Source organism: Bradyrhizobium sp. SZCCHNRI3052, assembly GCF_032484895.1.
Lineage (GTDB): Bacteria > Pseudomonadota > Alphaproteobacteria > Rhizobiales > Xanthobacteraceae > Bradyrhizobium.
Genome location: NZ_JAUETW010000014.1, coordinates 112,103 through 168,057, shown reverse-complemented (window position 1 = coordinate 168,057; position 55,955 = coordinate 112,103). Strand labels below are relative to the sequence as shown.

The following is a 55,955-nucleotide window of genomic DNA, read 5'->3' as shown; positions in this document are numbered from 1 at the left end:
GAGCGCGTAGATCTGCGCCGGCGGGCAGTGCAGGGTGAGCATGCCGGACGAGGTCGGGCCGCCGAACGGCGCCACGACGCCGAAACGGTTGTGCGCCTCGGTCAGCATTGCTGCGTCGCACCCTTTGAAGCGGGTGCGGACCTCGCGGTATTTGCTGGCGCGGGCGCGGGCATGGATGTGGTCGAGAATGATCCGGGCGCTCTCGCGCGGACCCTCCGACCAGTCGGCGTCGCGCGAGGCGACCAGGTTAGCCTGGCTGCGCAGGATCACGCCGTCGTCCAGCACCTTCAGCCCGTTGGCGGCGAGCGTCGAGCCGGTGCTGGTGATGTCGACGATCAGCTCGGCGGTGCCGACCGCGGGCGCGCCCTCGGTGGCGCCGGCGCTCTCGACGATGCGGTAATCGACGATGCCGTGGGCGGCGAAGAAGCTGCGCGTCAGGTTGATGTACTTGGTGGCGACGCGCATCCGGCGATTGTGCTGAGCGCGAAAACCGGTGGTGACGTCGTCGAGATCGGCCATGGTCCGGACGTCGATCCAGGCCTGCGGCACCGCGACGACGACGTTGGCGCCGCCGAAGCCGAGCGTGTCGATCAGCAGCACGCGCTTGTCGGCATCGGTGATGCTCTCGCGCACGAGATCCTCGCCGGTGACGCCGAGATGCACGCTGCCGCGCGCCAGTTGCGAGGCGATCTCACTCGCAGAGAGATAGGCGATCTCGACATTGTCGAGACCTGCGATGGTGCCGCGATAGTCGCGCGCGCCGCCGGGCTTGGACAGGTTCAGCCCGGCGCGGCCGAAGAAGGCTTCGGCATTCTCCTGCAGACGTCCCTTGGAGGGAACGGCGAGGACGAGGGGGCCGCTCATGATGCTCTCCCGACCGGGGACTTGCCCACGGCGCTGCTCTGGGCCAGGCGCTCGATCCAGATCGAGAAGCCGACGGCCGGAATCGACTCGGCGGCGCCGAGCTGGCTCAGCAGGCCGTCATAACGGCCGCCGGCGACCAGCGGCTCGTCGCCATTGTCAGGATGATGCAGCTCGAACTCGAAACCGGTGTAGTAGTCGAGGCCGCGGCCGAACGACGTGGCGAAGCGCACCTTGGCGATGTCGATGCCGCGCTGGGCCATGAAGCCCGCGCGGGCCTCCAGCGCGTCGATCGCGGCCGAGATGTCGAGCTTGGCATCGGCGGCGAGGGCGCGAAGCTGCTGGACGGCTTCGGTCGGGCTGCCGCTGATGGCCAGGAAGCGCTTGATGCGGTCCAGCGCGTCACGCGGCAGCGCCCCGCTCTTGAGGGTGGACTGCTCGAGGAAGCGGTCGGCGATCTCCGCCACCGTGCGGCCGCCGACGGCGGTTGCGCCGGCAATCGACATCAGGTCGGTGACCAAAGCGAGCGCCGCCTTGCGGTCGGAGCCGGCCAGAGCGGCGAGCACGCCCTCATACTCGTTGCGCGGCGCCACCGAGGCGATCGCCAGCCGCTCGAGGTCCTGCGCCAGGGTGCGCTTGCGGTTGAAGTCCTTGATCAGCCGCCGCCGCCAGACCGGATAGAGATCGAGGGCGTCGATCAAGGCCGTGAACAGCGCGACGTCGCCGGTGCGGATATCCACCGCGGCAAGGCCGGCGGCGGCGGTCGCCTCGATCGCCAGCGCCAGCATCTCGGCATCGGCGGCGGGCCGGTCCTGGCGGCCGAACGATTCGATCCCGGCCTGCAGGAACTCGCTCGGGCGGCCCTCGCGGTAGCGAAATACTGGACCAAGGTAGCTGAAGCCGGCCGGCTGCCCGGCGCGGGCCGAGGCGAGGTAGTCACGGGCGACGGGAATGGTCAGGTCGGGGCGCAGGCACAGCTCTTCGCCAGCGGCGTCGCTGGTCAGATAGAGGCTCTTGCGGATGTCCTCCCCGGAGAGGTCGAGGAACGGCTCGGCCGGCTGCAGGATCGCCGGCTCGGCCCGCTCATAGCCGGCCTGGGCGAAGGATTGCAGCAGCGTGTCCGCCCACGCGGCGGGTCCGGTCGGAGCGGGTCCGGTCATGTCGATTCGAGTTCCAAAATGGCTTGGGCGCCCGCTGGAAGCGGCGGCTGCCCCTTAGCATGGCCGTTTGACGGTTTCGACTGGGAATGGCCGCGGCGCGCCACAATTGGTCGGATGCCTTAACCGCGGGCTCCGGCCCAGTCTCCGAGCGTCGCCTGAATTACGGCGAGGGCGGCAACGCCGGCCGTATCCGCGCGCAGGATGCGTGGGCCCAGGGGCAACCTGATCACATGCGGCTGGCGCAGCAGCAGCGTCCGTTCATCGTCGGCGAAACCGCCCTCCGGTCCGATCAGCAGGTCGATGCCGGCCGCATTCTGGCCGCCGCGCAGGGCCTGCAGCGGATCGGCCAGTTCGGCCGCCTCGTCGCAGAACACCAGCAGCCGCTCGGGTTGCCGCTGCGCGAGGAAGCGCTCCAGCGGCACCGGGTCCTTGACGTCGGCGAGGCTGAGGATGCCGCATTGTTCGGCGGCCTCGACCACGTTGGCGCGCATGCGCTCGCTATTCACGCGCGACACCTGGGTGCGACGGGTGATCACCGGCTCCAGCCGCGCGGCGCCCATCTCGACCGCCTTCTGCACCATGTAGTCCAGCCGCGCGTGCTTGAGCGGTGCGAAGACGTAGGCGATGTCCGGCAGGTGATCCTGCGGCCGGCTCTGCTGCTGGATCGTCAGGCCATCTGGCCGCTTGCGGCCCTCGATCACGGCCCGCCATTCGCCGTCGCGGCCGTTGAAGGCCAGCACGTGATCGCCGGCGCCAAGGCGCAGGACGTTGCCGAGATAATTTCCCTGGTTGCGGTCGAGCGCGACCGAGCCTCCCTCCTGCAGGGGCGCGTCGACGAACAGGCGCGGGGCGTTGAAGTCGTATGCGGGCATGGAGCGAAGCGGAGCCGATGATGGACGTTGCTTACCGGACCCACGCGCCAGCCGCAAAGCCGGAAGGGCCGTCACGTGGTGTTGTATCGGACATCGGCGATGGCGCCTTTCGGCCGTGCTGTCGACAGATTTTACCGTTTCGATCGCGCCGGTCGTCCCCCGGGACGGACATCCGACGATTCCGTAAGCCTCGATGCGGAGAACGGCCTTGATCTTGAGACATTCGACTTCGGCGCTTGCGATCTGGGCGCTGGTCGCGATCATCGCGGTGATGGTCGCCGCGCCGTCCCGGGCCGATGACAAGGCGGTCGCCGCGCCGCCGCAACGGGCGGCCCCCGCGGTTCCGGGCGGTGCCGGCGTGGCTGGCTTTCGCCCGCCCGAGACCTGCCTGAAGGAGTTCACCCCGCTGCGGGACGAGACCGCCCGCCGGGCCAAGCTGCTCAAGGCGGCGACCGAGCGGCGCTTTGCGCCCGGCGAGGCCTGTCAGCTGGTGCATGACTACGAGCTCGCCCAGACCAAGATGATCGACTACGCGGTCGCGCATGCCTCGCTATGTGGAATCCCCGCCAAGATCACCGATCAGCTGAAGGCGAATCACGAAAACACCCTGGCCGTGATGCGCAAGGTGTGCACGGCGACGTGAACCGTCCCGCCGGCCGCCGAACTGGCGACTCCGGCTTGACCAGGTGGGCGAGGGCGCGGAGTGAACGGATTTTTGGGCTCCGACGTTCGGGAAGGGCCTCGTTTTGGGCCTCCGCGCCGGTTGGAACCCGGCTGCGTCTCTGCGCCGCGGATGTGATCAAATCCGCGGTTGTGCTGGACGGGCGAGAATCGTAAAAGCCCCGGATCGGATCGTGCTTTCATCCGGAAGTGTTGAGGATTCTTGGTCTTGCCGGAGAACCAGCCTTGATCGTCCGCCAGTCTTTCATGCCGCTCGCCGTTGCCGCCCTGGTGCTCTCCACGGGGCAGGTCTTCGCGCAGAGCTCGTTTCCCGCGCCGATGCCTGGCCAGGCCCAGACCAGCAATTCGCCGTTTCCACCCATCAACGGTGCGGCGCCGACCCGGGCTGCAGCCCCGGCAAGTCCGTTCCCCAGTCCAGGCGCCTCGGCGTTCGGCGGCGGTGGCGGTGGCGGCTTCCAGCCGGCCCCGATGGGAGCCGCGCCGCAGGGTGGCCCGCCGGAGAGCTGCATGAAGGAGTTCATGCCGCTGCGCGAGGAAGCCGAGCGTCGCGGCAAGCTGATCAAGGCCGCGAGCGACCGCAAGGCCTCGCCTGACGAGGCCTGCAAGCTGATCGCCAATTTCGGCAAGGCCGAAGTGAAGATGATCAAATATGTCGAGGCGCATGCGGCGAGCTGCGGCATTCCCCAGCAGATCTCCGATCAGCTGAAGGCCGGTCACAAGAACACCGACGCGCTGGAAAAGAAGGTCTGTGCCGTGGCGGCGCAGATGCAGTCGGGGGCCGGAAGGCCCGCGGCTCCGAGCCTGAGCGACGTGCTGGGCTCGTCGGCTGCGCTGCCTGAGGCCAACACGACGAAGAAGGGCGGTTCCGCCTTCGACACCATGACTGGCAACGTTCTCACCCGATGAGCACGACCGCCGTCCGCGTTGCTGACGCGACCGGCAACTGGGTCGACACGCTGGCGCCGGTGTGGAGCCGGCCTTACCTGCGGCTCGCCCGCTTCGATCGCCCGATCGGATCCTGGCTGCTGCTGATGCCGTGCTGGTGGTCGGCCGCTCTGGCGGCCGGGATCGGCGGGGACCTGTCCATGCTGCCGGCGTGGATCGGGCTCTATTTCGTCGGCGCGTTCGTCATGCGTGGCGCCGGCTGCACCTGGAACGACATCACCGACCGCGATCTCGACGCCAAGGTGGAGCGCACCCGTTCGCGACCGATTCCGGCCGGACAGGTCGGCGTGAAGCAGGCGCTCGCCTTCCTGGTGGCGCAGGCCCTGATCGGCTTGGTGGTGCTGCTACAGTTCAACCGGTTCGCGATCGCCACCGGCATCGCCTCGTTGCTGATCGTCGCGATCTATCCGTTCATGAAGCGTGTCACCTGGTGGCCGCAGGTCGTGCTGGGTCTCGCCTTCTCGTGGGGCGCGCTGATGGGATTTGCGGTTGCGTTCGGCCGCATCGATGCAACCGCGCTGCTGCTCTACGCCGGGTCGATCTCGTGGGTGATCGCCTATGACACGATCTACGCGCATCAGGACGCCGAGGATGACGCGCTGATCGGCATCAAGTCGACCGCGCGCCTGTTTGCCGAGCGCACCCATCTGGCGCTGGTCGTCTTCTACAGTTTGGCCGTGATGCTGATAGGGGCCGCCTTCGCGACCGCCCATGTGCATGTCGCGGCGTGGCTCGGGCTCGCGGGTTTTGCCGCGCATCTCGGCTGGCAGATCTGGCGTCTGGATATCGCCGATCCGGCGCTGTGCCTGCGGGTGTTCAAGTCGAACCGCGATGCTGGGCTGCTGCTGTTCGCAGCGCTGCTGGTCGATGCCGTGCTGCGCGCAACCTGATCAGTTGCGCGCGATGATCTCGCGCTCGCCGCGATGGACCGAGGCCGGATTGAGCTGGTAGCCGACACGGCGGCGCATCAGGAAGCGCGGGCGGCGCGAGCGGATCGCGTTGCGGCGGCGGCGGCGCGGCGTCGCCTCGCGGCGCGCGTCCTGCAACTGCGGCAGCGCGAACGTCTCGCTCCACATCGCCCACGCAGCAACGATCTCGTTCTGGTCGTCGCTGACGCAGAGCGGGATGGTCAGGGAGGGGTCGCGGTGGACGAGCACCAGCATCACCTGCGTGGCGTCGATTTCGCGCACGCCGATGCCGAGGAAGTCGCTGACGCGGAGGTTCAGGGCCATGCGCATGCCGCTGACGGCACGCCGCAGGACCACGCGCTCCCGGTGCAATTCGATCTGCCGGATCCCGCCATCGGCACGGGTATCGTGCGCGCTGTACGAGACGGGTAGGGAAAGAGGGTCGAGCCGCAGGACGCGGCCCGACCCAGCGGAATTGCTTCCGCCTGTTGCTGTTTGACGCCTCACGGCTTGGTCTCCCCGCCGGGATTATGCTCCCGGTCGATGCGTGTGACCTTGCCACGCGGATCGCCCGTATCGGCTTAACAAGCCTGGTTAATCAGATCTCACGCATGATCCTCTCACCGTCATGATTGACAAGCGCTTGCCCCGCATGATTGACGAGACCTTGCCGATTTGCCGACAATCCGATGTGCCGTCTGCCGTCCTGCTTGAAGTCGGCGTGAACAGGCCACATTTCGTTTGGATTGAGCCGTCTTCGCCGCCCACCTGACATCGATCGGATCGTGTTCGTGACCTCTTCCCCAGCCTCATCGTCGACATCAGCCCAATCAGATCTGCTCGACCAGTCCGCCCTGCGAACGCTCGCCGAGCGGCTGGTGGAAGCCGCGAGGAAGGCCGGCGCCGATGCCGCCGATGCCATCGCGGTGCGCGGCATCTCGCAAGGCGTCGAGGTCCGTGACGGGCGAGTCGAGGAATCCGAGCGCTCGGAAGGCGACGATGTCGGCCTGCGCGTTCTCGTCGGCAAGCGCCAGGCCGTGGTGTCGACCAACGACGTCAGCGGCGACGGTGTGGCGCGGCTGGCCGAGCGGGCCGTGGCGATGGCGCGGGTGGCGCCTGACGACCAATATGTCGGCCTCGCCGATCCGGCGCTGCTGGCGCGCGATATTCCCGAGCTCGACCTGCTCGATCCGCAGATTCCCTCGACCGCAGAGCTGGAGCGCCGTGCCCAGGAGGCGGAGGCCGCCGCGCTCGGCGTGAAGGGCGTGACGAAGTCCGGTGGTGCGTCGGCCTCGACCGGCATCGGCGGCATGGTGCTGGTCACGAGCGACGGTTTTCACGGCGCCTATCTGCGTTCGAGCCAGAGCATCTCGACGACCGCCATTTCCGGCGAAGGCACCGGGATGGAGCGCGACTACGACTACACGGCGGCTCCGCACGGCGCCGACCTGCTGGCGCCCGCGGCCGTCGGGCGCAGCGCTGGCGAACGCGCGGTGGCGCGCGCCAATCCGCGCAAGGTTGCGACGTGCCAGGTGCCGGTGGTGTTCGATCCCCGCGTGTCCGGCTCGCTGGTCGGACATCTGGTCGGCGCCATCAACGGCGCCTCGATCGCGCGCAAGACCAGCTTCCTCAAGGACAAGCTCGGCGCGCAGCTCTTCGCCAAGGGCATCCGCATCATCGATGATCCGCTGCGCAAGCGCGGACTGCGGTCGCAACCGTTCGACGCCGAGGGCGTGAAGGTGAAGCAGACCGCGCTGGTCGACGACGGCGTGCTGACGACGTGGCTGCTGGACTCGGGCACCGCGCGCGAGCTCGGCATGGTGACGACCGGCCACGCCCATCGCGGCGTGTCGTCGTCGCCTTCGCCCGGTCCGTTCAATCTGCATCTCGAAGCCGGCGTCGTGACAGCCAAGGAGCTGATCTCGGACATCAAGCAGGGCTTCTACGTCACCGACCTGATCGGCTCGGGCGTCAACGGCGTCACCGGGGACTACAGCCGCGGCGCGTCCGGCTTCTGGATCGAGAATGGCGAGATCGGCTATGCCGTGAGCGAGGTGACGATCGCCGGGCATCTGTTCGAGATATTCAAGTCGATGACGCCCGCCAGCGATCTGGAATTCCGCTATGGCGTCAATGCGCCGACGGTGCGCATCGAAGGATTGACGCTTGGCGGACGATGAGATCGAGAAACCGAACGAGACCAGCCTCGCGGCAGACGCCAGGCTCCTGAAGGAGGCGGTCCGCGAAGCCGGCGAGCTCGCACGTTCGATGTTCGGAACGGAGCTGCGCAAATGGACCAAGGGGGCGTCGTCGCCCGTCTCCGAAGCCGACATGGCGGTCAATGCACTGCTCGAACGCAGGCTGCGATCCGCAACGCCGGATTACGGCTGGCTGTCCGAGGAAAGCGCGGATGATCGGGAAAGACTCGGCCGGTCACGGGTCTGGATCGTCGATCCGATCGACGGCACGCGGTCCTATCTCGGCGGCCGCAACGATTGGTGCGTGAGCGTTGCGCTGGTCGAGCACGGTGCGCCGATACTCGCCGCCGTGCATGTCCCGGTCAGCGAGGAGTTCTTCTTCGCCGCCCGCGGTAGCGGCACCACGTTGAACGAACAGCCGGTTCGGGTGGCGCCCGGACGAGAGCTCGAATTCTCGCGCGTGGCCGGTCCAAAACCGTTGGTTGAGCGGCTGGCTCCGGATTCTGCGCGGATTGAACTCCATCCGCGAATCGGATCATTGGCGCTGCGCCTTTGCCGTGTCGCGCATGGCGGGCTCGATGCCGCTTTTGCAGGCGGGCAAAGCCGCGATTGGGATCTTGCGGCGGCTCATTTGATCGTGCAGGAAGCGGGGGGTAAAATGACCGCGTTGTCCGGCGAGGCGATCCTCTATAATCGTCCGGAGGTGGTGCACGGGGTGCTGGTGGCAGCGGGCCGCGACCGACATGCCGACATCGTCGCGCAGTATCGCAGGTTACCGCCGGACTGATCGCCCTGGATCGCCCCCTCCACGTCGCCTGCAAGGCGTTGACTAGGAAACGATACCGATGACAGATAGCGCCTCGCAGCAGCTCCTTCACCTCGTGATCGGCGGCGAGCTCATCAATCTCGACAAGAACGAATTCAAGGATCTCGACAAGGTCGATATCGTCGGCGTCTATCCGAACTACGCGGCGGCCCACGCCGCCTGGCGAGCCAAGGCGCAGATGACGGTCGACAACGCCCACATGCGCTATTTCATCGTTCACCTGCACCGGCTGCTCGATCCCGGTCAGGATGCGAAGTAAGACGCAAAGCTCGCGACTTGAAACATCTGATCCGTAATACGCTGCGTAGCGGCTGGTTCCAGCGTGCCGTCGGGTTCCTCGCGGCCGAGTACCTGCGGTTGGTGTGGCTGACCAACCGCTTCACCTATGAGCCGCCGGAGGTCTACGACATCGTCGAGCCGCAGATGCCGGCGATCTTCGCGTTCTGGCACGGCCAGCATCTGCTGACCCCCTTCATCAAGAACAAGCCGAGCTATCGCGCCAAGGTGCTGATCTCCCGGCATCGCGACGGCGAGTTCAACGCGATCGCCGCCGAGCGGCTCGGCATCGGAACCATCCGCGGCTCCGGCGATCATGGCTCCTCCTTCCACCGGAAAGGCGGGGTGGGGGCGTTCAAGGAGATGGTGCGGGCGCTCGAAGACAACTATAATGTTGCATCGACCGCCGATGTGCCGAAGCGGGCGCGGATTGCGGGTCTCGGCATCATCATGCTCGCGCGCGAATCAGGACGTCCGATCATGCCGTTCGCAATGGTCACGAGCCGCTTCATCCGCCTGAAGAACTGGGACAGCACCACCATCAATTTGCCATTCGGCCGCGGCGCATTGGTGGGAATCAAGGAAATCAACGTGCCGCGCGATGCCGACGCCGCGATGATGGAAGAGGCACGTCTCGACCTCGAGGCGACGCTGAACGAATGCATGCGCCGCGCCTATGAGATCGTCGGCCGTCCCGAGGCCTGTCCTCCGCCGGTCGCGTCGGGAGCATCGAGTGCCTAGCCCGCTGCCGATGGCCCTGCGTGTCTACCGCGGGTTGTCCTCGGCGGCGGTGCCGCTTGCGCCGGCACTGATCAGACAGCGGCTCAAGCACGGCAAGGAGGATCCCGAGCGGACCGACGAGCGGCGCGGCCTGAGCCATGACACGCGCCCGCTGGGTCCGCTGGTCTGGATTCACGGTGCCAGCGTCGGCGAGGTGCTGGCGGCGGCGGCGCTGATCGAGCGGCTGCGTGAGCTCAACATCCGCATCCTCATCACGTCCGGCACCGTGACGTCGGCCGCCATCGTGGCCAAGCGCTTCCCGCCCGACGTGATCCACCAATACGTGCCCTATGACACGCCGCGCTTCGTGGAGCGGTTTCTCGATCATTGGCGTCCCTCGCTCGGGCTGTTCATCGAGTCGGACCTCTGGCCGAATCTCATCCTCGCCGGCGCCTCGCGGCGGGTGCCGATGGTGGTGATCAACGGCCGCATGTCGCCGCGCTCGTTCCCGCGCTGGCGCCGCATGTCCGGCACCATCTCCGCCTTGCTCGGACGCTTTGATCTCTTCCTGACGCAGTCGCAGGCGGATGCCGACCGGTTCGCCGCGCTCGGCGCGCGCAACGTCATCACCACCGGCAATCTCAAGCTCGACGTGCCGGCGCCGCCCGCCGATCCGGCGAAGCTCGATCGGCTCACGGCGATGACGCGCGGCCGTCCGGTCGTCGTCGCCGCCTCCACGCATCCCGGCGAGGACGAGATCCTGATTGCGGCCCACAGGGCCTTGTCGGTGTCCTATCCGTCGCTGCTCACCGTGATCGTGCCGCGCCATCCGCATCGTGGCCCGGCGGTCGCCGAGCTCGTCGCAAGTGCCGGCCTGCGGGGCGCCTTGCGGTCGCGGGAGGACCAGCCGCTCGCCGGCACCGACATCTACGTCGCCGACACGATGGGTGAGCTCGGCCTGTTCTACCGGCTGGCGCCGGTCGTGTTCATGGGCGGCTCGCTGGTCGAGCATGGCGGCCAGAATCCGATCGAGGCCGTCAAGCTGGGTGCGGCCATCGTGCACGGGCCGCACGTGTTCAACTTCACCGACGTCTATGAGTCGCTGGACAAAGCCGGGGGAGCCAGGCTCGCCCACGATCAGGAGGCGCTGATCCGCCAACTCCGGCAACTGCTCGCTGATCCCGCAGCCGGCAACAGCCTGGTTGCGGCAGGAACGCGGGTGGTCGATCAGCTCGGTGGCGCGCTGGAGCGGACGCTGTCAGCGCTCGAGCCGTATCTGTTGCAGGTCAGGCTCGAGATGGGGGCCGCCGGCGATGCGTGAGCCGGCCTTCTGGCATCGGCCGGCCTCCTGGCAATCGCGTCTGCTGTCTCCGCTCTCGACACTCTACGGCGCCGTTGCCGCACGTCGGATGGCGCAAGGCGGCGTCGATGCCGGCCTGCCGGTGATCTGCGTCGGTAATTTCCACGTCGGCGGAGCCGGCAAGACGCCGACCGTGCTGGCGCTGACGGATATTCTGCGTGACCTCGGCGAGCGGCCGGTGGTGCTGAGCCGTGGCTATGGCGGCCGGCTGGGCGGTCCCGTCGTCGTCGATCCTGCGGTCCATGAGGCTGCCGATGTCGGCGACGAGCCGCTGATGATGGCCGCGCGGGTGCCGGTCGTCGTGGCGCGCAATCGCGCCGACGGCATCGGTCTCGTCAAGGCGCAAGGCGCCACCGTCATCCTGATGGACGATGGCTTCCAGAATCCGTCGATCACGAAGGATCTCGCGCTGATCGTGATCGACGGCGCGCGCGGCCTCGGCAATGCCGAGGTGTTTCCCGCCGGACCATTGCGCGCGCCGCTGCCGCCGCAACTGGCGCGCACCGACGCATTGGTCGTGATCGGCAGCGGCCGAGCCAGCGAGGCGGTCGCCTCACATGTGTTGTCGGCCGGCAAGCCGGTGTTTTCAGCCGCGTTGCAGCCAGATCCGCAGATCGTTGCGGCGCTGCGGGGCAGGCCGTTGCTGGCGTTTGCCGGGATCGGCGACCCCGCCCGCTTCTTCCGCACCCTTCGCGGCGCTGGTCTCGACGTCAGGCGCGAGCGTGCCTTTCCGGATCACCACCCGTTCACGGCGGGCGACGTCGTGGCCCTCGCCAACGAAGCCAGGCGTGATGGATTTGCCCTGGTGACCACGGAAAAGGATCTCGTGCGGTTCCGCGGCCACGAGGCCGCGCCCGATGTCATGGCATTCCCGGTCACACTGCAGTTCGACGATCTCGCCGCGTTGCGCGCGCTGGTTGTGCAACGGCTGTCAGCGAAGCGCAAAGATCAGCCGTTGGCCTTCAACGCGCCCGGATAATGCCGCTGCAGCACGGCGCTCGGCAGGGCGTAGGCTTCCTGCAGATCGACACTCCAATACTTCAGCTCGTCCAGCGGAATCCGCACATCGGTGACCGCGCAGCGCACATAGCTTCCCGGTGAGATCACCCGGAAATCGCCATCCAGATACTGCACCTGCGCCTCGCCCTGGCCCGAGGGACCAAACTTGTTGAGCACGTCCGCGATCTCCAATTCCTTGACGTGAAGTCCCCCTACGCGGGCGCCGCGCGCACACGACAGGCCGAATTTCGATGATTTCCTAGCATAGATGGGGGACGCTGTCCCCCCGCGCAAACCCACTGATTTGTGATGCTTCTGCTCGAAACTCCGTGCTAGCTAGATTGCGATATCCGCCGCTTGTCCCGCCCGGCTGGTTTGATGCGCTCCCTCGTCGCCATCGTCGTCTCACTGCTCTGCGCCACGGCGTTTCCAGCCTTGGCAGAGCCGTTGCCAGCGCCCGTCGCGGTCGAGATCCCCTCGGGAAGCTATGTGCTGCACGCCCAGCTCTACCGGCCGAAGGGGGCCGGCCCATTTCCGGTCGTCGTCGCGCTCCACGGCTGCGGCGGGCTTTCCGGCCGCTCGGAGCCGGTGCTGCCGCGCTATCGCGACTGGGCCGAGGAACTCGTCAGGGACGGCAAGGCCGTCCTGCTGCCGGACAGCTACGGCTCGCGCGGGCTGGGCCCGCAATGCCGCGTCAAGGAGCGTCGTATCAGCGGCCGGCGCGAGCGTGTCGCCGACATCGTGATCGCGCAGAAATGGTTGGCCGAGCAAGCCTGGGCGATGCCCGACCGGGTCAGCCTGGTCGGCTGGGCGGCCGGCGCGAGCGCGCTGTTGTGGGCGGTGCGCCCGCAATTGCCCGAGCATGTCTCGCCGGATTTTCGCTCGGCGGTGGCGTTCTATCCGGATTGCCGCGCCTCGTCCGGCCTCGGCTGGAGCACGCGCGTTCCGACATTGGTGCTGATCGGCGGCCTGGACGACGTCTATTCGCCGCCCGCGTGCCGGCAGATGATCGATGGCGCGCGCGGCCGCAGCGCGCTGACCCGCATCGTCATCTATCCCGGCGCCTATCACGATTTCGATCGTGTGAACCTGCCGCTGCATCAGGTCGCGGGATCCGACGCCGGGGCGCCCGAGCGCGGCCATGTCGGCTCGGATCCCGAGGCGCGCGCCGATGCGCAGAAGCTCGTGGCCGATTGGCTGGCGCGCTGAAGGCTACTCAGAACAGGCTGCCTTGGTCGGCGGGATCGGGCGTGCGCTTCGGTGCCGAAGGCTTGGCCTCGCGCGCAGGTTTCGGCGATGACGGCGCTGCCGGCGGAAGCGGGCGGTCCGCGCCCGCCGTGGCCGCGACCTTGCCGTCCGCAAATTCGATCGAGAGCGCGGCGCCCGGACCGATGCTCGCGGCATGGTGCAGCGGGTGGCCGGCCTCGTCACGCACCAGGGCAAATCCACGGGCCAGCACGCTGCGATAGGACAGCGCGGTGAGGAGCTTCTCGTTCTGGCCGACGCGGGCCGACAGGCGCTGAAGCTGGGTCAGCAACGCGCGCCGGGCCCGCTCGGCAAGACGTTCGGTTCGGTCGCGTTCGCGGCCGATGGCCTGGCGCTTGGCCTGGGCATAGGCTTGGCGCGAGGCCTTGAAGCGGGCGTCGAGCGCCTCGAATCGCTCGCGCCGCCGGTGCAACTGGCCGCGCGACGACAGCGACAGCCGCTCGGACGACGCGACGAGCCGATGGCGTGATTGCGCGATCTGCGCGTGCAGCACGCGCAGGGTGAGCTTGGCGCTCGCCGCCGCGAATTGGCGAAAGTGTACATGCGTGTTGGTCTTCAGCGCGCGTGGCAGGCCGGCGGCCGCCGAATCCAGCCGCTGCCTGGGAATCGCGAGCAGATCGCTAGGGCCGGGCAGGGCGCGCGCGGCGGCGCGCAGCTCGTTGCGGCGGCTCTCCTGGCTGCGCTGCCAGCAGACGCCGACACGGCGCGCGAGGCTTGCGACCTCCTGCATCAGCTCGCTGCGCACCGGCACCGCCATTTCCGCGGCTGCGGTCGGCGTTGGCGCACGTTTGTCGGCGGCGAAATCGATCAAGGTCACGTCGGTCTCGTGGCCGACCGCCGAGATCAGCGGGATCATGCTCTCGGCCGCGGCGCGGACCACGATCTCCTCGTTGAACGACCACAGGTCCTCCAGCGAGCCGCCGCCGCGCGCGACGATCAGCACGTCGGGCCGCGGGATCGGGCCATCCTGCGGCAAATCGTTGAAGCCGCGGATCGCGGCGGCAACCTGCTCGGCCGAGCCTTCGCCCTGCACCTTCACGGGCCAGACCAGCACGCGGCGAGGAAAGCGGTCCTCGAGCCGGTGCAGGATGTCACGAATGACGGCCCCGGTCGGCGAGGTGACGACGCCGATCACCTCGGGCAGCCATGGCAGCAGTTGCTTGCGTGCGGGATCGAACAGTCCTTCGGCCCCGAGCTTCCGCTTGCGCTCCTCCATCAGCGCCATCAGCGCGCCGATCCCGGCCGGCTCCAGCGCCTCGATGACGATCTGGTATTTCGACGAGTTCGGATAGGTGGTGAGCTTGCCGGTGGCGATCACCTCGAGCCCCTCCTGGGGCTTGAAGCGCATGCGGCCATGCACGCCCTTCCAGATCACCGCCTCGATCTTGGCGCTCTCGTCCTTGAGCGCGAAATAGCAATGCCCCGAGGAATGCGGCCCGCGAAAGCCGGTGATCTCGCCGCGCACCCGGACGTGGCCGAACTGGTCCTCGACCGTGCGCTTCAGCGCCGAGGACAGCTCGGTGACGGTGAATTCGGGCGCGTTGGGCAAGGCTTCCGCAGGCGGCATCGCTGTTTGATTCGGTTCGGGGAGCAGCAGCCAAGGTAGGGGCTTTCCGCGTCCGCCGCCAATCAAGCCGTTGCCTTTTCGATAGCTCTGTAGTATAGAGTACTCTGTAAAATGCAGAAGGGCTGGAGGAGAGCGTGCGACGCGGCGCGAAGTTCCTGTTTCGGGTCCTAGGATGGGGGCTCTGCCTCCTGGGCATGCTCGCTTTGGCCCTGGCTGCGATGATCGCGACGCCACTGGTGCGCCCGCCCGAGCTCAAGTCGATCTCGGAGACCGCCGGCCAGGTCGACCGCAGCACCATGCCCGGCCTGCAGCGCTTCAGTGCCCGCGATGGCACCGAGCTCGCCTATCGCCACTACCCGGCGCGCGGAACGGCTGTCGGCAAGGTCGCGATCGTGGTCCACGGCTCCTCCGGCTCCAGCGTCGCCGTGCATGCCCTTGCCGATGCGTTGGCGGCGCGCGGCATCGATACCTTCGCGCCCGACATTCGCGGCCATGGCGGCTCCGGCACCCGCGGCGACATCGGCCATCTCGGACAGCTCGAAGACGATCTCGCCGACCTCGTCGCCGAGGTCAGGAGGTCGATTCCGGCCCAACCGATCGTGTTGCTCGGCCATTCGGCTGGCGGCGGCTTCGCGCTGCGCGCGGCGAGCGCCCCGATCCAGGATCTGTTCACGCGCACCGTGCTGCTCGCGCCCTATCTGGGTTACGACGCGCCGACCAACCGGGAGAATTCGGGCGGCTGGGCCGGTCCCGACATTCCGCGCATCCTGGCGCTCGGCGTGCTCAGGCGCATCGGCATGCCGTGTTGCGAGGCACTGCCTGTGCTGGCCTTTGCTGTCAGGCCGAACTCGGAGAAATTCCTGGCGCCGACCTACAGCTACCGGCTGTTCCGCAATTTCGCGACCCGTGGCTACAAGGCCGATTTCACTGCGGCGAAGCACCCGGTGACCGTCATCGCCGGCGCCGATGACGAGCTGATGCTCGCCGACAAATATGCAGATGCGGTGCACGCCGTCGTGCCGGGCGTTGACGTGAAGCTGATCGCTGGCGTCAATCACATGGAGATCGTGTCGGCGCCGCAGGCGGTGAGCGCGATCGCCGAGGACGTGGCGACGCACTAGAGGTCCAAACCGCATGATCGACAGCCTGGAAGCCGCGCGGGCGCTCAGCGACATCGAGGATGTGACGAAGCGCGTGCGGCAGTCGCAGATCTATCGGCTGTCGAGCCTGCTGATGATCCTCTGGGGCGTTCTCGTCTTCGCCGGCAATCTCGTGACCTATCTCGCGCCCAACTACGCCGACAAGGCCTGGCTATCGGTCTATGTCCTCGGTCTGGCCGGGTCGCTGGGGTTGGGCGCGACGGAGAAGGCGCGTTCCGGCGTACGCAGCTTCGATCTCCGGGCGCTGCTCGCCTTCGTCATGTTCTTTGCGTTCGGCTTCTTCGTCGAAGCGATCGGCCATTTCGGACCGCGCGAGATGGGCGCATTCTGGCCGATCTATTTCATGCTGTTCTACGGCCTCGCCGGCTTGTGGTTCGGCGCGGCGTTCACGGCGTTCGGCCTTTGCGTCACCGCGTTGACCCTGGTCGGCTACCTCTTCATCGGCAAGGCTTTCCCGTTGTGGATGGCGTTCGTCAATGGCGGTGGCCTGGTTCTCGGCGGCTTGTGGATGCGGCGGAGCTGACGGTTTGGCGGAGCTCGACGAGATCATCCACCAACCGCTGCGGCTGAAGATCATGGCGGCGCTGAATGCCCTGCCTGCCGTGGCCGGGCTGGAATTCGTCCGGCTGAAGAAGCTGACCGGCGCCACCGACGGCAATCTCGGCGCGCATATCGACACGCTGGCGCGGGCCGGCTACGTCGCCGTGGACAAGGCCTTCGTCGGCAAGAAGCCGCAGACCACGGTCACGGCGACCGCGGCCGGCCGTGCGGCCTTCGCCCGCTATGTCGCGAACCTGCAGGGCATCATTGCCGGCGCTGCCGCGAAGCCGCCGGAGCCATGATTTGACTCCGTTGCGAGGGCCGGGCAATTGGGGCGTCCAAATTGGCCCACCCCTGCGACGGCATCGACGATGAACATTCTGCTCCTTGGTTCCGGCGGCCGTGAGCACGCGCTCGCCTGGAAGATTACCGGCTCGCCGCTGCTCACCAAGCTGTGGTGCGCACCCGGCAATGCCGGGATCGCCAAGGAGGCCGAATGTGTCGCGCTCGACGTCGCCGATCATGCGGCGGTGATCGCCTTCTGCCGGGCGAACAAGGTGGATCTGGTGGTGGTCGGCCCCGAGACGCCGCTCGCCGCCGGCATCATCGATGATCTCGAGGCTGCCGGCATCAAGGCGTTCGGCCCATCCAGGCTCGCCGCCAAGCTCGAGGGCTCCAAGGGATACACCAAGGATCTCTGCGCCGAATACGACATCCCGACCGGCGCCTACTGCCGCTTCGACAATGCCCCCGAGGCGCTCGCTTATGTCCGCGAGCACGGGGCGCCGATCGTCGTCAAGGCGGACGGGCTCGCGGCCGGCAAGGGTGTCGTCGTGGCCAAGACGGTTGCCGAGGCCGAGGACGCCATCAAGATGATGTTCGAGGGCGGCTTTGGCGTCGCTGGCGCCGAGGTCGTCATCGAGGAGTTTCTCGAAGGGCGGGAGGTGTCGTTCTTCGCGCTGTGCGACGGTGAGACCGCGATACCGCTGGCGTCTGCCCAGGACCACAAGCGGGTGTTCGATCACGACCAGGGACCGAACACCGGCGGCATGGGAGCGTATTCGCCGACGCCGTTCGTGACGCAGGAGATTCATGACGAGATCATGAATCAGATCATTCAGCCGACCATTGCCGGGATGAGCGCCCGGGGCACACCCTTCAAGGGCATTCTCTATGCCGGCCTGATGCTGACGGCTCAGGGGCCGAAGCTGTTCGAATACAACGTGCGCTTCGGCGATCCGGAATGTCAGGTGCTGATGCTGCGGATGATGTCGGATCTCGTGCCCGCCATGCTGGCCGCCTGCGATGGGCAGTTGAAGAATTTCGACCTGCGCTGGTTTCCCGACGCCGCCGTCACCGTGGTCATGGCCGCGAAGGGCTATCCCGGCGACTACGCGAAGGGTGGTGTCATCGAGGGACTCGACGATGCCGCGAGGATCGAGGGCGTGGAGATCTTCCACGCCGGCACGGTGGCGAAGGACGGCGCCATTCTCGCCAATGGTGGGCGCGTCCTCAATGTCTGCGCGTCGGGAAAGAGCGTCGCCGAGGCTCAGGCGCGGGCCTATCAGGCCGTCGACCGCATCAAATGGGCTGACGGCTTCTGCCGGCGCGACATTGCCTGGCAGGCGGTGGCGCAGGAAAGCGGCCGGGGCTGAGCATCGTGATCGCCGCACTCGGCCCCGCAAGGCTATTTTTCCCGCGAGAATTGTGGCAGTTCCATAGACTCATGCCGTGATGGGATGAATCAGTTCCGCCGTGGAACGGAGGGGCCATGGAATGCGCGCGGTGCGGCAGGCAGAATCAGCCCGGGAGAGCCTCGTGCGACCGGTGCGGCGAGCCGCTCAGCCTCAGATGTGAGGCGTGCAACCAGACCAACAGCCCGTCGAATCGCTTCTGCGGCCAATGCGGCGCGCCGTTGCCGGGCCGGCTGGCTCAGCCGGATCAGAACGCCCAGCGGGTGCTACGGACCCTGAGCAGCAAGGGCGGTGAGCGCAAGCGACTCACCATCCTGTTTGCCGACATTCGTGACTCGACCCAGCTGATCGATAGTCTCGGCGATCCCGAACTCGCGATGCAACGGCTCGATCCGGTCCTCAACCTCATGAAAGAGGCCGTCCACCGCTATGACGGCGTCGTCAACAAGACACAGGGCGACGGCGTCATGGCCCTGTTCGGCGCGCCGGTGCCGCACGAGGATCACGCCGTGCGTGGCTGCCTCGGTGCGCTCGCGATGCAGGACTCGATCGCCCGCCTGGCGGATCCGCATCTGCAGGTCCGCGTCGGACTGCACACCGGCGAGGTGATCGTCCAGGTCGTCGAGAACAGCATGTACCAGACCTACGATGCGGCCGGCGCCAACGTGCATCTGGCCAATCGTCTGGAGCACATGGCCGAGCCAGGGACCATCCTCATCAGCAAGGAGACCTACACCGGCGCCAGGCAGTTCGTGGAAGCCGAGCCGCTCGGCACCCGCACGCTGCGCGGCATTGCCTCGCCGGTGTCGATCTACAAGCTGATCGGCCGCCTGAACGCGCCGGCGAGCGACGTCTTCCGCAGCGGGCAGCGGCTGTTGCCGTTAATCGGTCGCAACGCTCAGCTTGCGGTGCTCGAACGCGAGCTCGACGACGTCCTGGCGGCCAGAGGCGCCGTCGTCGGCATCGTCGGCGAGGCCGGCATCGGCAAGAGCCGGCTGTGCTTCGAGTTCGCCGAGCACTGCCGCCGCCAGGGCATTCGCGTCTACGAGGCGCGCGTGCTGGCACATGGCCGCGCCACCCCGTTCCAGCCGGTGCTCGAATTGTTGCGTGACTTCTTCGGCATCCGGGCGAAGGAGCCGGTCGAGGTGTCGCGACAACGGGTGGTCGACAGGCTCGAGGCCCTCGGCATTCCCGATACGGCGCTGGTGCTGCTGCTGGACTTCATGAGCCTTGCCGATCCGTCTCGTCCCGCGCTTCGGCTCGATCCGGGCGTGTTCAAGACGCGTCTCCTCAACGTGTTCAAGACGTTGTTCCGCTCGGCGCCGGCGGATGGCGCCGTGGTGATCATGATCGAGGACCTGCATTGGCTCGACGAGGCCAGCGAGGAGTTCGTCGAGGCGCTCGCGGAGGCCTCGATTGGCACCAAGACGCTGCTGGTCGTGAACTACAGGCCTGGTTTTGCCGCGTCCTTCATGCAGCGGGCTCCGTTTCACGAGCTGCACATCGTGCCGCTCGCATCCGCCGAGGCGCGCAAACTGCTGCGCGGCGTCTTCGGCGACGACGCATCGCTCGAGGCGCTGGTCGGCGACATCATCGAGCGCGCGCAGGGCAATCCCTTCTTCCTCGAGGAGCTGGCGAGCGCGGTCTCGGAGAGCGGCGGGTTCGAGGGTGAGCGCGGCGCCTATCGGCTGAAGGGCGGGATCGGCCCGATTCCGCTGCCGCCGACGGTGCATGCCGTGGTAGCGGCCCGCATCGACCGTCTGAGCGAGACCGCCAAGAGCGTCCTGGAAACAGCGGCTGTGATCGGCCGCTCGGTCGCGCTCGCCGTGCTCAAGCCGGTCGTCGGGCTCAGCGAGGCGGACCTGTTCGACGCGCTCGCACAACTGAGGCATGCCGATCTTCTCTATGATCTGCCGCCGTTCGACATGGGCGTGCTCGCCTTCCGCCATCCGCTGATCCAGGAGGTGGCCTATGCCATGCAGCTGCGCTCGCGCCTGAGCGGCGTACACGTGGCCGTGGCCAAGGCGATCGAGGCGCTGGATTGGGGCACGCAGGACGAGTTCGCCGCCCTGATCGCCTCGCACTACGAATTCGCCGGCCAGACCATGCAGGCCGTCGAGCATCTGCAGCGCGCGGCGCGCTGGATCGGCCGCACCAATACGGCCGAGGCACTGCGGCTTTGGAAAAAGATCCGCTCCATGCTGCAGACGGTGCCGCCATCCGAGCACGTCGATCGCCTCAGGGCGCTTGCCAGCGGCCAGATCCTCAATTGCGGATGGCGGGAGGGCATCTCGGCCGAGGAGGTGAGGCCTTTCGCCGAGGAGGCGCTGCGCTATGCGCGCTCCTCGGACAAGATGCACGAGCCGATCCTGCTCGGCGCTTACGGCCGCGTCCTCGCCTCGACCGGCGCAGCCGACGACTACGTCAACCTCGTGCAGAATGCGGTCAAGCTGACCTCGGAGGAGGGCGATGTCGGCCGCTATGCGACCGTCAACGCCATGCTGGCGCAGGCGCTTCTGCTGTCGGGGAGAGCACGAGACGCGCTAGCAGCGGCGAACACGGCGCAGGCGACGATCGCTAACCAAGGTGGTTTTGACAGTAGTGTGACTCTGGGGCTGACGCCAAATCAGATCCTGGGATTCGATGTTGAATATTGGATCAAGTGCCTCAGGACGCGAATCCTGGTCCAGCTCGGCTGTTTCGCTGAGCTCGAAATTCAGCTTTTCGAACTGTTGAATACCCCTCCCGAACAGTTGGCTCCGGTGGTCCGTTTTATCCCGCACTTTGCCGCTGTTGAGTTTGCTCGATGGCAAGGTCGTGCTGAGGCCGCAGCTCTGCACTCTGCCGAGCTGCTTCAGATCGCTGAAGCGTCGGGCATGCCGTACATTCGGGTGCAGGCGTTGGCAGGGGCTGGTCTTGCTCGGGCGGCTGCAGGCGATTTCACTCACGCCGCGTATGATCTCAGGGAAGCGATCGAGTACTCGAGGCGCGCCAGGGCAGGTCTCGAGTTCGAAGCGCGCATGATGAGCGATCTGGCTGACGTTCTTTATCGCGCAGGAGACCTCCGTAGTGCACTCGACGTTGCTGAGGAAGCCAGCGTCATCGCCCGACGCAGGACGGATAGGATCGGTGAACTCCACGCGGTGCTGCTGCGATGTTTGATCAGTTCGTCCGACTCCGATTTTCGGAACGACGCAGAAGCTGTCGGATCGCTGCTCGACGCCGAGCGCCTGCTGGAAGTCTCGGGTGCCGAGGTCTACAAACCCATGTTGATAGCGTGCCGATCCTCTCTTGAAGGTACTAGATGACCCGTGCAGTATGCCCGCTTTCCATGAAGCATTATTAGGAGGCTGGGCACATGGGGATGATGATTAAAGACAGTACGACGCTCGATATTCTTGTGCAGTTGAACAGGCGTTTCGAGGCTGAAGCTTTGCCGGAAATGGTCGAGCTGCAGCGCGAGTTTGGAGTTTTTTCACTGCAGCATGGCTTGCAGCAATCGTTCGCTTTGCTGGGGATCGTGCCGCAGGATTGGACTGAGCGTCGCCGGTGGTACCGTTTCTTGGAACACCTCAGGACCTATCCCTCCGATCTTGATGGCGTGAATGGTCACGACCGTGTCATCCGGGCGTTCAAGGACGACCTGGAATCCGAGAAGCCGCTTCCTGTTTCGATTGTCTGCCATTCGGCAGCGGACGATCCTCGGGTGACGGTTACGCAAGGCCGTCCGGTCGTGTTCTCGCTCGAAACGCATGTGATCGTTTCGATACCGACCACTCCCGGACGAGAGGCGCGTCAGAACCTGGCCGAAGTTGCTCGCACCAGGCGTGTTCAGAAGCGCGGCAAAAAATGAGCCTGACCGCAGGCGACGGCGCCGGACAAAAGGCTCCTTCTATTCAGGCCATTTGCTCCGACGTCGATGCCTACTACACCGCATGCGTCGCGCGTCATGGCGCGACGCCGCGGGGCGTCGACTGGTCATGCGAGGCGACGCAGGGCCTGCGCTTCGTGCAGCTGATGAAGCTGTGCGATGCGTCGGCGCCGTTCAGCCTCAACGACATCGGCTGCGGCTATGGCGCGCTGGTGCCGTTTCTGGCCGCGCGCTATCCGACCTGCGAGATCGACTATCTCGGCATCGATCTGTCGCGCGCCATGATCAGCCGCGCCCGTCGGCGCTTTGCCGGCCCGCAGCGGCGTTTCGTCGTTGCCGCGGAGAGCCCGCGCATCGCCGACTACTCGGTCGCGTCCGGCATCATGAACGTCAATGTCGGCTATCCGCGCCAGGCCTGGGAGAGTTACATCAAGTGCCTGTTGCGGCAGATGTTCGCCACCAGCCGCCGCGGCTTCGGCGTCAACTTCATGCGGGCCCACGGTGACGACGACGAGGCCTCCGATGCCGCGACGGCGCGGCTGTACTGGACCACGCCGGAGATCTGGGCGGCCCATTGTGAGCGCGAGTTTGCCGCGCCGGTCGAGGTCATCGGCGGTTACGGCATGAAGGAGTTCACCCTGCTGGTGCGCCGCAGACCCGAGCCGGCCGTCTCGGACGGCGATCCGTCGCACTGATGTCCGCAGCTCCGTTGCTCTCGTCCAAGCCCGGTCGACACGCTGCCGCGATCGCGCGCGCGGTGGATGTGCTGATCTCCTCGAAAGGTCACGCCAGCCCCTTGCGGCTTGAACGGGCCTGCGCACTGTTGCGCCAGCACGCGCCGCTGCACTGGGTCGAGCGCCCGGGCGTGCGTCCGTTCTGGGCCGTCACGCGCCACGCCGACATCGTCGCGATCGAGACGCGGAGCAAGGATTTCGCTGCGGGACCCCGCACCTATCTTGCCAGCGCAGCCTCGGAGGCCGTGCTGCAGCGGGTCACCGGCAAGCCGCAGGCCGTCCGCAGCCTCACCGAGATGGATGCCCCGGATCACGCCGCCTATCGCGCGGTCATCCAGGGCGCCTTCGCGCCGCCGGCTCTGCGCGCGATGGAGAGCTGGCTGACGCAATGGGCCGCCGAGATCCTCGACCGTGTTGCCGTGCGTGGTGATGCTTGCGATTTCGCACGCGACGTCGCGCTGCCTTTCACCTTCCGCGTCATCGGTCGCATGCTGGGCACGTCCGAAGCCGATGACGCACGGCTTGCCCGGCTCGCCCAGGCATTCGTGGCCGCCGAGGATCCGCAGCGGCGTTTTGCCGAGGCGCCCGGCGACACCATGCGCATGGCCATGCTGGCGCTCCGCGACTACTTCGAAGCCGTGGTCGCCGACCGCCGCGCCAGCCCGCGCGACGATCTCGCCAGCCTGATCGCGGAGAGCGCGCCGCATGGCGCCGCAATGCCGCATTACGAGCTGATCTCCTATTTCATCCTGCTGGTGACGGCCGGCCACGACACCACCTCGCTCGCTTTGGCCGGCGGGCTCGAGGCGCTGCTCGCGGACCCGGGCCAGCTCGAGCGGTTGCGCGCCGAGCCTGAGCTGCTCGATCCGGCGATCGAGGAGATGCTGCGCTGGACCACGCCGGTGCGCCATTTCATGCGGACGGCGGTCGGCGACACCGAGGTCGCCGGCCAGGTCATTCGCGAGGGCGAGGCGCTGGCCTTGTTCTTCCATTCCGGCAACCGCGACGAAGCCATGTTCGACGAGGCCGGCACGTTCCGGATCGATCGCAGTCCGAATCCGCATATCGCCTTCGGCCGCGGCCCGCATGTCTGCATGGGGTTGCAGCTGGCGCGGATGCAGATGCGCGCGATGTTCGCGGAGCTGCTCCGTCGTACGTCGCATATCGCGCTCGCCGGACGGGTGCGCCGGGTCGAGTCGCCGTTCATGAGCGGGGTCAGCGGCCTTCCCATCCACATCCGCTTTCGCGAATGATGCGGCCGGGGCGAGGCCTCGTCAGCGCCGCGCCTTGAAGAAGTCCTTCAGCATCTGCGACGCCTGCTGCTCGCCGACGGCCGAGTAGACCTCCGGCGCGTGGTGGCAGGTGGGCTGGCAGAAGAACCGCACGCCGGATTCGACGGCGCCGCCCTTGGGATCGGCGGCCCCATAATACAGCCGGCGGATGCGGGCGAAGGAGATGGCGCCAGCGCACATCGTGCACGGTTCCAGCGTGACGTAGAGGTCGCAATCGACCAGCCGTTCGCTGCCGATCGCCTGCGCGGCCTGGCGCAGCGCCAGGACCTCGGCATGGGCGGTGGGGTCGCGGTCGGTCAGAGTGCGGTTGGCGGCGGTGGCGATGACCACATTGTCCCGCACCACGACGCAGCCGATCGGCACTTCGCCGGAAATTGCGGCCGATTCGGCCGCTTTCAACGCCAGATCCATGAAAGAAGGAGCGTTCATGGCTCGTAATGCCCGGATAAGTCTGGTACTGCATCGCCCTTCAGCAAAACCGGACCTCGATTTCCCGCGTGACAGGCGCTGCTCAGAGCGCGCGTACCACGCGACGTCCCGCACCTCAAAGTGAGACTTCCATGCCCCGCGACACCGACAAAGACAACGATTCCCGCGGCCGCCGCGGCGGCGCCCCGCGGGGGCGTTCCGAAGGGACTAAGGGACGCTCGGGCGCCGCGCGGGGCCCGGAGAAGAAGTTCGCCAAACGCGGCTTCGGCGACAAGGCGGCGGGGGCCAAGGGCAAGCGCTCGTTCGACGAGGGCCGTGCGCCGCGCCGCCGCGACGACGGCGGTGCGCCGCGCAAATCCTTTGGCGACAAGCCGCGCTTCAACCGCGATGAGCGTCCGCGCGGCGACCGTCCGTTTGCCGCGCGTCCACCGCGGGGCGAGGACGGCGAGAAGCGCGCCTTCAAGCCGCGCGGCGACCGGCCGAAATTCGACCGTGACGCGGGTGGCGGCGGCAAGCGTCCCTACACGCCGCGCACCGATCGCGACGAGGCCCGTCCGGCGACGCGATCCTCCGAGCGCAAGTTCGGCGAACGCAAGCCCTACGCGCCACGCGAGCGTGACGGTGAGAAGCGCCCCTATACGCCGCGCAGCGGGGGCGCCCGCGATCGCGGCGACCGTCCGCGCGCCGAGCGCAGCTTCGGTGACCGGCCGCCGCGTGGCGATCGGCCGGAGCGGAAGTTCGGCGGCGAGAAGACATTTTCCCGCGGAGCTGACGGCGATCGCGGCGAGCGCAAGTTCGGTGCCGGCCCGCGCGGTCCGCGCAAGGAATTCGGCGACCGTCCGGCCCGCGGCGAGTCCAAGCCCTGGCAGAAGCGTGAGGGCGGCGATCGTCCGGAGCGCAGCGCCCGCCCGCCCCGCGATGGTGCGCGCAGCTTCGACCGTCCCAAGTTCGACCGGCCCACATCCGACCGTCCGAAATTCGACCGGCCGCGCGATCGCGGCGACGACCGCAAGTTCGATCGCCCGCGTCAACGCCCCGAAGGCCGCAGCGAGTGGCAGGAGCATCCGCGTGGCGAAGGTCGGGGTGGTGATTTCGCCGACCGGCCGCGCCGCGACAATGAGGACGAGAGCCGGGTCTTCGCCAAGCGCCCGGCGTTCGGCGGCCGCGGTCCGTATCGCGAGCGCAAGCCCGAGACCGACAAGCGCACCAAGCGCGTCGTGCCCGACGAGGCGCCGAAGCCCGGCAAGGCTGGCGAGCGCATCGCCAAGGTGCTGGCGCGTGCTGGCCTCGCCTCGCGCCGTGATGCCGAGGAGATGGTGACGCAGGGCCGCGTCACCGTGAACGGCCGCATCATCAACTCGCCGGCGCTCGACGTCACCGAGAACGACGTGATCCAGGTCGACGGCGCGCCGTTGCCGGAGCGTGAGCGCACACGGCTGTTTTTGTACCACAAGCCGCGCGGGCTGATGACGACGCACAGCGACCCCGAGGGGCGCCCGACCGTGTTCGACAATCTGCCGGAAGGGCTGCCGCGCCTGATCTCGATCGGCCGGCTCGATTTCAATACCGAGGGGCTGCTGCTGCTCACCAATGACGGCGGGCTGGCGCGCGTGCTCGAACTGCCGGACACCGGCTGGACACGCCGCTATCGTGTCCGCGCCCATGGCGAGATTACGCAGGCGCAGCTCGACCAGCTCGCTGCAGGCGTCGAGGTCGACGGCGTGAAATACGGCCCGATCGAAGCGACGCTGGAGCGCGACCAGGGCGCCAATGTCTGGCTGGTCGTTGCGATCCGCGAAGGGAAGAACCGCGAGGTGCGCAACGTGCTCGCCCATCTCGGCCTCGAGGTGAACCGCCTGATCCGCGTCTCCTACGGTCCGTTCCAGCTCCTGGAGCTGCCCGAGGGCGAGGTGCAGGAGGTTAAGACGCGGGTGCTGCGCGAGCAGCTCGGCGAGAAGGTCATCGCGCAGTCGGGCGCCGATCTCGGTCCGGCCGGCAAGGGTAATCGCGAGCCGTTGCCGGATCCGAAGCCCAAGCCGAAGCGCGAGGTGGTTGCCGACCGCAAGGGCCGGCGCGTGCTGGTCCAGCGCACAGGCAGCGAGGAGGCACGCGAGCGCCACGAGGCCGAGGCGCGCTTTCCCGGGCCGCCGCGGCGGCCGAAGCGCGGCTATCACGGCAAGCGCGATATCACGCCGCAGGACGAGTAGGGTGGTGCGATGCGTGTCGTCGGTGGACGGCTGAAGGGCCGCAACATCGCCTCGCCCGCCTCGCGCGACATACGGCCGACGCAGGACCGGCTGCGCGAGGCGCTGTTCAACATCCTCGTGCACGCCTACGAGGATCCGATCGAGGGCGCACGCGTCCTCGACCTGTTTGCCGGCACCGGTGCGCTCGGCATCGAGGCGGCCTCGCGTGGCGCAGCGTTCACGCTGTTCGTCGACAACGGCGCCGAGGCAAGGGCGCTGCTGCGCAACAATGTCGAGGCGCTCGGCCTCGGCGGTGTCACCAAGGTCTACCGCCGCGATGCCACCAATCTCGGTCCGGCGCGCCCGGTCGAGCCGTTCTCGCTGGTGTTTCTCGATCCGCCCTATGGCAAGGGTCTGGCCGAGAAGGCGTTGGCCTCGTTGCGCGACGGCGGCTGGCTGGTGCCATCGGCGCTGCTCGTGGTGGAAGAGTCCAAGGCCGCCGCGTTCAAGGCGCCCGAGGGGTTCGAAGAGCTCGAGCGCCGCGCCTATGACGACACCGAGTTCGTGTTCTTGCGTGGCTCTTGATCCTTGCGAATGGCTCGTTGCGGAAGTCGTCGGCGCTATCTCCTCCCGAACAGCTTCTCGACATCGGCGAGCTTGAGCTCGACATAGGTCGGGCGGCCGTGATTGCACTGGCCGGAGTTGGGCGTGTCCTCCATCTCGCGGAGCAGCGCATTCATCTCTTCCGGCTTGAGGCGGCGGCCGGCGCGCACCGAACCGTGGCAGGCCATGGTAGCGGCGACGTGCATCAGGCGGCGCTCCAGCGGCAGCGCCTCGCCCCATTCCTCCATGTGCTCGGCGAGATCGCGCAGCAGCCCCGCCGCATCGATCTTGCCGAGCAGCGACGGCGTCTCGCGCACCGCGACCGCGCCGGGACCGAACGATTCGATCGCGAGGCCGAATGAGGCAAGCTCATCAGTCCGCGCGAGCAGCGTCTCGACGGTGGCTTCATCGAGCTCGACGATGTCCGGGATCAGCAGGATCTGCCGCTGCACACCATGCGCCGCGAGCGAGGCCTTGAGCCGCTCATAGACGATGCGCTCATGGGCGGCGTGCTGGTCGACGATGACGAGGCCGTCGCGGGTCTGCGCCACGATGTAGGTGTCGTGGATCTGGGTGCGCGCAGCGCCGAGCGGACGGTCGAGCAGGTCGGGCGCGGCCGGCTGCTCGTGCAGCCGAAGATCGGCGCGGGGCGTGCCGACGTCGAAGGCCGCTTGAGAGGATTCCGCAAGCCCGAACGACCCGAGATCTGGCGAGGGCGCCGCCGCAGGGACGGAGCCGCCGAAATGCGGCATCGCCGGCGCCGACGGCGAGCGCTGCCAGTCCCAATTCATCGGACCGACGTTGGGCCGCGGCGGCGCGAAGGCCGGGCGGAACGCGGCGATGGTCGCGCCGCCGTCATTGGCCGCGGTGCGGCGGCCTTCGCGGGCGAGACCTTCCTTCAACGCGTGGATGATCAGCGCGCGGACCAGGCCGGCATTGCGAAAGCGTACCTCGGTCTTGGCCGGATGCACGTTGGCGTCGACCTCGCGCGGATCGAGTGTGACGAACAGCGCCACGAGAGGATGGCGGTCGCGCGGCAGATAGTCGGCGTAGGCTGCGCGCACGGCGCCGAGGATCAGCTTGTCGCGCACCGGGCGGCCGTTGACGAACAGATACTGCCCAAGCGCATTGGCGCGCGTCAGCGCCGGGGCCGCTGCGAAGCCTTCGACCACGACATGATCGCGCTCGCTGCGCACGGCGATCGCATGGCTGCGGAAGTCGGCGCCGAGGATGTCGCCGAGCCGCGTCAGCTGGCCCGGCGCGCCGGGCAGCGCGGCGGCCCAGGTCACCGGCGCGCGCTCCTCGCCGGCGAGCGTGAAGGCGATGTCGGGCCGCGCCATTGCCAGCCGCCGCACCACCTCGCGGATCGCCTCGGCCTCGGTGCGGTCGGTCTTGAGGAACTTCAGCCGGGCCGGCGTGGCGTGGAAGAGATCGGCGACCTCGACGCGGGTGCCCTGGTTCAGCGCGGCCGGCACGATCGGCGACTTGTCGCCGCAATCGACCGCGAGCGCCCAGGCATGCGGCTCGCTCCTGTGCCGCGTCGTGATCGACAGCCGCGCCACCGAGCCGATCGAGGGCAGCGCCTCGCCGCGGAACCCGAGGGTGCGGATCTGCAGCAGGTCCTCGTCGTCGAGCTTCGATGTCGCGTGGCGCTCGACCGCGAGCGCAAGATCGGCCGCCGTCATGCCGCCACCGTCGTCGGTGATCGCGATCTTTCGCCGGCCGCCACCGTCGGTGAAGATGTCGATGCGGCTCGCGCCGGCATCGATCGCGTTCTCGACCAGCTCCTTGACGACGCTCGCCGGCCGCTCAACCACCTCGCCGGCGGCGATGCGGTTGACGATCTGTTCGGGAAGCTGGCGGACGGGCATGGTGCGAACGAACTTGAAAGCTGGCTGGCTTGGATATTGAAGGCGCGCGGCGCTGCGGCGGTCACGTTGCAAATGTGGGGTGAGAATAGCTTTTTTCATGCGCTGCGGCAGAGAAAAGCAACCTTCTCCAACGGGATTGTGAGGCGGGCGGGGCCAGTATATCGTTTCGCAAAAATAACGATCAGCCGGAGGAAGCCCATGTGCCATCTGTTCGCACACCAGCCTCAGCGCGATTATGAGTCGCAGACCCGCTCGTTGCGGATCGGCGGCCATAGCACGTCGATCCGGCTCGAAATGGCGTTCTGGGACACGCTCGAGGAGATCGCCGCCAAGGAAGGCATGAGCCTCGCCAAGTTCGTGACCACGCTGTACGCCGAGGTGCTCGACCATCACGGCGAGGTGAAGAATTTTGCGTCGCTGCTGCGCTGCTCCTGTCTGATCTATCGGGCAAAGGCGACTGCGACGCTGCCGGAATTTACCGCGGCGGCGATCATGGACGCGGCCGAGTAGCCACTCGGGCGGTCTCTCGTCTCCCTCCCCCGCTTGCGGGGGAGGGCGGGGTGGGGGCGCCACATCGGCGGTCTTTCCTGAGCGTTCCCCCACCCGTATCGCATCTTCGATGCGATACGACCTCCCCCGCAAGCGGGGGAGGCGCTGACCGAGATCGCCGCAAGAGTTTTGCGTCACCATACCGATGGTAATCAAATCTCCTTCTTCTGCATCGCGCCAGCAATGTAGTCCGCCTGGCGGATCGCCAGCGCCACGATGGTGAGTGTCGGATTGCACGCAGCCCCCGTAGTGAACTGGCTGCCGTCTGAGACGAACAGGTTCTTGACGTCGTGGGTCTGGCCAAACTTGTTGACGACGCCGTCCTTGGCCTTCTCGCTCATCCGGTTGGTGCCGAGATTGTGCGTCGAGGGGTAGGGCGTGGTCGGGTAGGTCACGGTGGCGCCGACCGCCTCGTAGATCGCCGAGCCCTGCTTGTAGGCGTGGGCGCGCATCGCGACGTCGTTGGGATGATCGTCGAAATGCACCGAGGCGACCGGCATGCCGAACTTGTCCTTGGCGACAGGATCGAGCGTGATGCGGTTGGTCTCCTGCGGCATGTCCTCGCCGACCAGCCACATGCCGGCCATGCGCGGATAGGTCTCCATCGCCGCCGTGAAGCTGCGGCCCCAGGCGCCGGGATTGAGGAACGCGGCCATGAACGGCAGGCCGAGCGAGAGCGTCTCCATCTCGTAGCCGCCGACGAAGCCGCGCTTCGGATTGAACGCCGCCTCGTCGCGGACGATGCCGGCCATGGTGGTCCCGCGATACATGTGCACCGGGTTCTCGAACGTCGCATAGACGCTGCCGGTCATGTGCCGCATGTAGTTGCGCCCCACCTGGCCGGAGGAGTTGGCAAGTCCATCCGGGAACATGTTCGAGGCGCTGTTGAGCAGAAGCCGTGGGCTCTCGATCGAGTTGCCGGCGACGGCGACGATACGGGCCTTCTGCAACTGCATCTTGCCCTGACCGTCGGCATAGACCACGCCGGTGACCTTGCCCGAGGCGTCATGCTCGATCTTGATCGCCATGCTGTTGGGCCGCACCTCGAGATTGCCGGTGGCCTCGCCCTTCGGGATCTCGGTGTACAGGGTCGACCATTTCGCACCGGACTTGCAGCCCTGGAAGCAGAAGCCGATCTGCTGGCAGGCGCCGCGGCCGTCGCGCGGCTGCGAGTTGATCGCCATGTTGCCGGTGTGCACGGTCTTGTAGCCGATCTTCCGGGCGCCGGCTTCGAGCACCTTGAAATTGTTGTTGCCGGGTAGGCCCGGAATGTCGTTGGTGCGGGTGACGCCCATCTTGAACTCGGCCTTGGCGTACCACGGTTCCATTTCGGCGAGCGTCACCGGCCAGTCCAACAGGCTCGCGCCGGGCAGCGCGCCATAGGTGGTGCGGGCCTTGAACTCGTGCTCATCGAAGCGCAGCGAGGCGCCGGCCCAGTGCACGGTCGAGCCGCCGACCGCCTTGACGATCCAGGCCGGCAGGTTGGCGAAGTCCTTCGCCACGCGCCAGGTCCCGGATGTCGTGCGCATGTCGGTCCAGGCGAGCTGGGTGAAGCTCTCCCATTCGTCGTTGATGAAGTCGGGAATCTCGTAGCGATTGCCCGCCTCGAGAATGACGACCTTGATGCCCTTCTGCGCGAGCTCGTTGCCGAGCGTGCCGCCGCCGGCTCCCGAGCCGATGATGACGACGACGCTTGAATCGTTCTGGTCGAATTTTGCCATGGTGGTTTCCTCCGTGTTTTCTGTTGTTCGCCGGCGTCAGGCTTTCGGCAGCCAGTCGATGTCGGAGAAGCCACGGTTGATGTAGCCGCCATGCTCGGCGGAGGAGCCCTCGTAGCCGAACTTCGGCCAGAGCTCCTTCTGATTGTAGAGCGACACCACGAGGTCGCCGCGGAGCGTCTTGAAGAAGGTCGTCTGCTCGATGCCCTGGAGCAGCGCGACGCGGTCGGCCTCCCACGGCACCTGAGCGTAAGGCACCTTGTGGCGGTCACGCGCGTCCTGGTCGAGCCGGGCGACGCCGTCATTGATCATTGCCTTCACGGCGGCATCCTCCGCGGCCTTACCGTCCCACGGCTTGACCGCGGTGATGTAGTAGCGGTCGGCGAGGAAGTCGTGCGGATAGATGTCGCGCGCGACCTTCACCAGCGTCTTCAGCGTCGCCGGCGTCAGCGCCTTGGCATCCTCCGCCCAGGCATCGGCAATGCCAAGGCCGGTCGCGGAAGCCACGGCTGCGGCCGGCACGGTCGAGGCCGCGCCCTTGAGAAAGACGCGGCGGTCGTATTTGTTGCGGCGATCGACTTCTCTCATGGGTATCCTCCGTTGGTTTTTTGTTTGGTGTATTTTCGTGGTCAGCGGCTCATCCGAAGCGGCCGCCGCGCTGGATGACCTCGATCTTGTAGCCGTCGGGATCTGTGACGAAGAAGAAGCGCGCGAGTGTCGCACCATTGTGCTTGAAATCGCGCAACGGGCCTGGTGCCAGGTTCTCGCGCTCGAAACGGGCATGCTCGGCATCGAGATCGTCGACCACGACAGCGAGATGGCCGTAGCCGTCACCGAGCGTATACGGCTCCTTGCGGTCGTAGTTGACGGTGAGCTCGACCTCGAAGGGCGACGACGGATGGCGCAGATAGATCAGCGCGAAGCCGTCGAAGCGCAGATTGTCTGATATCTCCAGGCCGAAGGCGCGCTTGTAGAAGTCGAGCGCCTTGGCCTCGTCGAGCACGCGGATCATGGAATGAACGGGTTTGGCCATCTCAATTGTCCTTCAGGTAGTTGATGATCGCGGCGCGCACGTCGGGCTTGGCCTGGCGATACGCCATCACGGCGCCGGGGATCAGCTCTTGCGGGTTGGTCAGCCAGGCATCGAGCTTGGTCTCGTCCCAGGTGAAATCAGCTTTCGCGAAGCCGGCCGAATAGCGGAAGCCTTCGACGGAGCCGGCGCGGCGGCCGACGACCTTCGACAGCGGCGGCCCCTGGCGCATCGGCTCGGCGCTGCTCAGCGTATGGCAGACGCCGCATTGCTGCTTGAACAAGGTCGCGCCGTCGGCAGGCTTGGGCGACGGCAAGGCCATCTGCGCCGATGCAATCGTGGTGCTCAGGACTGCGCCGCACCATCCTAGTCCAAAAACAATCAGCAGCTCTTGCGCCGTACGCCGTCTCGACATCGATCCTCTCTCATCATTTTTGATGAGACTAGGTGGCAGCGAGAGCGCCGTGGTAGTAGCGGGCTGTTTCGGCCGGAACAAAGCGTGCGCAGGACTTGTCTAGTCGCAGGATATGTCAGCGTTGCGGACTAATCGTCGAAGCGGCGCCCGCCGCGTCCCGCTTTGACATCGCTGCGGATCTTCTTGCCTTCGAGCCGGCGCTGCTTGGAGCCGAAGGTCGGCTTGGTCGGGCGCCGCACCTTCGGCCGGATCATCGCCTCCTTCAACAGCGTGACGAGACGCTCGATCGCATCGGCCTTGTTGCGCTCCTGGGTGCGGAAGCGTTCGGCCTGGATGACGATGACGCCGTTCTTGGTCATGCGCTGTCCAGCGAGCCGCGCCAGCCGTGCGGCGGCGTCCTCGGGCAGGGTGATCCGGGTCGTGTCGAAGCGTAGCTGCGCCGAGGTCGACAGCTTGTTGACGTTCTGGCCGCCGGGGCCGGAGGCGCGGACGAACGAGATCTCGATGTCGTCTTCGTTGATGGCGAGGTCGCGGGAGATCCGCAGCATGGGGCACCAGTGGAATCGAGGTTTTCGCGCCCACCATAGCGGGTTTAGGGGAGGTGTGCGCGGGGCGTCATGGCGAGGCGCGGTTGGCGGCCCGAGACCGCCGCCAGAATCTCCACTGTCATCCCGGCGAACGCCGGGATCCATAACCCCAGGGAGCAGTTTGGGGCAGGCTGGCCGCTGACACCTCCCGCCTCACGTCGGCTGCGGCGTATGGGTGCCGGATCTGCGCCGCGCTGGCGCGCGTCGCAGCTTGTCCGGGACGACAGCGGTGTGCGAGGCGGATTCACGGTTCAAACAGCGGCCGCAGGCGACGACATGTCAGCGCGTTCTCGCGGCATCTGATGCCCGAGGTCTGCGATCAGTTCGTCCCTCGCGAGCATGCAGAGGGCGCGGGGAATGCCGGGCGCTGGCCGCACCCATGGCCCGCCTGCGAAAAAAATGCAGGCGGCAGGTACCACAGGTTCAGCCGAGGCATCCCGGCATTCCCCGCGCGATGGTCTTCACGCTTATACGCAGTCTCCCTGGTGCGCCGGGCGTGTTGGCCACCATTGCGCATGATGCTTGCGCATCAGCGCGTGATACCAGCATCGGGGTATCAGGACGCTGCGACTTCACGTCCGGAAGACATCGTTCGTCCGCGTCCTCGTGAGAAGACGCTGCGATCTCTCGCGGCCACCGCTCCCCGCCTCGCGTGTCGTGACGATCGCGCGCAACGCCCCTCCGCAGTGAGGCGGGATGGGCGGATCAAATCATGAATTCCGAAAAATAGCAAGAGTATTATTTTTATCGGAAATCAACGCGCGGTCCTCCCGCGCTCGTCCCGGGCAAGCCGTCAGCGACGCGAAGCCTGGCTGACGGCGCCGACTCGGGACCCATTCGCCGCAGCCGAGGTGGGGCGGCAGATGCCAATGACCAAGCTGCCTCAAACATCGCCCTGGGGGTATGGGTCCCGGCTCAAGGCCGGGACGACACTGTTTTTGTGGCGCCAGCGGTGGTTGGCCACGATCGTTCGTCATGGCCGGGCTTGTCCCGCCTGCGCGGCCGAAGCCGCTTGGGCGCAGCGAAGGCCCGGCTATCCACGTGGCCCAGCGTCCTCGGAACGACGTAGATGCCCGGGACAAGCCCGGGCATGCCGAGCAACTAACAACGTGCTCGTAGGAGAGAAGCTCCGCGCCCCGCTCAGTTCGTCTTGGTCACCGGGGCCGTGGCCGGCGCCTGGGACGGTTCGGCGGCGGCCTGCGGGGTGCGGCCGACGACGGCCGTGAGCAGGCCCTGGCTCCAGAGCTGCTTCGCCGCCTTCTTCGCGTCGTCCAGGGTGACGGCGTTGACGATCTCGCTGCGCTTCTCGATGTAGTCGATCGGCATCTTGTCGAGCTGATATTGCAGCATCGCCTGCGCCAGCTTGGAGGAGGTGTCGAGCGCCAGCATCTGCGAGCCGTTGATGTAGGACTTGGCCTCGTCGAGCTCCTGCTGGGTCGGGCCTTCCTCGGCCATGCGGCGGATCTCCTGCTCGACGGCCGCGATGGTCTCGCCGGCGCGGTCGAAGCGGGTGGCGGTGTTGCCGATGAACAGCGCCGAATGATCCATCCACAGCAGCGCGTCGTAGACGGAGTAGGCGAGGCCGCGCTTCTCGCGCACCTCCTTGTAGAGCCGCGACGACAGGCCGCCGCCGCCGAGGATGTGGTTGACCACATAGGCCGCCATGAAGTTCGGGTCGTGGCGGCGGATGCCGGGACCGCCGAAGGTGATCACGGTCTGCGGCACGTCGAGCGGCACGAGCGCGCGCTGCGGCGGCATGGTGGCGACGACGTCGGGCACCGGCGTCAAGGTGGCCTTGGCCGGCAGGCTGCCGAAGGTCTGATCGAGGAGCTTGCCGAGCGTGGCCGGGTCGACGTCGCCGACAACCGCGACCTTCAGCGTGTCCTTGGCGAGCACGCGGCCGACATAGGCCTTGAGATCGTCGACGGTGATCGTCGGCACGCTGTCCAGCGTGCCGTTGGCCGGACGGCCGTAGGGGTGGTTGGGGAAGGCAAGCTCGAGGAACTTGCGGCCCGCCAGCGAGCTCGGATTGGTGGTCTCGCGGCGCAGGCCGGAGATCACCTGCGAGCGGATGCGCTCGACGTCGGCGCTGTCGAAATGCGGCGAGGTCAGCGCGGTGCGCAGCAGCTCGAACGCCTCGTCCTTGTTGTCGCGCAGCATGCGCAGCGAGCCGCGGAATTGATCGCGCGAGATCTGGAAGCTCAGCTCGATGGCGCGGCGGTCGAGCCGCTCGTGGAAGGTCTTGGAGTCGAGATCGCCGGAGCCTTCGTCGAGCAGGTCGGCCACGAGATTGCCGACGCCGGGCTTGCCGGCGGGGTCCTGCGAGGCGCCGCCCTGGAACGCATATTCCATCGCGATCAGCGGCACGGTGGCGTCCTGTACGAACCAGGCTTCGATGCCGCCGGGCGACACCAGGTGCTGGATCTTGGTCGCCGCGTGGGCGGCGGGAACGATCGTGAGCGCGGCGGCGCCGACGGCGAGAACGCAGGCGAAGCGGCGGGCGAAGGTCATTGTGTTCATCACGACCGCTTCTCCTCGCGCTTGGCCGCATTGTCCTTGATCAGATAGCCGGTGACCGAGCGCTTCTTCTGCAGCCAGGTCTGCGCGGCGGCGCGCACCTGCTCGGCGGTGACGGCACGGATGCGGTCGGGCCAGCTCCGGATGTCCTCGATGCTCAATCCGGTGGTGAGGCCGCCGCCATACCAGCGTGCCATGGTGGCCTGGTTGTCATTGGCGTAGATCGCCTCGGCGATGAGCTGCGTCTTGACGCGCTCGAGATCCTCCGCGCGCACCGGGTTCTGCGCGATCTCGGCGATGACGCTGTCGACGACAGCCTCGACCTGGGCGAAATCGACGCCCGGACGCGGCGCGACCGCGATCGAGAACTGGCTCGGATCGAGCGACGTGCCCTGATAGGACGCGCTGGCATTGACCGCGAGCGGCTTGTCGACGACGAGCGCACGGTAGAGATAGGAGTTGCTGCCGCTACCCATCAGTTGCGCCAACACATCCAGCGCGGCCGACTGCCCGGGGGCCGCGGTGGTGGCCGAGGGCACCAGATAGAAGCGGCGCATCGAGGGCTGCTCGACATGCGGGTCGGCCAGCGTGACCGTGCGCGGCGCCACCGGCTCGGGCTCCTGCGGCCGCAACCGGCGCGCGGGGATGTCGGGTTGCGCGGGAATCTTGGCGAAGGTCTGCTCCACGAGCGGGCGCACTTCCTTGGCGTCGGTGTCGCCGGCGATCACCAGGATGGCATTGTTGGGCGCGTAGAAGCGGCGATAGAACGCCAGCGCATCCTCACGGCCGAGCTTCTCGATCTCCGGCCGCCAGCCGATCACCGGGCGGCCATAGGGGTGGTTGACGTACAGCGCCGCCATGATCTGCTCGTTGAGACGGGCTTCCGGCGAGTTGGCGACGCGCATGTTGTACTCTTCGAGCACCACGTCGCGCTCGGGCAGCACGTTCTCGTCCTTCAGCACGAGGCCGGTCATGCGGTCGGCCTCGAACTCCATCATCTTCGGCAATTGATCGCGCGGCACGCGCTGGAAATAGCCGGTGTAGTCGACCGAGGTGAAGGCGTTCTCATTGCCGCCGATCTTCAGCACCGTCTTGGAGAACTCGCCGGCGGGATGCTTCTCGGTGCCCTTGAACATCAGATGTTCGAGGAAGTGCGCCAGGCCCGACTTGCCGGGCGTCTCGTCGGCGGAGCCGACCTTGTACCAGATCATCTGCGTCACCACCGGCGTGCGGTGATCCTGGATCACGACGACCTGCAGGCCGTTGGGGAGGGTGAAGCTGGCGGGGGGCTCGGAGGCGAACGTCGTTTGCGCCGAAGCGCCCGCCGTGAACGCGATGAGGGAGACGAGCGCGGCGGCGACGGGAATGAACCGGTGCGAGGACATCATGATCCTTCTGAAGGCCCGCGGGGCGGGGCGATCGGGTTTGAGCGCAGCATGCTACACCGCGCCGGACGGGGCCCGGCGTCACAAAACGGCGACATCGTGCCGCCGCGAGACATTAAATTTCGCTAACGCCAGCGAAGCCGGCATCTCCGGGCGAACGGCTGCCGCCGTCACCGTTCCTTGCCGGTCATGATGTCCAGCTGCTTGCCGCCGATCGGCTCCTGCTTGCCGGTGCCATAGGCATAGCTCGGCGACGGCGTCTGATAGCCGGGCGGCGGCTGGGTCAGGCTCTCGCGCTGCGGCTCGCTGGTGAACGGCTTGGTTTCGCTGTCGCTGCCCTTGAACATGCCGAACAGGCCGCCTTTGAAGCCGAGCTGCGACGGGCTCATCATCGGGTTGTTGGCCACGCCGGGCTGAATCGGCTCAGTCGGCTTGGCGGCGGCCGTCCGCCCCATCTTCATCTCGGCCGGGGTCAGCGGACGGGCCGCATTGACCGGATCCCTGTTTTCCTTCTTGCGCGCGGCGGCCGCGGCCCGGCGTTGCTGCTCGTCGGGGTCCTTCGGCCAGTTTGGCGCGGTCGCCTGCGCCGCGGCGGCGGGGGGCGGAAGATCGAGCTTGGGCGGTACCACCAAAGGCGACCGCTCGCGGTATTCGATGGAGGGCGTCTCCATGTTGGTGCCGCCGAGACCGCGCATCAGATTGTCGATGATCTTCTCTTCGAAGGTCTTGTCGTCTTCCTCGTCGTCCTGGGCACGGGCGGCGCCGGCGGCCATGACGAGGCCAATGCCGAGCGCAACGGCGGACAGCCGCAGGACGCGAATGGCCGCGTGGGTCATGATCCGGCCGCTGACTTCGGTCTTGCGCATGGCTTTCCCTGTCCTCGCTTGTCCAGTGCTCGTGCTCCGACGAACCGGCCGCGACCCACCGATTGCGATCCTCGATTCGACGGGGGGCCGTCCAGGCATCGCGCCGATCTCGAAAACGTGAAGATCATCAGGCTCTTGACCCAGGATCGGCACCGGCCGGTATCGACCCGGATCAGGGCGCTTTTGCGGCGGGGGCCCCGAAGAAGGAGTCATATAGCAGGCCCGCCACCCCGGCAACGATCGCCACGTCGGCCATGTTGAAGATGTACCAGTTGTAAACCGTGCCGCCGATCTGGATGTGGAACAACGCGAAATCGACCACCGCGCCATAGGCCAGCCGGTCGATGCCGTTGCCGATGGCGCCGCCGATGATCAGGCCGAGCGACGCCGTCGCCAGCTTGCTTTCCGCACGCGCCATCCAGATGGCGAGGGCGATCACCGCGACGGCCTTCACCGCCATCAGTCCATATTGCGCCAGCGTGCTCTCACTCTGCAGCCAGCCGAAGCTGATGCCGATGTTCCAGGCGAGGTAGAGGTCGAAGAACGGGGTGATCTTGACGGTGCCGCGGTTGGGCAGGTCGAACACGTACAGCAGCCACAGCTTGGAGGCCTGGTCGATGACCAGGGTGGCGAAGCCGGCGATGAGGCCGAGGCGGAGGCGGGGGGTCATGGGGTGAGCGCGATCATGCCAAGCAACTCGCGGCAAATACCGCTGTCGTCCCGGCGAACGCCGGGACCCATACCGCGTGATGTGTGTTGGCGGAGAAAGTCTGGGTCATCGTCCTTCGTCAACATGAACGCCGGTGGTTATGGGTCCCGGCGTTCGCCGGGACGACAGTTGTGGGTGTCGCGCGATCACGCGTCACATACCGACCCCGAGCGCCTTCCACTCGCGCAGCGCTTGCGCGTCGCGCGGGGAAACGTCCGGGTACTCAGGGTCGTCGCCGACGCTCTCCAGGATCTTCCAGGAGCGGGCGCACTTCTTGCCCACGGCCTTCTCGACGACGACCGCCACGCCCGGCACCGCATCGAGCCGGAACGCATCGGCCGGGGCGTCACCCTCGCGGACCTCGTAGTTCGAGGTGATGCAGACCTCGGCGAGATCGGTGTCGAACAAGGTGCCGAGCAGCGCGCGGTCGGCGACGTAGATGACCGGCGAGGCTTCGAGCGAGGAGCCGATGGTCTTGGCGGCGCGGGCGAGCTCCAACGCGCCGGTGACGACGCGCCTGACGTTGCGGATCGTCTCCCACTTCGCGGCAAGCGCATCGTCGCGGTATTGGTCCATCGCCTCCGGGAACAGCGTCAGATGCACCGACGGCTCTGCGTCGGGCCTGTACATCCGCCACGCCTCGTCGGTGGTGAAGGAGAGCACCGGCGCCAGCCATTTCAGGACGGCATCGCAGATCAGGTCGATCGCGGTCAGCGCCGCCTTGCGCGCCACCGACGACGGCGGGTCGCAATACAGCGTGTCCTTGCGGATGTCGAAATAGAACGCCGACAGCTCCGTGTTCATGAACGCAGCCAGGCTCGCGATCACGGTCTTGTAGTCGAACGCGGCGTAGGCGCGGCTGATGACCTCGGCCTGCTGCGAGAGCTGATGCAGCATCAAGCGCTCCAGCTCCGGCATGTCGGCAAACGCCACGGCGTCGCTGCGCTTGTAGTGATGCAGGGTGCCGAGCATCCAGCGGATGCTGTTGCGCAGCTTGCGGTAGGTCTCGATGGTGTTCTTGAGGATCTCCGGGCCGATGCGCTGGTCGTCGGCATAGTCGGTGGCGCAGACCCAGAGGCGCAGGATGTCGGCGCCGGACTCCTTGATCACCTTCTGCGGCTCGACGGTGTTGCCGAGCGACTTCGACATCTTGCGGCCGTTCTCGTCGAGCGTGAAGCCGTGCGTCAGCACGACGTCGTAAGGCGCGCGGCCGCGGGTGCCGCAGCTCTCCAGCAGCGACGAGTGGAACCAGCCGCGGTGCTGGTCACTGCCTTCGAGATACATCACCGTGTCCTGGCCGCCATCGACCTTGCGCCTGATGCCGGCGAGGCCGGGGAAGTGCACGGGGTCTTCGAGCACGAAGGCGTGGGTCGAGCCGGAATCGAACCAGACGTCGCAGATGTCGTCGACCTTGTTCCAGTCCTCGTTGGCGCGGGACCCGAGGAAGCGCTCGCGTGCGCCGTCGGCGTACCAGGCGTCGGCGCCTTCCTTGGCAAAGGCCTCAGTGATGCGGGTGTTGACGGTCTCGTCCTGCAGGATCTCGGCGGAGCCGTCGCCGGTCTCGCGCACGAACACGGCGATCGGCACGCCCCAGGCGCGCTGGCGCGAGATCACCCAATCCGGACGGTTGGCGATCATGCCGGTGATGCGGTTCTGGCCGGCGGCCGGCACCCATTGCGTGACCGAGATCGCGCGCAGCGCGCGGGCACGCAGCGTATCCCCGGACTTCGCCTGACCTTGGTCCGCGATGTCCTTGTCCATCGCGATGAACCATTGCGGCGTGTTGCGAAAGATCACCGGCTTCTTGGAGCGCCAGGAATGCGGGTACTGGTGCTTGAGCCGGCCGCGCGCGAGCAGCATGCCGGCATCCGTCAGCGCCTTGATGACGGCCTCGTTGGCGTCGCCCTTCTCGCCCTTGTCGTTGATGACGCGTTTTCCTGTGAAGCCCGGCGCGTGGTCGGTCAGCGCGCCGTTCTCGTCGACGGTGTAGGGGATGGTGGTTGCGATGCCCCGGCCGTCGAGCTCGCGCGCATGCGCCATCCAGACGTCGAAGTCCTCGCGGCCGTGGCCGGGCGCGGTGTGCACGAAGCCGGTGCCGGTGTCGTCGGTGACGTGGTCGCCGGGCAGCAGCGGGACGACGAAATTATAGCCGCCGGCGAGGCCCTTCAACGGGTGCGCGCATTCGACGGCGTCGAGCGTGTCGCCGGGGATGTCGCGCAGCTTGTTGTAGCTCGTGACGCGCGCCTGCTTGAACACGCTGTCGGCCAGCGCGTCGGCCATGATCAGCTTGTCACCGGTCTTGGCCCAATTGTCTGCCGGCGCGTCCGTGACCTCATAGAGGCCGTAGGCGATCTTCGGCGAGAACGAGATGGCGCGGTTGCCGGGCAGGGTCCAGGGCGTGGTGGTCCAGATCACCACCGAGGCGCCCGCGAGCGCGCCATGCGCCGGCGACGTCACCGGAAACTTCACCCACACCGTGTCGGACTGATAGTCCTCGTACTCGACCTCGGCCTCGGCGAGCGCGGTCTTCTCGACCACGCTCCACATCACCGGCTTGGAGCCGCGATACAGCGTGCCGTTGGCGGCGAACTTCATCAGTTCGCGCGCGATCTGCGCTTCCGCCGGATAGGTCATGGTGGCGTAGGGATGGTCCCAGTCGCCGATCACGCCGAGACGCTTGAACTCCTCGCGCTGCACGTTGAGCCAGTGGTCGGCATAGGCGCGGCATTCCTTGCGGAACGCGACCATGGCGGCGGAGTCGCGGAAGTCGGGCTTGGTCTTGCCCTTCTTGCGGTAGTTCTCCTCCTCGATCTTCCACTCGATCGGCAGGCCGTGGCAGTCCCAGCCCGGCACGTAGTTGGAATCGTGGCCGAGCATCTGCTGGCTCTTGGTCACGACGTCCTTGAGGATCTTGTTCAGCGCGTGCCCGATGTGGATGTTGCCGTTGGCATAGGGCGGGCCGTCGTGCAGGACGAATTTCGGCCTGTTCTTGGCGGTGTCGCGCAGCTTGCCGTAGAGGTCGATGTCGCTCCAATATTTCAGGATCTCCGGCTCGCGCTGCGGCAGGCCGGCGCGCATCGGGAATTCCGTCTGCGGCAGGTAGAGGGTTTTGGAATAGTCCTTGGCGTCGGATTTTTGGGCGTCGGGCTTTTGCGGCTTTTCGGACATCGTGATCTGGCTGGCTGAGAGATGAGGCGCTGAGACGCGATTTCGATCGCGGGCGGCGGAACGAGCAGAGACATCCCGGTCTTGCGCCGAGCTCGAAGCTCAGGCGGAAGCCGGGCCGCTAATGCCGATGATGCGCCGTATCAACATGGGGCCTCCTCATAGCAGCCGGACTGCGGAATCGCAAAGCGATCCTGCGGCAGCAACGCTGCGGGATCGTCGTTCAGCGTCATTCCGGGGCGATGCGCTAGCATCGAACCCGGAATCTCGAGATTCCGGGTTCAGCCCTGGCGGGCTGCCCCGGAATGACGTCACCGATGGAGCAGGAGGATCAGCCGATCTCGCCGAGCCGGGGGAAAAGGCCGGGATGGGCCGCCAGCAAAGCGCGGGCCCTGGCGCTGTCGTCGTCCATCTGCCGGATCAGGGCCTCGATCGAGCTGAATTTGGCCTCCTCGCGGATGAAGCCGATGAAGGCGACGTCCAGGACCTCGCCATAGAGGCTGTCCTTGAAGTCGAACAGGAAGGTCTCGAGCAGCGGCGCGCCGTTGTCGAAGGTCGGCCGGCGGCCGAAATTGGCGACGCCGTCGATCAGCACCCGCTCAGCGCCGCGGCCGCGGCCGACCCGGACGGCATAGATGCCGTGGCGCAGCCCGCAATCGCGATCGAGCCGCATGTTGGCGGTGGGGTAGCCGAGATCGCGGCCGCGCTTCTCGCCGTGGATGACCTCGGAGCTCACGAACCAGGGGCCGCCGAGCATCGCGGTCGCCTCGCTGACCTGGCCCTCCGCCAGCGCTTCGCGGATCGCGGTGGAGGACACCGGCCGCTCGTCGATGTCGACATGGGCCTGGATGTCGACCTCGATGCCGAGCTTGGGGGCCTCGTTGGCGAGCAGGCTGGGCGAGCCGACGCGGCCCTTGCCGAAATGAAAGTCGTAGCCGACCGCGATTCCGGCGATCCCGAGCCGCCCGATCAGGTCATGGTGAATGAAATCCTGCGCCGAGGTCTGGGCGCGGGCCTTGTCGAAGGCCATGACCACGGCGCCGGCAAGGCCGGTTCCGGCCAGGAGTCGCAGCTTGGCGGTCTCGTCGGTCAGGCGGAACTGCGGGGTATTGGGGCTGAAGAAGCGCCGCGGATGCGGCTCGAAGGTCAGCGCCAGCGCCGGGCGCCCCTTGGCCTTGCCCATCTCGATCGCCGCCTCGATCACGGCCCGGTGACCGAGATGGACGCCGTCGAAATTGCCCATCGCCACCACCGCGCCCTTGAGGATGTCCGACGGCGGGGTGGAATCGCGGATGATCTTGAAATCGGGCATGTGACGGAAATATCTCGCGGATTTCGGTGGGCTACCGGCGGACGGTGGTTGCCGTGACGGTGGGCGGCCGGCCCCGCGAAGTCAAGCCGAAGGGGTTCCTCCGCTCATGCAGCGCAGCAATAGCGACATGCAGCCGCAGCGCAGTTAACGCGCTGTTTAACGGCTGATGCTACTGCTGAAAGCGGATGGCGGGGTCGGTTACGACCCCTGCCGCATGAGCTTTTTTGTAACAGTCTGCGCGTTGTGTTCGCGTCTGGGGGAGTCAAGATGGCGGTTGATTTGACGATGCCGGTGCTCGTCGTCGACGATTACAGCACCATGATCCGTATCATCAGGAATCTTCTCAAGCAGATCGGTTTCGAGGACATCGACGATGCCAGCGACGGCTCGATGGCCCTCAACAAGATGCGCGCCAAGAAATACGGCCTCGTGATCTCCGACTGGAACATGGAGCCGATGACCGGCTACGACCTGCTCCGCGAGGTCCGCGCCGATCCGAACCTGGCGACCACGCCGTTCATCATGATCACGGCGGAATCCAAGACCGAGAACGTGATCGCGGCCAAGAAGGCCGGCGTGAACAACTACATCGTCAAGCCGTTCAATGCCGCGACCTTGAAGACCAAGATCGACGCGGTGTTCCCGGACATGGCAACGGCCTGACGCCCGCCTGATCCACTCCAACGAAAGACGCCCGGCACTCGGCCGGGCGTTTTGCGTTTCAGGATCCGTTCACCACTTCAATTCGCGCATCAGGGCGCGCGGCGGATGGCCGAACAGCTCCTTGATCGAGGCCGGGTCGAGCTGCTCGACGCCGGCGAACTCCTCGGAATGGATGCCGCGGGTCACGAACAGGCAGTCGATGCCGAAGCCGTGCGCGCCGGCGAGATCGGTGCGGACGGAATCGCCGATCGCCAGCACCTCCTCGCGCGCGACCGGCCGGCCGGCGTGCTGCTCGGCCAGCATCATGGCCCGCTCGTAGATTGGCCGGTGCGGCTTACCGTAGAAGATCACCTCGCCGCCGAGCTCGCGGTAGAGCTCGGCGATGGCGCCGGCGCAGTAGATCAGCCGGTCGCCGCGCTCGACCACGATGTCCGGATTGGCGCAGATCAGCGGCAGCTTGCGCTCGCGGGCGCGCAGCAGCATCGGCCGGTAGTCCTCGGCGGTCTCGGTCTCGTCGTCGTAGAGGCCGGTGCAGATGATGTAGGACGCTTCTTCGAGCGGCGACAGCGCCAGGTCGAGACCGCGATGAATGGAATTGTCGCGCTCGGGGCCGAGCCAGAACACCTTGCCGCCGGGATGATCGGCCACGTAGTGGCGGGTCAGGTCGCCGGAGGAGACGATGGCGCTGTAGACCTCGTCGGCGACGCCGAGCTTGCGCAACTGGCGCTGGACCGAATCGGCCGGCCGGGGTGCGTTGGTGATCAGGATCACCGTACCGCCCTGGCGGCGAAAGTGGTGCAGCGCGTCGCAGGCGTCGGGGAAGGACTCCAGCCCGTTATGGACCACGCCCCAGATGTCGCTCAGCAGCACCTGCTTGCGGCCGACCAGATCGCGCAGCCGCTCTTCGAAGCGGAGAACGGTCATGGCAGCCGGCTGATCTCAGAGGGTCCCGGCGGCACGGCGGGCGAGCGCGGCATTGCCGCTGCGCGTCGGAGCATTGGTGTGTGACGCGTCGAGAGAGGTGGTGCCGGCGGCATTGGGGTCCTGAATCTTGATGTCCTGCCCGCCCGATGGGCCGGCGGCGGCCTCGCCGGTAGCAGATGCGCCCTCGGGTCGCAATGGGCGGGGCGGCGCGAACAGGAAGCCCTGGCCGAAGCGGACGTCGTAGTCGAGCAGGTCGACGACGCTGTTCTCGCCTTCGATCCGCTCGGCGATCAGGTCGATGCCGAAGCGGCCGAGCAGATCGGAGAGATCGGTCGGGTGAATGTCGGAGGCCGAGCTCTGCTTCGGGTCGAGCAGCAGCGCGGCCGGGACCTTGATGAAGCGGACTCCGCGATCGGCGAGCTCGCGCGGCTCGAACCGGAGGTCGGTGACATGGTCGATCGAGAAGCGGTAGCCGCGCTGTGCCAGGGCCGCGAGATGCTCGGTCCCGGTCGGACCGAGGCTGCGCAAGGTCGACTGCTTGAATTCGAGCACGAAGGACGGCGCCAGGGCGCGATTCGCTTCGAGGAAATCGAGGCATTGTGAAAAGTTTGCAGGGCTGCTGAGCGTCGCCGAGGAGATGTTGCAGAAGATGCCGACGTCCTTGTTGCGAACCATCAGGCGGCGCAGCACCTGGACGCAGCGAAGCAGAACCATGTGGTCGATGCGCCCGACCAGGCCGGCCGCTTCCGCGATGCCGATGAAGTCCTCGGCCGCGACCACCTGGTCGCGCTCGTCGCGAAGCCTGGTCACCGCCTCGTAGAAGCGCACCTTGCGCTGTGGCAGCGTCACCAGCGGCTGCAGATAGATGTCGAGGCGGTTGTCCTCGATCGCGCCTTTGACGGCGGCGAGGATCTGCGGCTGGCTGCGCGGCACGGCCGTGGCCGCCGGAGCCTGCGGTTTGGGCGGCAGGGGGGCGGCAGCCGGTGCCGCGCTGAACGTGCCGGAGGTCTCGGCCACCTTCTGCTCGACGCCGCGCGACGGCACCGCGTTCATCTCGAGCGCGCCGCTGGAGGAAGCGGCGGCCGGGAGCGGGCGATCGGCGTCGCGAACCGTGCCGGCCCCAGCTCCCGGCGGTGTTGCCGGCGGGATGGCCGCGATCAGGTCCTCGTGCTGGGCCACGGTGACGGCGAGCTGCTTCATCAGTCCGCCGAGCTCGTTGATCTCGCCGATGACCCCCTGCAGGCGATCGGCGCTGACCGAGCTCGACGACACGATGCGTCCCTCCACCGCCGACAGGCGGCGGCCGAACTCGGCGACCTGACGCGCGAGGTCGGCGGTGCCGCGCGACAGATCGGCGATCTGGCTGCCGATATCGGTGCGGTCGCGCAGTCGCATCGACACGGCATTGTAGAGAATCAGGAACGTCAGTGCGGCGAGCGCGACGATCGCGGATTCCGAGCCACTGATACCGGCCACCGAATACAGGATCAGGCCGAGCGAGGCCGCGACCAGAACCATACAAATGGCAACGAAAATCGTGGAGATACGGATCATGCTTGGCGACGCTCCCAACCGAACGCAACCTTAGCACTTCTGTTGATTCGCGAGGATAGTGGGCGGGATTCAAATACCGGGAGACGCCGATGATTTCTCGTCTGCGTGTCATTTACGCAAGTTCACGCGGGAAAGCGGAGTGTCATCGTAGTGTCGCGGGTCCGTAGAACGCCGGAGTACGCGCCGTGCGGATTCCAGACATGTTTAGACATGCTCGCGATGCCCTTCGGCTGATCGCGCATGTAGGCGCTCCAGGAGCGGTGGTGATCCCGACGCTGATCAGCTCAACTGAGCCGGTTATGCTTCGATGTCCGTCGAACCGCGCCTGCCGCTGTCCGGGCAGGCTCACGTGCTGCGGTGACGCCGGCGCAGGGCGGCCACGCCGAGCAGCAGTGCCGCAACGGCGACACCGACGGGTACGTTGATCCGTCCGCGTGCGCCCGCAACTCCGCTCGCGTGATTCGTGGAGGTCGATGACGGTGCCAAGGGGATGGTGTCGGGATCGATCTCGTCCGCGTCGGGTTCCCGGGCCACGGGCGCTGCGATCGCCACGCGCAGCCGGCTGGAGAGCGACGGATAGTGCGGCGAAGGGCTGCGGAGCTTCACTGCCGCGACGATCGCGCAGATCGCCGCCAGCGCGACCAGGATGCCGCCGACAACCGCGAACGCGGTGAACAGGCCGTAGGTCATTTCCACCCAGTGGAACAGCGCGGTCAATCCGACGATGCAGGCGGCGATCAGGAAGATGCCCGCGGTGGCGAACAGCCCAGCGGCGACGGCGTAGGACGTCACCGTTCCGGTGGCCTGCCGGGCGCGATCCCGAATGTAGGATTGGGTGGCGCGCCTGACGCGGTTGAGCCTCTGTTCGAGCCCCAATCGCAGCAGCTCTCCTGGCGGTGCAAGCATGCGCGTCCTCCGACAATCCGCTCGCCGCGCGCAAACCGCCGGCTCGCGACATGAACGTGGAGGATTTGCGAAGGTTCCCTGCGGAAAGGCGGGTGCAGATCGGGCGCCGTTGCTTCTCCCTGCGGCGCAACGTCGAGATCGTCCTTAAGCTAGGGCAGCGTGAATGTCATGGCTGCCTGCCTGTGGTCCTCTTGGGGCTTTTGTCGCGCGTGTCGTCTTTGCCGCTCGCGCAACTCTCTCCGCTCCCTCCCCCCTTGTGGGGGAGGGCCGGGGAGAGGGGTAGGCCGCGGGTTTGACTGGCAAGAGCCTGGCGGATCGCCTCAACGACGCCTTCGAGGTTCGACGTCACTTGCGTGTTGGTAAACCGAAGGACTTCAAATCCTTCGGTTGCAAAGAACGCGTCGCGCTTGGCATCTTTTGCCTGGCACTGGGCGAAATCGTGTGACTCGCCGTCGAGCTCGATCACGAGCTTTGCCGAGAAGCAGACAAAGTCCGCGATATAGTTTTGAATTGGTACCTGACGGCGAAAACTCACGCCGTCCATTCGGTTCGCCTTGATATACCGCCACAGAGCGTCTCGGCACGCGTCATCGCTTGGCGAAGGTGCTTCGCTCTGTTGCGCTGGCGGTCGCTGACCACTGCGTGCGGCATCCTGGGCTACCCCCTCCCTACCCCTCCCCCACAAGGGGGGAGAGAACGGATAGTTCGGCGACTACGGAAGCATAGCAAAGGCTCCGCTGGGGCGAGGCGCCCGCAAATAAAAATGGCGGCTCTTTGAGCCGCCATTTTGCTTGCTGCCGTTTTATCGTCCCGCGGCTTACGCCACGGCCTTGATGACCTTGCCGACCTTCTCGATGATTTCGCCGACCTGATCCTCGCTGACGATCAGCGGCGGGGTCAGCGCCAGCGTGTCGCCGGCGATGCGCAGCATCAGGTCGTTGTTGTGGAAGGCGGTCTCCATCGCGGAGTAGCCGCGCTTGCCAGCCGCGTCGGGCAGCGGCGCGAGGTCGATGCCGGCGGTGAGACCAACCGTGCGGATGTCCAGCACGTTGGGCAGGCCCTTGAGCGACATCACGGCGTCGGCGAATTTCGGCTCGATCGCGCGGGCGTGCTCGAACAGCTTGTCGTCGCGATAGATGTCGAGCGTGGCGAGGCCGGCCGCGCAGGCGATCGGATGCGCCGAGTAGGTGTAGCCGTGGGTGAACTCCACCATGTGCTCCGGGCCGCTCATGAAGGCGTCGTGGATGGTGTCGCGCACCAGCACGCCGCCCATCGGTGCCGCGCCATTGGTGACGCCCTTGGCGAAGGTGAGAAGGTCAGGCGTCACGCCGTAGCGCTCGGCGGCGAAGGCGTAGCCGAGGCGGCCGAAGCCGGTGATGACCTCGTCGAAGATCAGCAGGATGCCGTGCTTCTGGGTGATCTCGCGCAGCCGCTTGAGATAGCCCTTCGGCGCCGGGATCACGCCGGTCGAGCCGGCCATCGGCTCGACGATCACGGCGGCGATGGTGTTGGCGCCGTGCAGGTTGACGAGGTTCTCGAGCTCGTCGGCGAAGTGCGCGCCATATTCCGGCTCGCCCTTGGTGAAGGCCTGCTTCTCGCGGTCATAGGTCGCCGGGATGTGGTCGACGCCGGTCAGCAAGGTGCCGAACAGCTTGCGGTTGTTGACGATGCCGCCGACCGAGGTACCGCCGAAGCCGACGCCGTGATAGCCGCGGACGCGGCCGATCAGGCGGGTGCGGCTGCCCTGGCCGTTGATCTGGTGATAGGCGAGCGCCATCTTCAGCGCGGTGTCGGCTGCCTCCGAGCCGGAGTTGCAGAAGAACACGTGGTCGAGGCCGGCGGGCGCGAGATCGGCGATGCGGTTGGCCAGCTCGAACGCCTGGGGAATGCCGAACTGGAACGGCGGTGCGTAGTCGAGCGCCGCGGCCTGCTGGCCGATCGCCTCGGCGATCTGGCTGCGGCCGTGACCGGCGTTGCAGCACCACATGCCGGCGGCGGCGTCGATGATCTTGCGGCCATCGACGGTGATGTAGTGCATGTCCTTGGCACCGGCGAGCAGGCGCGGGTTCTTCTTGAAGGCGCGGTTCGCGGTGAACGGCATCCAATGCGCGGCAAGATCATTCGGAACGGTGACGGCGGGGCGGGGGCTCTTGTCCAGCATGGGGACCTCTCGGACGGTTGTGCGACGGCGGCAGCATGATCCGGAAAGGTGGCGAACCGGTGCCAGAAAAGCTTGCCGAAACGGATCGTGCTTGATGGGCCTGAATGCGTGCGCCGACGTTGTCAGCCGCTGATCCGGGCCGCCGCCAAGCTATCAGCTTCGCGGACGGACGGAAATGTCAAAGGTCCAGCGTTCCCGCTGCCCTGGTGAGCGGATTTTGCACGGCAGCAGCAGATTGTGCCGCATATTGGAAGTCGCTGCGTCATTTCGCGCCAACCGGGCCGGTGTGCCTCGGGTAGCCGCGTCTCAGACGAGATCGCGCGCGGTGATCCAGAACACCTCGCCCTCGGAGTCCTCGGTGTCGAGCCAGAGCAGCGGCAGGTCGGGAAAGGCCGCCTCGATCTGCGGACGGTCGCGTCCGACCTCGCACAGCAACCCTCCCTCCGCAGTCAGGTGGTCGCGCGCCTGGCTGAGGATGCGATGGATGATGTCGAGCCCGTCGGTGCCGCCGTCGAAGGCCAGCGCCGGCTCGGCGCGGCATTCCCGAGGCAGGCCGGCCATGCCCTCGGCGTCGACATAGGGCGGGTTGGTGATGATGAGATCGTAACGGCGCTGGCTGAGCGGTGCGAACAGGTCACCGCGGTGCAGCGAGATGCGCTCGCCGAGGTCGTAGTCGGCGACGTTCTTCGCCGCAACGGCGAGCGCGTCCTTGGAGATGTCGACGGCGTCGATCACCGCATTGGGGAAGTGGCGGCTGGCCAGGATCGCCAGGCACCCAGAGCCGGTGCAGAGGTCCAGCACGCTGTCCACGGCCAGCGGATCGTCGATCAGCGAGGTGCCGTCGGCTTCGGCGCCGCCGAAATGCGTCTCCAGCAGCTCGCCGATGAACGAGCGCGGCACGATGACGCGCTCGTCGACGTAGAACGGCAGGCCGCGCATGTAGACCTTGTTGACCAGATAGGCCGCCGGCTTCCTCGTGGTGATTCGCGCCGTGATCAGGTCGAGGATCGTCTTGCCTTCGGCCGCGGTGACCCGGGCCGTGACGAAGCTCTCGAACTGATCGGGGCGCAGATGCAGCGCCTCGCCGATCAGGAAGGCGGCCTCCGACACCGGATCGGTGGTGCCGTGCGCAAACACCAGATCGGCGTTCTGGAAGCAGCTCACCGCGTAGCGCAGGTAGTCGAGCAGGCTCGCCAGCTCGCCCGCATTGACCCTCGGCAGCCTCAGTGCCGCCGCCTTGCGCGGCGCTGCCGTCTTGACCTTCTTCGCCATCACGACTTCCAGCGCGCCGCGGCGGCATCGTCGTGGCTCTTGGCCTCGACCCAGCTGCCGCCGTTCTCGGTTTCCTCGCGCTTCCAGAACGGCGCGTTGGTCTTGAGATAATCCATCAGGAACTCAGCCGCCTCGAACGCCGCCTGACGGTGGCTGGATGCGGTCACCACCAGCACGATGTTCTCGCCCGGCCGTATCCGGCCGAAGCGGTGAATCACGGTCATGCCCTGCAGCGGCCAGCGCGCCATCGCCTGCTCGGCATGGCGCATGATCTCGGCTTCCGCCATCCCTGGATAGTGCTCGAGCGTCAGTGCGCTGATCGGCGTGTCATGGTCGTTGCCGCGGCACAGGCCGGAGAAGCTGACGACGGCGCCGATGTCGGTGCGGCCATGGCTGAGGGCTGCGATCTCGGCCGCGGTGTCGAAATCCTCTTGCTGCACGCGGACGGTGACGATCGCGGTCATGGACAGATATTCCGTTACGTCAGCCGCCGGTCATCGGCGGGAAGAACGCGATCTCGCGGGCGCCGGCGATGGCCGCATCCGGCTGCACATGGGTCTGGTCGATCGCGGTGCGGATCACCTTCGGCCTCTCGAACGCATAGGCGTAGCCCTCGCCGCGCGTGGTGAGCCAGGCGATCAGCTCGCTGACCGTGCGCACGTCTGCCGGCGGCTCGATCGTCTCCTCGGCCTTGCCGACGCGCTCGCGCACCCAGGCGAAATACTTCATCTTCATCGCGAGTCCGCCTCGATGAGATGGTGAATGCCGGCGCGGAAATAGTCGTAGCCGGTGTAGATGGTGAAGACCGCCGACAAGCCGAGCAGCCAAATTCCGATCCCGCTCACGATCGGGCCAACGGCCGTCGAGATCTGGGCGACCGCCGCATCGCCGGCCTCGCCCGCGAGCAGGAAGCCGATTGCCACCAGTTGCATCGTGGTCTTCCATTTGGCGACCTTGGTCACCGGCACCGAGACGCGCAGCGCGGCGAGATATTCGCGCAGGCCCGACACCAGGATCTCGCGGCACAGGATCACGATGGCCGCCCACAGCGACCAGTTCTGGATGGTGCTGTCGGCGGCCAGCATCAGCAGACAGGAGGCGACCAGAAGCTTGTCGGCGATCGGATCGAGCATACGGCCGAATGCCGATTGCTGGTTCCAGATCCGCGCGAAATGACCGTCGAGATAGTCGGTGATCCCAGCCGCAATGAACACTGCGACGGCGACCCAGCGGAGCCACAAAGGATACATCCAGACCGACTGCGCGTAGATGCAACCGACCACGACCGGTATCGCGGCGATGCGCGTATAGGTCAGGATGTTCGGCAGGGACGTCGACGTCTTGCTGGGCACGCGTGTGGTCGCAATATTCATCCGGTGTACCAATACTGCCGCCGTTCGGACGTCAACCTCCGAGCCGAGCCGCTTCGGCAGGATGACGCAGATATGACGCTGTTCGCAACGAAGTCTTGCGGAGATAGGAACTCTCGCGCATGCGGCAACGCGACCCGCAACGCTTCATTAAGCAACCGGACGCGGTCGCGCCAGTGCGCAGATCGGCGGGCGCGACGCACGGCTGGGACCTTGTTGCGGTGCAGTGACGGCTGCGCGAAGGCTTGAGCGAAAGCCTCAGATCGCCTCCGCGCCATGCACCGCGCACCAATGCGCCTGGCGTTCCGCGAACACGCGGTCGCGGACATAGGTCAGCGTTTCGTCGTCGAAGGTCTCGATGACGTCCAGGCTGAACGCCTCCGCGCCGTGGGCGGTCCAGGCCGCCTGCAGGCCGCCGCGGCGATGGCCGCCCTGGCGCAGGGTGAACCAGAGGCGGTTCTGGATCTTGTCGAGGTCCGGCGCGCAGCCGATCCAGCGCTCGCCGGTGGCGGCGCAGGTCACGGCGAAGATGCCGGCGGGGGTCTTGCGTTCCTTGTAGGCGGCGACGGCCGCCTTGCGCTGGTCGGGGGTCATGGTGGGGCTCCACTTTAACCCGGGTAATTAGCGTAGATTTTTGTCCGGGTAAATTGTTTTTGCCGACAGCCTGCCAACTCGTCGTTTTTTTGCTGTCCCGGCTTTCACATGGTGAGCACGACGCGGCGGGTGGCATCATCCCTGGCCCAATTGCGTTCGATCGCGTTCAGCGGGATCGGATCGGCCGCGATCTCGAGCCGGGCAGGGATGGCCGCCTGCAACAACTCACCGGTGAGCGCGATCAGACGCTCGAGCGGAATGCTGCCGATGCCGCTGCCCATCAATTCGATGGCTGATGCGCGCAGCACCGCGCTCGGCAGGGTGATGTCGCCGCTGCTGATGGAGCCGATCTGGACGAATCGGATCGGTCTCGCCTCCGCGCCCGCCTTGGCCGCTGCCATCAGCAGCCGCTCGGCGCTGGCGCCCCAGAGATAGTCGAGCACGACGTCGACACCCCCGGCGAAATGGGGCTTGAAACGTTCCTCCAGCGCGTCGCCATCGCCGACCAGCGGAATGACCGCGTCGGCGCCGAGCGCGGTCAGGGATTGCAGCGTCGCGGCGTTGCGCCCGGTCGTGATCACCTTGGCCGCACCGAGATGCTTGGCGATCTGAACCGCGAGCCGACCGGACGTTCCAGTGGCGCCATTGATCAGCACGGTGTCGCCGGCGCGGAGGTGTGCGCGCTCGCGCAGCGCCGCCCAGGACGACAGGCCAGGATTGGCGATTGCCGCCGCGGTGACGTCATCGAGATCATCGGGCAAGGCGAGGCATCGCGCCTTCGGCACCACCGTCTTTTCGGCCATGCCGCCATGGGGGGCCCTGGGAAGCACGAAGTAGACCCGGCTGCCGTCCTCACAGCGGCCGACGCCATCGATCCCAGCCACAAAGGGAAACGCGCCGGTTGAGCTGTAGTGCGTGCCGGAGGCGCGGGCCTTGGTGATCTGGCTGATCGCTGCGGCGGTCACGGTGATCAGATGCTCGTCAGGAGCAGCGATCGGGTTGGCGAAATCGGCGTAGACCGGCGGCTGCCCGGCTTTCTGGACAATAGCGGCTTTCATGGTGGAGCTCCGGATTATATGTGTATAATGCACATATATCCGGAGGGGCTGATGTCGCCAAGGAATAATGTGCAAAATACACATATAAGTGAGCAGCTCCGCGTCCTGCACGGGGCGCTGCTCGACATTGTGGCCGTGATGAACCGGCCGCAGCGCGACGAGGCGCTGATCAGGGAAGCCGGCATCGCGCTCGACCGCGCGCTGTTTCCGCTGCTGGTCGGAATCGAGCGATTTGGCCCGATCGGTGTGGTCGAGATGGCGGATCGGGTCGGGCGCGACTACACCACCGTCAGCCGCCAGGTCGCCAAGCTCGAGAGCCTCGGGCTGGTGGCACGCCAGGCCAGCGCCGCGGACCGGCGGGTGCGCGAGGCGGTGATCACGCCGAAGGGCAAGGCCATGACCGACCTCGTCGACGCTGCGCGCGAGCGGATCGGCCGCGCCATCTTCGAAAGCTGGGAGATCCGCGATGTGGATGAGCTGGTGCGGCTGATGCGGAAGTTCGCCGATGCGGTGAAGCAGGAGCCGCCGGCTGCGGCTTGAGCCGCGATCGGCTCAGCTCGCGTTGCTGTGAAAATACTCGAAAATCTTCCGCGCGCTTTCGGCGCTCACGCCCGGCACCTTGCCGAGATCGGCGATCGAGGCGCGTTCGATCTCCTTCAGGGTGCCGAAATGGTGCAGCAGCGCGCGCTTGCGCGACGGGCCGATGCCGGGGATCTCCTGCAGGCCGGCCTCGCGGATGTCCTTCTTGCGCAGCTTGCGGTGTGAGCCGATGACGAAGCGATGCGCCTCGTCGCGCAGCCGCTGGATGAAATACAGCACGGGATCGCGCGGCTCGAGCTTGATCGCCTCGCGCTCGGGGATGAACAGCGTCTCGCGGCCGGCGTCACGGTCGGGGCCCTTGGCGACCGACATCAGCGCGACATTGGTGACGCCGAGCTCGGTGAAGATCTCGCGGACGGCATTGAGCTGGCCGCGGCCGCCGTCGATGATGACGAGGTCCGGCCATTGCGGCACGTCGTCCTCCTTGGCCGCGCGGGCGACATCCTTCTCCGACGGTGACACCAGCCGCTTGAAGCGGCGCTGCAGCACCTCCTTCATCATCGCGTAGTCGTCGCCGGGCGTCAGCCCTTCCGACTTGATGTTGAACTTGCGGTACTGGTTCTTCATGAAGCCGTCGGGGCCGGCGACGATCATCGCGCCGACCGCGTTGGTGCCCTGGATGTGGCTGTTGTCGTAGACCTCGATGCGCCGGGGGATCTGCGGCAGGCCGAGCGTCGTCGTCATCGCCTCCAGCAGCCGGCTTTGCGTTGCGGTGTCCGCGAGCTTGCGGCCCAGCGCCTCCCGCGCATTGGTCAGCGCATGGATGACGAGGTCCTTCTTCTCGCCGCGCTTCGGGCAGGACACCTCGACCTTGTGGCCGGCCTTGACGCACAGCGCCTCGGCGAGCAGCTCGGCTTCCTCGATCTCGTGCGACAGCAGGATCAGCTTCGGAGGCGGCTTGTCGTCGTAGAACTGCGTGATGAACGCCGACAGCACCTCCTCCGGCAGATAGCTCTTCTCCGCGCGCGGGAAGTAGGCGCGGTTGCCCCAGTTCTGGCCGGTGCGGAAGAAGAACACCTCGACGCAGGAATAGCCGCCCTCCTGGTGGATGGCGAACACGTCGGCTTCCTCGACCGTGCGCGGATTGATGCCCTGCTGCGAGGAGATTGCCGACAGCGCCGCGAGGCGGTCGCGATAGACGGCGGCAGTCTCGAATTCGAGCTCGCCTGACGCCTTCTCCATTTCGGCCGCCAGCAGCGCCTTCACCGCCTGGCTGCGTCCGGACAGGAAATCGGTCGCCTCGCGCACCAGCTCGGTGTAGCCGGGGAAGTCGATCTCCTGGGTGCAGGGCCCGGCGCAGCGGCGGATCTGGTGCAGCAGGCAGGGGCGGGTGCGGCTCTCGAAGAACGAGTCGGTGCAGGAGCGGATCAGGAAGGCGCGCTGCAGCGCCGTGATGGTGTGGTTGACGGCACCGGCCGAGGCGAACGGACCGAAATAGCGCCCCGGCCTGGACTGCGCGCCGCGGTGCTTGAGGATCTGCGGCGCCCAATGGTCGCCGGTGATGAGAATATAGGGAAACGACTTGTCGTCGCGCAGCTGCACGTTGAAGCGCGGCTTGAGCTGCTTGATGAGGTTCGCTTC

At 66.8% G+C, this 55,955-nt stretch carries 54 protein-coding genes (2 of these 54 running past the window's edge); 23 read left to right on the top strand and 31 right to left on the bottom strand.

All coding sequences use genetic code 11. The features are described 5' to 3' along the window. The 3 genes from hisG to QW887_RS29460 form a co-directional block, all read right to left on the bottom strand. A protein-coding gene (gene hisG, locus QW887_RS29470; protein ID WP_315753420.1) for an ATP phosphoribosyltransferase crosses the window boundary here: on the bottom strand, positions 1 to 864 show its 5' portion. 114 nt of this gene lie to the left of the window's left edge; 864 of the gene's 978 nt are visible here — the first part of the coding sequence; the start codon lies at positions 862 to 864; its stop codon lies off the left edge, out of view. Next, a complete protein-coding gene (locus QW887_RS29465; RefSeq protein WP_315716675.1) occupies positions 861 to 2,021 on the bottom strand; it encodes an ATP phosphoribosyltransferase regulatory subunit in 1,161 nt (386 codons plus the stop codon). Before QW887_RS29465 ends, hisG begins: the two co-directional genes overlap by 4 nt. A gap of 119 nt (positions 2,022 to 2,140) precedes the next feature. Beyond that, entirely contained in the window at positions 2,141 to 2,893 is a 753-nt protein-coding gene (locus tag QW887_RS29460; protein WP_315716676.1) for a 16S rRNA (uracil(1498)-N(3))-methyltransferase, read from the bottom strand. A gap of 208 nt (positions 2,894 to 3,101) precedes the next feature. Here QW887_RS29460 and QW887_RS29455 point away from each other — a divergent pair, with 208 nt between their 5' ends. The 3 genes from QW887_RS29455 to ubiA all read left to right on the top strand — a co-directional run bounded on the left by QW887_RS29455 (position 3,102) and on the right by ubiA (position 5,409). Next, the gene (locus tag QW887_RS29455; RefSeq protein WP_315716677.1) at positions 3,102 to 3,536 is read left to right on the top strand and encodes a hypothetical protein; all 435 of its coding nucleotides are present in this window, start codon (positions 3,102 to 3,104) and stop codon (positions 3,534 to 3,536) included. A gap of 266 nt (positions 3,537 to 3,802) precedes the next feature. Continuing rightward, entirely contained in the window at positions 3,803 to 4,480 is a 678-nt protein-coding gene (locus QW887_RS29450; protein WP_409977977.1) for a hypothetical protein, read from the top strand. Then, entirely contained in the window at positions 4,477 to 5,409 is a 933-nt protein-coding gene (gene ubiA / locus QW887_RS29445) for a 4-hydroxybenzoate octaprenyltransferase (protein WP_315753422.1), read from the top strand. The genes QW887_RS29450 and ubiA overlap by 4 nt, the downstream gene beginning before the upstream one ends. On the opposite strand, the gene QW887_RS29440 is transcribed toward ubiA, so the two are convergent. Continuing rightward, complete coding sequence (locus QW887_RS29440; protein ID WP_315753424.1) at positions 5,410 to 5,934, bottom strand: DUF6101 family protein; 525 nt, start codon at positions 5,932 to 5,934, stop codon at positions 5,410 to 5,412. A 284-nt stretch (positions 5,935 to 6,218) separates the two neighbouring features. Between QW887_RS29440 and QW887_RS29435 the strand changes: the two genes are divergently transcribed. From QW887_RS29435 to lpxK, 6 genes are read left to right on the top strand one after another with little or no spacing between them, the layout of a single operon-like run. Continuing rightward, entirely contained in the window at positions 6,219 to 7,607 is a 1,389-nt protein-coding gene (locus QW887_RS29435; RefSeq protein WP_409998678.1) for a TldD/PmbA family protein, read from the top strand. A gap of 1 nt (position 7,608) precedes the next feature. Further along, complete coding sequence (locus QW887_RS29430; RefSeq protein ID WP_315753464.1) at positions 7,609 to 8,412, top strand: 3'(2'),5'-bisphosphate nucleotidase CysQ; 804 nt, start codon at positions 7,609 to 7,611, stop codon at positions 8,410 to 8,412. 58 nt (positions 8,413 to 8,470) lie between these two features. Continuing rightward, entirely contained in the window at positions 8,471 to 8,710 is a 240-nt protein-coding gene (locus tag QW887_RS29425; protein WP_009031572.1) for a DUF4170 domain-containing protein, read from the top strand. Positions 8,711 to 8,727: 17 nt separating this feature from the next. Then, positions 8,728 to 9,468 carry a lysophospholipid acyltransferase family protein gene (locus QW887_RS29420; RefSeq protein ID WP_315716682.1) on the top strand — a complete coding sequence of 247 codons (741 nt, stop codon included), beginning with the start codon at positions 8,728 to 8,730 and terminating at the stop codon, positions 9,466 to 9,468. Continuing rightward, positions 9,461 to 10,768, top strand: a complete 1,308-nt coding sequence (locus tag QW887_RS29415; RefSeq protein WP_316168031.1) for a 3-deoxy-D-manno-octulosonic acid transferase — start codon at positions 9,461 to 9,463, stop codon at positions 10,766 to 10,768. Before QW887_RS29420 ends, QW887_RS29415 begins: the two co-directional genes overlap by 8 nt. Then, complete coding sequence (lpxK, locus tag QW887_RS29410; protein ID WP_316168030.1) at positions 10,761 to 11,786, top strand: tetraacyldisaccharide 4'-kinase; 1,026 nt, start codon at positions 10,761 to 10,763, stop codon at positions 11,784 to 11,786. Before QW887_RS29415 ends, lpxK begins: the two co-directional genes overlap by 8 nt. Here the strand turns inward: lpxK and QW887_RS29405 are convergent. Next, complete coding sequence (locus QW887_RS29405; RefSeq protein ID WP_315716685.1) at positions 11,756 to 11,983, bottom strand: DUF2093 domain-containing protein; 228 nt, start codon at positions 11,981 to 11,983, stop codon at positions 11,756 to 11,758. The two genes, lpxK and QW887_RS29405, sit on opposite strands and share 31 nt — an antisense overlap. 201 nt (positions 11,984 to 12,184) lie before the next feature. On the opposite strand from QW887_RS29405, the gene QW887_RS29400 reads away from it, so the two are divergent. Then, positions 12,185 to 13,015 carry a dienelactone hydrolase family protein gene (locus QW887_RS29400; protein ID WP_315716686.1) on the top strand — a complete coding sequence of 277 codons (831 nt, stop codon included), beginning with the start codon at positions 12,185 to 12,187 and terminating at the stop codon, positions 13,013 to 13,015. A gap of 7 nt (positions 13,016 to 13,022) precedes the next feature. Here QW887_RS29400 and xseA read toward each other — a convergent pair whose 3' ends face one another. After that, entirely contained in the window at positions 13,023 to 14,639 is a 1,617-nt protein-coding gene (xseA, locus tag QW887_RS29395) for an exodeoxyribonuclease VII large subunit (RefSeq protein WP_315716687.1), read from the bottom strand. Positions 14,640 to 14,833: 194 nt separating this feature from the next. Here xseA and QW887_RS29390 point away from each other — a divergent pair, with 194 nt between their 5' ends. From QW887_RS29390 to QW887_RS29355, 8 genes are all read left to right on the top strand, one after another. Next, positions 14,834 to 15,760: an alpha/beta hydrolase gene (locus QW887_RS29390; RefSeq protein ID WP_315825474.1), complete on the top strand. Its 927-nt coding sequence runs from the start codon at positions 14,834 to 14,836 to the stop codon at positions 15,758 to 15,760. Positions 15,761 to 15,773: 13 nt separating this feature from the next. Beyond that, positions 15,774 to 16,322: a hypothetical protein gene (locus QW887_RS29385; protein WP_316195649.1), complete on the top strand. Its 549-nt coding sequence runs from the start codon at positions 15,774 to 15,776 to the stop codon at positions 16,320 to 16,322. 4 nt (positions 16,323 to 16,326) lie between these two features. Next, positions 16,327 to 16,641: a transcriptional regulator gene (locus tag QW887_RS29380; protein WP_315716689.1), complete on the top strand. Its 315-nt coding sequence runs from the start codon at positions 16,327 to 16,329 to the stop codon at positions 16,639 to 16,641. 69 nt (positions 16,642 to 16,710) lie between these two features. Then, the gene (gene purD, locus QW887_RS29375; RefSeq protein WP_316195647.1) at positions 16,711 to 17,994 is read left to right on the top strand and encodes a phosphoribosylamine--glycine ligase; all 1,284 of its coding nucleotides are present in this window, start codon (positions 16,711 to 16,713) and stop codon (positions 17,992 to 17,994) included. A gap of 116 nt (positions 17,995 to 18,110) precedes the next feature. After that, complete coding sequence (locus QW887_RS29370; protein WP_316193632.1) at positions 18,111 to 21,341, top strand: AAA family ATPase; 3,231 nt, start codon at positions 18,111 to 18,113, stop codon at positions 21,339 to 21,341. Positions 21,342 to 21,391: 50 nt separating this feature from the next. After that, a complete protein-coding gene (locus tag QW887_RS29365) occupies positions 21,392 to 21,886 on the top strand; it encodes a hypothetical protein (RefSeq protein ID WP_315716692.1) in 495 nt (164 codons plus the stop codon). Further along, the gene (locus QW887_RS29360) at positions 21,883 to 22,599 is read left to right on the top strand and encodes a class I SAM-dependent methyltransferase (RefSeq protein ID WP_315716693.1); all 717 of its coding nucleotides are present in this window, start codon (positions 21,883 to 21,885) and stop codon (positions 22,597 to 22,599) included. Before QW887_RS29365 ends, QW887_RS29360 begins: the two co-directional genes overlap by 4 nt. Continuing rightward, positions 22,599 to 23,891, top strand: coding sequence for a cytochrome P450 (locus QW887_RS29355; RefSeq protein WP_315716694.1), 1,293 nt, complete (start codon positions 22,599 to 22,601; stop codon positions 23,889 to 23,891). Before QW887_RS29360 ends, QW887_RS29355 begins: the two co-directional genes overlap by 1 nt. Positions 23,892 to 23,912: 21 nt before the next feature. Here the strand turns inward: QW887_RS29355 and QW887_RS29350 are convergent, their stop codons facing one another. Further along, complete coding sequence (locus QW887_RS29350; protein WP_315716695.1) at positions 23,913 to 24,359, bottom strand: nucleoside deaminase; 447 nt, start codon at positions 24,357 to 24,359, stop codon at positions 23,913 to 23,915. Between the two features lie 131 nt (positions 24,360 to 24,490). Between QW887_RS29350 and QW887_RS29345 the strand changes: the two genes are divergently transcribed. Together QW887_RS29345 and rsmD are read left to right on the top strand one after the other, a co-directional pair. Next, entirely contained in the window at positions 24,491 to 26,566 is a 2,076-nt protein-coding gene (locus QW887_RS29345) for a pseudouridine synthase (protein WP_315716696.1), read from the top strand. Positions 26,567 to 26,575: 9 nt separating this feature from the next. Then, complete coding sequence (gene rsmD / locus QW887_RS29340; protein ID WP_315716697.1) at positions 26,576 to 27,130, top strand: 16S rRNA (guanine(966)-N(2))-methyltransferase RsmD; 555 nt, start codon at positions 26,576 to 26,578, stop codon at positions 27,128 to 27,130. Between the two features lie 35 nt (positions 27,131 to 27,165). On the opposite strand, the gene mutL is transcribed toward rsmD, so the two are convergent. After that, positions 27,166 to 29,019: a DNA mismatch repair endonuclease MutL gene (gene mutL, locus QW887_RS29335; protein ID WP_316195644.1), complete on the bottom strand. Its 1,854-nt coding sequence runs from the start codon at positions 29,017 to 29,019 to the stop codon at positions 27,166 to 27,168. Between the two features lie 198 nt (positions 29,020 to 29,217). Between mutL and QW887_RS29330 the strand changes: the two genes are divergently transcribed. Next, entirely contained in the window at positions 29,218 to 29,529 is a 312-nt protein-coding gene (locus QW887_RS29330) for a ribbon-helix-helix domain-containing protein (protein WP_315716699.1), read from the top strand. A gap of 191 nt (positions 29,530 to 29,720) precedes the next feature. Here QW887_RS29330 and QW887_RS29325 read toward each other — a convergent pair whose 3' ends face one another. From QW887_RS29325 to QW887_RS29275, 11 genes are all read right to left on the bottom strand, one after another. After that, complete coding sequence (locus tag QW887_RS29325) at positions 29,721 to 31,289, bottom strand: GMC family oxidoreductase (protein WP_315716700.1); 1,569 nt, start codon at positions 31,287 to 31,289, stop codon at positions 29,721 to 29,723. 36 nt (positions 31,290 to 31,325) lie between these two features. Then, entirely contained in the window at positions 31,326 to 31,874 is a 549-nt protein-coding gene (locus QW887_RS29320; protein WP_315716701.1) for a gluconate 2-dehydrogenase subunit 3 family protein, read from the bottom strand. A gap of 49 nt (positions 31,875 to 31,923) precedes the next feature. Beyond that, positions 31,924 to 32,319 (bottom strand): VOC family protein, encoded by a 396-nt coding sequence (locus QW887_RS29315; RefSeq protein ID WP_315716702.1) that lies wholly within the window; start codon positions 32,317 to 32,319, stop codon positions 31,924 to 31,926. Between the two features lies 1 nt (position 32,320). Then, positions 32,321 to 32,638 (bottom strand): c-type cytochrome, encoded by a 318-nt coding sequence (locus tag QW887_RS29310; protein ID WP_315716717.1) that lies wholly within the window; start codon positions 32,636 to 32,638, stop codon positions 32,321 to 32,323. A gap of 221 nt (positions 32,639 to 32,859) precedes the next feature. Continuing rightward, on the bottom strand, positions 32,860 to 33,279 hold the full coding sequence (arfB, locus tag QW887_RS29305; RefSeq protein WP_315716703.1) for an alternative ribosome rescue aminoacyl-tRNA hydrolase ArfB: 420 nt from the start codon (positions 33,277 to 33,279) through the stop codon (positions 32,860 to 32,862). A gap of 1,179 nt (positions 33,280 to 34,458) precedes the next feature. Beyond that, positions 34,459 to 35,838: a pitrilysin family protein gene (locus QW887_RS29300; protein ID WP_316187668.1), complete on the bottom strand. Its 1,380-nt coding sequence runs from the start codon at positions 35,836 to 35,838 to the stop codon at positions 34,459 to 34,461. Then, positions 35,838 to 37,223 carry a pitrilysin family protein gene (locus QW887_RS29295; protein ID WP_315754473.1) on the bottom strand — a complete coding sequence of 462 codons (1,386 nt, stop codon included), beginning with the start codon at positions 37,221 to 37,223 and terminating at the stop codon, positions 35,838 to 35,840. Before QW887_RS29295 ends, QW887_RS29300 begins: the two co-directional genes overlap by 1 nt. Before the next feature lie 167 nt (positions 37,224 to 37,390). Then, positions 37,391 to 38,056 (bottom strand): hypothetical protein, encoded by a 666-nt coding sequence (locus QW887_RS29290; protein WP_315713662.1) that lies wholly within the window; start codon positions 38,054 to 38,056, stop codon positions 37,391 to 37,393. Between the two features lie 202 nt (positions 38,057 to 38,258). Continuing rightward, positions 38,259 to 38,756, bottom strand: coding sequence for a signal peptidase II (gene lspA, locus QW887_RS29285; RefSeq protein WP_315713617.1), 498 nt, complete (start codon positions 38,754 to 38,756; stop codon positions 38,259 to 38,261). A 192-nt stretch (positions 38,757 to 38,948) separates the two neighbouring features. Further along, positions 38,949 to 41,963, bottom strand: coding sequence for an isoleucine--tRNA ligase (gene ileS, locus QW887_RS29280; RefSeq protein ID WP_316195641.1), 3,015 nt, complete (start codon positions 41,961 to 41,963; stop codon positions 38,949 to 38,951). 328 nt (positions 41,964 to 42,291) lie between these two features. After that, a complete protein-coding gene (locus tag QW887_RS29275) occupies positions 42,292 to 43,272 on the bottom strand; it encodes a bifunctional riboflavin kinase/FAD synthetase (protein ID WP_316165829.1) in 981 nt (326 codons plus the stop codon). 267 nt (positions 43,273 to 43,539) lie between these two features. Between QW887_RS29275 and QW887_RS29270 the strand changes: the two genes are divergently transcribed. Beyond that, entirely contained in the window at positions 43,540 to 43,935 is a 396-nt protein-coding gene (locus QW887_RS29270) for a response regulator (RefSeq protein WP_006613531.1), read from the top strand. Between the two features lie 69 nt (positions 43,936 to 44,004). Here QW887_RS29270 and QW887_RS29265 read toward each other — a convergent pair whose 3' ends face one another. From QW887_RS29265 to QW887_RS29215, 11 genes are all read right to left on the bottom strand, one after another. Continuing rightward, entirely contained in the window at positions 44,005 to 44,859 is an 855-nt protein-coding gene (locus QW887_RS29265) for a TIGR01459 family HAD-type hydrolase (protein ID WP_315713614.1), read from the bottom strand. Positions 44,860 to 44,874: 15 nt separating this feature from the next. Continuing rightward, positions 44,875 to 46,413, bottom strand: a complete 1,539-nt coding sequence (locus tag QW887_RS29260) for an EAL domain-containing protein (protein WP_316184159.1) — start codon at positions 46,411 to 46,413, stop codon at positions 44,875 to 44,877. Between the two features lie 345 nt (positions 46,414 to 46,758). Continuing rightward, on the bottom strand, positions 46,759 to 47,319 hold the full coding sequence (locus QW887_RS29255; RefSeq protein WP_316195640.1) for a phage holin family protein: 561 nt from the start codon (positions 47,317 to 47,319) through the stop codon (positions 46,759 to 46,761). A gap of 166 nt (positions 47,320 to 47,485) precedes the next feature. After that, the gene (locus QW887_RS29250) at positions 47,486 to 47,863 is read right to left on the bottom strand and encodes an endonuclease domain-containing protein (RefSeq protein WP_316195638.1); all 378 of its coding nucleotides are present in this window, start codon (positions 47,861 to 47,863) and stop codon (positions 47,486 to 47,488) included. Between the two features lie 273 nt (positions 47,864 to 48,136). Further along, on the bottom strand, positions 48,137 to 49,480 hold the full coding sequence (locus tag QW887_RS29245; protein ID WP_315754462.1) for an aspartate aminotransferase family protein: 1,344 nt from the start codon (positions 49,478 to 49,480) through the stop codon (positions 48,137 to 48,139). Between the two features lie 306 nt (positions 49,481 to 49,786). Continuing rightward, positions 49,787 to 50,752 carry a 50S ribosomal protein L3 N(5)-glutamine methyltransferase gene (prmB, locus tag QW887_RS29240; RefSeq protein WP_316195636.1) on the bottom strand — a complete coding sequence of 322 codons (966 nt, stop codon included), beginning with the start codon at positions 50,750 to 50,752 and terminating at the stop codon, positions 49,787 to 49,789. Then, complete coding sequence (locus QW887_RS29235) at positions 50,752 to 51,216, bottom strand: molybdenum cofactor biosynthesis protein MoaE (protein WP_315713609.1); 465 nt, start codon at positions 51,214 to 51,216, stop codon at positions 50,752 to 50,754. Before QW887_RS29235 ends, prmB begins: the two co-directional genes overlap by 1 nt. Before the next feature lie 19 nt (positions 51,217 to 51,235). After that, positions 51,236 to 51,487 carry a molybdopterin converting factor subunit 1 gene (moaD, locus tag QW887_RS29230; protein WP_316195635.1) on the bottom strand — a complete coding sequence of 84 codons (252 nt, stop codon included), beginning with the start codon at positions 51,485 to 51,487 and terminating at the stop codon, positions 51,236 to 51,238. Further along, positions 51,484 to 52,125: a CDP-diacylglycerol--glycerol-3-phosphate 3-phosphatidyltransferase gene (gene pgsA, locus QW887_RS29225; protein WP_315754456.1), complete on the bottom strand. Its 642-nt coding sequence runs from the start codon at positions 52,123 to 52,125 to the stop codon at positions 51,484 to 51,486. The genes moaD and pgsA overlap by 4 nt, the downstream gene beginning before the upstream one ends. A gap of 255 nt (positions 52,126 to 52,380) precedes the next feature. Next, the gene (locus QW887_RS29220) at positions 52,381 to 52,716 is read right to left on the bottom strand and encodes a GIY-YIG nuclease family protein (protein WP_316195634.1); all 336 of its coding nucleotides are present in this window, start codon (positions 52,714 to 52,716) and stop codon (positions 52,381 to 52,383) included. Positions 52,717 to 52,820: 104 nt separating this feature from the next. Further along, positions 52,821 to 53,774, bottom strand: coding sequence for a zinc-binding alcohol dehydrogenase family protein (locus QW887_RS29215; protein WP_316195632.1), 954 nt, complete (start codon positions 53,772 to 53,774; stop codon positions 52,821 to 52,823). A gap of 51 nt (positions 53,775 to 53,825) precedes the next feature. Here QW887_RS29215 and QW887_RS29210 point away from each other — a divergent pair, with 51 nt between their 5' ends. After that, positions 53,826 to 54,314, top strand: a complete 489-nt coding sequence (locus QW887_RS29210; protein WP_315713604.1) for a MarR family winged helix-turn-helix transcriptional regulator — start codon at positions 53,826 to 53,828, stop codon at positions 54,312 to 54,314. Between the two features lie 12 nt (positions 54,315 to 54,326). Here the strand turns inward: QW887_RS29210 and uvrC are convergent, their stop codons facing one another. After that, positions 54,327 to 55,955, bottom strand: the 3' portion of a protein-coding gene (gene uvrC / locus QW887_RS29205; protein ID WP_316195631.1) for an excinuclease ABC subunit UvrC. It continues 435 nt past the right edge of the window; 1,629 of the gene's 2,064 nt are visible here — the last part of the coding sequence; its start codon lies off the right edge, out of view — the gene reads right to left on this strand; the stop codon is at positions 54,327 to 54,329.

Excerpts from the sequence above, each read along its gene's own strand:
- QW887_RS29310 (WP_315716717.1), bottom strand. The coding sequence starts at position 32,638 with ATGGCCTTGCCGTCGCCCAAGCCTGCCGACGGCGCGACCTTGTTCAAG.
- QW887_RS29330 (WP_315716699.1), top strand. The coding sequence starts at position 29,218 with ATGTGCCATCTGTTCGCACACCAGCCTCAGCGCGATTATGAGTCGCAG.
- QW887_RS29210 (WP_315713604.1), top strand. The coding sequence starts at position 53,826 with ATGTCGCCAAGGAATAATGTGCAAAATACACATATAAGTGAGCAGCTC.
- lpxK (WP_316168030.1), top strand. The coding sequence starts at position 10,761 with ATGCGTGAGCCGGCCTTCTGGCATCGGCCGGCCTCCTGGCAATCGCGT.
- QW887_RS29220 (WP_316195634.1), bottom strand. The coding sequence starts at position 52,716 with ATGACCCCCGACCAGCGCAAGGCGGCCGTCGCCGCCTACAAGGAACGC.
- QW887_RS29325 (WP_315716700.1), bottom strand. The coding sequence starts at position 31,289 with ATGGCAAAATTCGACCAGAACGATTCAAGCGTCGTCGTCATCATCGGC.
- QW887_RS29390 (WP_315825474.1), top strand. The coding sequence starts at position 14,834 with ATGCTCGCTTTGGCCCTGGCTGCGATGATCGCGACGCCACTGGTGCGC.
- QW887_RS29290 (WP_315713662.1), bottom strand. The coding sequence starts at position 38,056 with ATGACCCACGCGGCCATTCGCGTCCTGCGGCTGTCCGCCGTTGCGCTC.
- QW887_RS29400 (WP_315716686.1), top strand. The coding sequence starts at position 12,185 with ATGCGCTCCCTCGTCGCCATCGTCGTCTCACTGCTCTGCGCCACGGCG.
- xseA (WP_315716687.1), bottom strand. The coding sequence starts at position 14,639 with ATGCCGCCTGCGGAAGCCTTGCCCAACGCGCCCGAATTCACCGTCACC.
- QW887_RS29370 (WP_316193632.1), top strand. The coding sequence starts at position 18,111 with ATGGAATGCGCGCGGTGCGGCAGGCAGAATCAGCCCGGGAGAGCCTCG.
- QW887_RS29345 (WP_315716696.1), top strand. The coding sequence starts at position 24,491 with ATGCCCCGCGACACCGACAAAGACAACGATTCCCGCGGCCGCCGCGGC.
- QW887_RS29460 (WP_315716676.1), bottom strand. The coding sequence starts at position 2,893 with ATGCCCGCATACGACTTCAACGCCCCGCGCCTGTTCGTCGACGCGCCC.
- purD (WP_316195647.1), top strand. The coding sequence starts at position 16,711 with ATGAACATTCTGCTCCTTGGTTCCGGCGGCCGTGAGCACGCGCTCGCC.
- QW887_RS29295 (WP_315754473.1), bottom strand. The coding sequence starts at position 37,223 with ATGATGTCCTCGCACCGGTTCATTCCCGTCGCCGCCGCGCTCGTCTCC.
- lspA (WP_315713617.1), bottom strand. The coding sequence starts at position 38,756 with ATGACCCCCCGCCTCCGCCTCGGCCTCATCGCCGGCTTCGCCACCCTG.
- QW887_RS29425 (WP_009031572.1), top strand. The coding sequence starts at position 8,471 with ATGACAGATAGCGCCTCGCAGCAGCTCCTTCACCTCGTGATCGGCGGC.
- QW887_RS29275 (WP_316165829.1), bottom strand. The coding sequence starts at position 43,272 with ATGCCCGATTTCAAGATCATCCGCGATTCCACCCCGCCGTCGGACATC.
- QW887_RS29360 (WP_315716693.1), top strand. The coding sequence starts at position 21,883 with ATGAGCCTGACCGCAGGCGACGGCGCCGGACAAAAGGCTCCTTCTATT.
- QW887_RS29315 (WP_315716702.1), bottom strand. The coding sequence starts at position 32,319 with ATGGCCAAACCCGTTCATTCCATGATCCGCGTGCTCGACGAGGCCAAG.
- QW887_RS29320 (WP_315716701.1), bottom strand. The coding sequence starts at position 31,874 with ATGAGAGAAGTCGATCGCCGCAACAAATACGACCGCCGCGTCTTTCTC.
- QW887_RS29245 (WP_315754462.1), bottom strand. The coding sequence starts at position 49,480 with ATGCTGGACAAGAGCCCCCGCCCCGCCGTCACCGTTCCGAATGATCTT.
- moaD (WP_316195635.1), bottom strand. The coding sequence starts at position 51,487 with ATGAAGATGAAGTATTTCGCCTGGGTGCGCGAGCGCGTCGGCAAGGCC.
- QW887_RS29300 (WP_316187668.1), bottom strand. The coding sequence starts at position 35,838 with ATGAACACAATGACCTTCGCCCGCCGCTTCGCCTGCGTTCTCGCCGTC.
- QW887_RS29270 (WP_006613531.1), top strand. The coding sequence starts at position 43,540 with ATGGCGGTTGATTTGACGATGCCGGTGCTCGTCGTCGACGATTACAGC.
- QW887_RS29235 (WP_315713609.1), bottom strand. The coding sequence starts at position 51,216 with ATGACCGCGATCGTCACCGTCCGCGTGCAGCAAGAGGATTTCGACACC.
- QW887_RS29260 (WP_316184159.1), bottom strand. The coding sequence starts at position 46,413 with ATGATCCGTATCTCCACGATTTTCGTTGCCATTTGTATGGTTCTGGTC.
- prmB (WP_316195636.1), bottom strand. The coding sequence starts at position 50,752 with ATGGCGAAGAAGGTCAAGACGGCAGCGCCGCGCAAGGCGGCGGCACTG.
- QW887_RS29350 (WP_315716695.1), bottom strand. The coding sequence starts at position 24,359 with ATGAACGCTCCTTCTTTCATGGATCTGGCGTTGAAAGCGGCCGAATCG.
- QW887_RS29265 (WP_315713614.1), bottom strand. The coding sequence starts at position 44,859 with ATGACCGTTCTCCGCTTCGAAGAGCGGCTGCGCGATCTGGTCGGCCGC.
- ileS (WP_316195641.1), bottom strand. The coding sequence starts at position 41,963 with ATGTCCGAAAAGCCGCAAAAGCCCGACGCCCAAAAATCCGACGCCAAG.
- arfB (WP_315716703.1), bottom strand. The coding sequence starts at position 33,279 with ATGCTGCGGATCTCCCGCGACCTCGCCATCAACGAAGACGACATCGAG.
- QW887_RS29255 (WP_316195640.1), bottom strand. The coding sequence starts at position 47,319 with ATGCTTGCACCGCCAGGAGAGCTGCTGCGATTGGGGCTCGAACAGAGG.
- QW887_RS29355 (WP_315716694.1), top strand. The coding sequence starts at position 22,599 with ATGTCCGCAGCTCCGTTGCTCTCGTCCAAGCCCGGTCGACACGCTGCC.
- QW887_RS29365 (WP_315716692.1), top strand. The coding sequence starts at position 21,392 with ATGGGGATGATGATTAAAGACAGTACGACGCTCGATATTCTTGTGCAG.
- QW887_RS29465 (WP_315716675.1), bottom strand. The coding sequence starts at position 2,021 with ATGACCGGACCCGCTCCGACCGGACCCGCCGCGTGGGCGGACACGCTG.
- QW887_RS29250 (WP_316195638.1), bottom strand. The coding sequence starts at position 47,863 with ATGGACGGCGTGAGTTTTCGCCGTCAGGTACCAATTCAAAACTATATC.
- rsmD (WP_315716697.1), top strand. The coding sequence starts at position 26,576 with ATGCGTGTCGTCGGTGGACGGCTGAAGGGCCGCAACATCGCCTCGCCC.
- ubiA (WP_315753422.1), top strand. The coding sequence starts at position 4,477 with ATGAGCACGACCGCCGTCCGCGTTGCTGACGCGACCGGCAACTGGGTC.
- QW887_RS29215 (WP_316195632.1), bottom strand. The coding sequence starts at position 53,774 with ATGAAAGCCGCTATTGTCCAGAAAGCCGGGCAGCCGCCGGTCTACGCC.
- mutL (WP_316195644.1), bottom strand. The coding sequence starts at position 29,019 with ATGCCCGTCCGCCAGCTTCCCGAACAGATCGTCAACCGCATCGCCGCC.
- QW887_RS29385 (WP_316195649.1), top strand. The coding sequence starts at position 15,774 with ATGATCGACAGCCTGGAAGCCGCGCGGGCGCTCAGCGACATCGAGGAT.
- pgsA (WP_315754456.1), bottom strand. The coding sequence starts at position 52,125 with ATGAATATTGCGACCACACGCGTGCCCAGCAAGACGTCGACGTCCCTG.